The sequence below is a fragment of the Brenneria roseae subsp. americana genome, assembly GCF_003115815.1.
Taxonomy (GTDB): domain Bacteria; phylum Pseudomonadota; class Gammaproteobacteria; order Enterobacterales; family Enterobacteriaceae; genus Brenneria; species Brenneria roseae.
In genome coordinates this window covers 1-57,671 of the sequence record NZ_QDKJ01000015.1, presented here as the reverse complement: position 1 = coordinate 57,671, position 57,671 = coordinate 1, and the positions used below count along the sequence as shown (strand labels likewise).

Annotated in this window: 51 protein-coding genes, 1 tRNA gene and 1 pseudogene (1 of these 53 running past the window's edge); 24 read left to right on the top strand and 29 right to left on the bottom strand. The window is 51.2% G+C overall.

The genetic code is table 11. The features are described 5' to 3' along the window. The 4 genes from B4923_RS17295 to pdxB form a co-directional block, all read right to left on the bottom strand. On the bottom strand, nucleotides 1–171 hold the 5' end (the start) of the coding sequence (locus tag B4923_RS17295; RefSeq protein ID WP_109055614.1) for a DedA family protein. 492 nt of this gene lie to the left of the window's left edge; the window shows 171 of its 663 coding nt (coding positions 1–171); it begins with the start codon at nucleotides 169–171; its stop codon lies off the left edge, out of view. A gap of 157 nt (nucleotides 172–328) precedes the next feature. Continuing rightward, entirely contained in the window at nucleotides 329–1,168 is an 840-nt protein-coding gene (gene truA, locus B4923_RS17290; protein WP_109055613.1) for a tRNA pseudouridine(38-40) synthase TruA, read from the bottom strand. Continuing rightward, the gene (locus B4923_RS17285) at nucleotides 1,168–2,178 is read right to left on the bottom strand and encodes an aspartate-semialdehyde dehydrogenase (RefSeq protein ID WP_109055612.1); all 1,011 of its coding nucleotides are present in this window, start codon (nucleotides 2,176–2,178) and stop codon (nucleotides 1,168–1,170) included. Before B4923_RS17285 ends, truA begins: the two co-directional genes overlap by 1 nt. Nucleotides 2,179–2,265: 87 nt before the next feature. Then, nucleotides 2,266–3,402 carry a 4-phosphoerythronate dehydrogenase PdxB gene (pdxB, locus tag B4923_RS17280; RefSeq protein WP_109055611.1) on the bottom strand — a complete coding sequence of 379 codons (1,137 nt, stop codon included), beginning with the start codon at nucleotides 3,400–3,402 and terminating at the stop codon, nucleotides 2,266–2,268. Nucleotides 3,403–3,622: 220 nt separating this feature from the next. Here pdxB and B4923_RS17275 point away from each other — a divergent pair, with 220 nt between their 5' ends. Together B4923_RS17275 and flk are read left to right on the top strand one after the other, a co-directional pair. Continuing rightward, entirely contained in the window at nucleotides 3,623–4,525 is a 903-nt protein-coding gene (locus B4923_RS17275) for a DMT family transporter (RefSeq protein ID WP_109055610.1), read from the top strand. A gap of 91 nt (nucleotides 4,526–4,616) precedes the next feature. Next, nucleotides 4,617–5,861, top strand: coding sequence for a flagella biosynthesis regulator Flk (flk, locus tag B4923_RS17270; RefSeq protein ID WP_109055609.1), 1,245 nt, complete (start codon nucleotides 4,617–4,619; stop codon nucleotides 5,859–5,861). Here the strand turns inward: flk and B4923_RS17265 are convergent. Beyond that, the gene (locus tag B4923_RS17265) at nucleotides 5,844–7,040 is read right to left on the bottom strand and encodes an MFS transporter (RefSeq protein ID WP_109055608.1); all 1,197 of its coding nucleotides are present in this window, start codon (nucleotides 7,038–7,040) and stop codon (nucleotides 5,844–5,846) included. The two genes, flk and B4923_RS17265, sit on opposite strands and share 18 nt — an antisense overlap. A 282-nt stretch (nucleotides 7,041–7,322) precedes the next feature. Continuing rightward, nucleotides 7,323–8,540, bottom strand: a complete 1,218-nt coding sequence (fabB, locus tag B4923_RS17260) for a beta-ketoacyl-ACP synthase I (protein WP_109055607.1) — start codon at nucleotides 8,538–8,540, stop codon at nucleotides 7,323–7,325. A 159-nt stretch (nucleotides 8,541–8,699) separates the two neighbouring features. Between fabB and mnmC the strand changes: the two genes are divergently transcribed. Next, nucleotides 8,700–10,718: a bifunctional tRNA (5-methylaminomethyl-2-thiouridine)(34)-methyltransferase MnmC2/FAD-dependent 5-carboxymethylaminomethyl-2-thiouridine(34) oxidoreductase MnmC1 gene (gene mnmC, locus B4923_RS17255; protein ID WP_109055606.1), complete on the top strand. Its 2,019-nt coding sequence runs from the start codon at nucleotides 8,700–8,702 to the stop codon at nucleotides 10,716–10,718. A 54-nt stretch (nucleotides 10,719–10,772) separates the two neighbouring features. Here the strand turns inward: mnmC and B4923_RS17250 are convergent, their stop codons facing one another. From B4923_RS17250 to prmB, 6 genes are read right to left on the bottom strand one after another with little or no spacing between them, the layout of a single operon-like run. Then, nucleotides 10,773–11,060, bottom strand: a complete 288-nt coding sequence (locus B4923_RS17250) for a YfcL family protein (protein WP_109055605.1) — start codon at nucleotides 11,058–11,060, stop codon at nucleotides 10,773–10,775. Nucleotides 11,061–11,093: 33 nt separating this feature from the next. Continuing rightward, on the bottom strand, nucleotides 11,094–11,657 hold the full coding sequence (locus tag B4923_RS17245; RefSeq protein ID WP_425428647.1) for an elongation factor P hydroxylase: 564 nt from the start codon (nucleotides 11,655–11,657) through the stop codon (nucleotides 11,094–11,096). After that, nucleotides 11,657–12,457, bottom strand: coding sequence for a sulfite exporter TauE/SafE family protein (locus B4923_RS17240; protein WP_109055604.1), 801 nt, complete (start codon nucleotides 12,455–12,457; stop codon nucleotides 11,657–11,659). The genes B4923_RS17245 and B4923_RS17240 overlap by 1 nt, the downstream gene beginning before the upstream one ends. Nucleotides 12,458–12,460: 3 nt before the next feature. Beyond that, nucleotides 12,461–13,321 carry a penicillin-insensitive murein endopeptidase gene (gene mepA / locus B4923_RS17235; RefSeq protein WP_170116082.1) on the bottom strand — a complete coding sequence of 287 codons (861 nt, stop codon included), beginning with the start codon at nucleotides 13,319–13,321 and terminating at the stop codon, nucleotides 12,461–12,463. Between the two features lie 6 nt (nucleotides 13,322–13,327). Beyond that, entirely contained in the window at nucleotides 13,328–14,413 is a 1,086-nt protein-coding gene (gene aroC, locus B4923_RS17230) for a chorismate synthase (RefSeq protein ID WP_109055602.1), read from the bottom strand. Between the two features lie 28 nt (nucleotides 14,414–14,441). Then, nucleotides 14,442–15,374 (bottom strand): 50S ribosomal protein L3 N(5)-glutamine methyltransferase, encoded by a 933-nt coding sequence (prmB, locus tag B4923_RS17225; protein ID WP_109055601.1) that lies wholly within the window; start codon nucleotides 15,372–15,374, stop codon nucleotides 14,442–14,444. A gap of 170 nt (nucleotides 15,375–15,544) precedes the next feature. Between prmB and smrB the strand changes: the two genes are divergently transcribed. Beyond that, on the top strand, nucleotides 15,545–16,087 hold the full coding sequence (smrB, locus tag B4923_RS17220; RefSeq protein ID WP_109055681.1) for an endonuclease SmrB: 543 nt from the start codon (nucleotides 15,545–15,547) through the stop codon (nucleotides 16,085–16,087). Nucleotides 16,088–16,132: 45 nt separating this feature from the next. Here smrB and sixA read toward each other — a convergent pair whose 3' ends face one another. Then, a complete protein-coding gene (gene sixA / locus B4923_RS17215; protein WP_109055600.1) occupies nucleotides 16,133–16,615 on the bottom strand; it encodes a phosphohistidine phosphatase SixA in 483 nt (160 codons plus the stop codon). 1,052 nt (nucleotides 16,616–17,667) lie between these two features. Between sixA and B4923_RS17210 the strand changes: the two genes are divergently transcribed. From B4923_RS17210 to B4923_RS17190, 5 genes are read left to right on the top strand one after another with little or no spacing between them, the layout of a single operon-like run. Then, complete coding sequence (locus B4923_RS17210) at nucleotides 17,668–18,213, top strand: Csu type fimbrial protein (RefSeq protein ID WP_109055599.1); 546 nt, start codon at nucleotides 17,668–17,670, stop codon at nucleotides 18,211–18,213. A gap of 44 nt (nucleotides 18,214–18,257) precedes the next feature. Then, entirely contained in the window at nucleotides 18,258–18,782 is a 525-nt protein-coding gene (locus B4923_RS17205; protein WP_109055598.1) for a Csu type fimbrial protein, read from the top strand. An 18-nt stretch (nucleotides 18,783–18,800) separates the two neighbouring features. Continuing rightward, nucleotides 18,801–19,592, top strand: a complete 792-nt coding sequence (locus B4923_RS17200) for a fimbrial biogenesis chaperone (RefSeq protein ID WP_245929652.1) — start codon at nucleotides 18,801–18,803, stop codon at nucleotides 19,590–19,592. 21 nt (nucleotides 19,593–19,613) lie between these two features. After that, complete coding sequence (locus B4923_RS17195; RefSeq protein ID WP_109055597.1) at nucleotides 19,614–22,010, top strand: fimbria/pilus outer membrane usher protein; 2,397 nt, start codon at nucleotides 19,614–19,616, stop codon at nucleotides 22,008–22,010. Nucleotides 22,011–22,014: 4 nt separating this feature from the next. Then, on the top strand, nucleotides 22,015–22,989 hold the full coding sequence (locus tag B4923_RS17190) for a Csu type fimbrial protein (RefSeq protein WP_109055596.1): 975 nt from the start codon (nucleotides 22,015–22,017) through the stop codon (nucleotides 22,987–22,989). Here B4923_RS17190 and fadJ read toward each other — a convergent pair. The 3 genes from fadJ to B4923_RS17175 all read right to left on the bottom strand — a co-directional run bounded on the left by fadJ (nucleotide 22,982) and on the right by B4923_RS17175 (nucleotide 27,050). After that, nucleotides 22,982–25,201 carry a fatty acid oxidation complex subunit alpha FadJ gene (gene fadJ, locus B4923_RS17185; RefSeq protein WP_109055595.1) on the bottom strand — a complete coding sequence of 740 codons (2,220 nt, stop codon included), beginning with the start codon at nucleotides 25,199–25,201 and terminating at the stop codon, nucleotides 22,982–22,984. The two genes, B4923_RS17190 and fadJ, sit on opposite strands and share 8 nt — an antisense overlap. Further along, the gene (gene fadI, locus B4923_RS17180; protein WP_109055594.1) at nucleotides 25,198–26,511 is read right to left on the bottom strand and encodes an acetyl-CoA C-acyltransferase FadI; all 1,314 of its coding nucleotides are present in this window, start codon (nucleotides 26,509–26,511) and stop codon (nucleotides 25,198–25,200) included. Before fadI ends, fadJ begins: the two co-directional genes overlap by 4 nt. A 242-nt stretch (nucleotides 26,512–26,753) precedes the next feature. Further along, complete coding sequence (locus B4923_RS17175) at nucleotides 26,754–27,050, bottom strand: YfcZ/YiiS family protein (protein ID WP_109055593.1); 297 nt, start codon at nucleotides 27,048–27,050, stop codon at nucleotides 26,754–26,756. 392 nt (nucleotides 27,051–27,442) lie between these two features. Between B4923_RS17175 and fadL the strand changes: the two genes are divergently transcribed. Beyond that, nucleotides 27,443–28,744: a long-chain fatty acid transporter FadL gene (gene fadL, locus B4923_RS17170; protein WP_109055592.1), complete on the top strand. Its 1,302-nt coding sequence runs from the start codon at nucleotides 27,443–27,445 to the stop codon at nucleotides 28,742–28,744. 275 nt (nucleotides 28,745–29,019) lie between these two features. On the opposite strand, the gene B4923_RS17165 is transcribed toward fadL, so the two are convergent. Next, nucleotides 29,020–29,217 (bottom strand): hypothetical protein, encoded by a 198-nt coding sequence (locus B4923_RS17165; protein WP_109055591.1) that lies wholly within the window; start codon nucleotides 29,215–29,217, stop codon nucleotides 29,020–29,022. Between the two features lie 479 nt (nucleotides 29,218–29,696). On the opposite strand from B4923_RS17165, the gene otsB reads away from it, so the two are divergent. The 3 genes from otsB to B4923_RS17150 all read left to right on the top strand — a co-directional run bounded on the left by otsB (nucleotide 29,697) and on the right by B4923_RS17150 (nucleotide 33,857). Continuing rightward, nucleotides 29,697–30,479, top strand: a complete 783-nt coding sequence (gene otsB / locus B4923_RS17160) for a trehalose-phosphatase (RefSeq protein ID WP_109055590.1) — start codon at nucleotides 29,697–29,699, stop codon at nucleotides 30,477–30,479. A 4-nt stretch (nucleotides 30,480–30,483) separates the two neighbouring features. After that, complete coding sequence (gene otsA, locus B4923_RS17155) at nucleotides 30,484–31,896, top strand: alpha,alpha-trehalose-phosphate synthase (RefSeq protein WP_109055589.1); 1,413 nt, start codon at nucleotides 30,484–30,486, stop codon at nucleotides 31,894–31,896. Nucleotides 31,897–32,204: 308 nt separating this feature from the next. Next, on the top strand, nucleotides 32,205–33,857 hold the full coding sequence (locus tag B4923_RS17150) for an alpha,alpha-trehalase (RefSeq protein ID WP_109055588.1): 1,653 nt from the start codon (nucleotides 32,205–32,207) through the stop codon (nucleotides 33,855–33,857). 47 nt (nucleotides 33,858–33,904) lie between these two features. Here the strand turns inward: B4923_RS17150 and B4923_RS17145 are convergent, their stop codons facing one another. Then, entirely contained in the window at nucleotides 33,905–34,786 is an 882-nt protein-coding gene (locus tag B4923_RS17145; RefSeq protein WP_245929651.1) for a YdcF family protein, read from the bottom strand. Between the two features lie 258 nt (nucleotides 34,787–35,044). On the opposite strand from B4923_RS17145, the gene B4923_RS17140 reads away from it, so the two are divergent. Further along, nucleotides 35,045–35,248 (top strand): Hha/YmoA family nucleoid-associated regulatory protein, encoded by a 204-nt coding sequence (locus B4923_RS17140; protein ID WP_109055587.1) that lies wholly within the window; start codon nucleotides 35,045–35,047, stop codon nucleotides 35,246–35,248. Between the two features lie 115 nt (nucleotides 35,249–35,363). Here the strand turns inward: B4923_RS17140 and mlaA are convergent, their stop codons facing one another. After that, nucleotides 35,364–36,125 (bottom strand): phospholipid-binding lipoprotein MlaA, encoded by a 762-nt coding sequence (mlaA, locus tag B4923_RS17135; RefSeq protein WP_109055586.1) that lies wholly within the window; start codon nucleotides 36,123–36,125, stop codon nucleotides 35,364–35,366. 480 nt (nucleotides 36,126–36,605) lie between these two features. Here mlaA and B4923_RS17130 point away from each other — a divergent pair. Together B4923_RS17130 and B4923_RS17125 are read left to right on the top strand one after the other, a co-directional pair. Beyond that, a tRNA-Arg gene (locus B4923_RS17130) sits at nucleotides 36,606–36,680 on the top strand. A 167-nt stretch (nucleotides 36,681–36,847) separates the two neighbouring features. Continuing rightward, a pseudogene (locus tag B4923_RS17125) lies at nucleotides 36,848–37,245 on the top strand (Arm DNA-binding domain-containing protein); the annotation flags it as partial. A gap of 261 nt (nucleotides 37,246–37,506) precedes the next feature. Here B4923_RS17125 and B4923_RS17120 read toward each other — a convergent pair. Further along, a complete protein-coding gene (locus tag B4923_RS17120) occupies nucleotides 37,507–38,010 on the bottom strand; it encodes an Imm15 family immunity protein (protein WP_170116081.1) in 504 nt (167 codons plus the stop codon). Between the two features lie 2 nt (nucleotides 38,011–38,012). Further along, a complete protein-coding gene (locus B4923_RS17115) occupies nucleotides 38,013–39,671 on the bottom strand; it encodes a type VI secretion system PAAR protein (protein WP_245929654.1) in 1,659 nt (552 codons plus the stop codon). Between the two features lie 564 nt (nucleotides 39,672–40,235). On the opposite strand from B4923_RS17115, the gene B4923_RS17110 reads away from it, so the two are divergent. Together B4923_RS17110 and B4923_RS17105 are read left to right on the top strand one after the other, a co-directional pair. After that, nucleotides 40,236–40,907: a winged helix-turn-helix domain-containing protein gene (locus tag B4923_RS17110; RefSeq protein ID WP_109055584.1), complete on the top strand. Its 672-nt coding sequence runs from the start codon at nucleotides 40,236–40,238 to the stop codon at nucleotides 40,905–40,907. Continuing rightward, on the top strand, nucleotides 40,882–41,349 hold the full coding sequence (locus B4923_RS17105; RefSeq protein WP_109055583.1) for a hypothetical protein: 468 nt from the start codon (nucleotides 40,882–40,884) through the stop codon (nucleotides 41,347–41,349). Before B4923_RS17110 ends, B4923_RS17105 begins: the two co-directional genes overlap by 26 nt. A gap of 345 nt (nucleotides 41,350–41,694) precedes the next feature. Here the strand turns inward: B4923_RS17105 and B4923_RS17100 are convergent, their stop codons facing one another. The 3 genes from B4923_RS17100 to B4923_RS17090 all read right to left on the bottom strand — a co-directional run bounded on the left by B4923_RS17100 (nucleotide 41,695) and on the right by B4923_RS17090 (nucleotide 43,448). Next, on the bottom strand, nucleotides 41,695–42,261 hold the full coding sequence (locus B4923_RS17100; RefSeq protein WP_109055582.1) for an RBBP9/YdeN family alpha/beta hydrolase: 567 nt from the start codon (nucleotides 42,259–42,261) through the stop codon (nucleotides 41,695–41,697). Between the two features lie 289 nt (nucleotides 42,262–42,550). Continuing rightward, the gene (locus B4923_RS17095; RefSeq protein WP_109055581.1) at nucleotides 42,551–43,075 is read right to left on the bottom strand and encodes a GNAT family N-acetyltransferase; all 525 of its coding nucleotides are present in this window, start codon (nucleotides 43,073–43,075) and stop codon (nucleotides 42,551–42,553) included. Between the two features lie 88 nt (nucleotides 43,076–43,163). Further along, on the bottom strand, nucleotides 43,164–43,448 hold the full coding sequence (locus tag B4923_RS17090) for a hypothetical protein (RefSeq protein WP_109055580.1): 285 nt from the start codon (nucleotides 43,446–43,448) through the stop codon (nucleotides 43,164–43,166). A gap of 571 nt (nucleotides 43,449–44,019) precedes the next feature. On the opposite strand from B4923_RS17090, the gene B4923_RS17085 reads away from it, so the two are divergent. Further along, nucleotides 44,020–44,556, top strand: a complete 537-nt coding sequence (locus B4923_RS17085) for a hypothetical protein (RefSeq protein ID WP_109055579.1) — start codon at nucleotides 44,020–44,022, stop codon at nucleotides 44,554–44,556. Nucleotides 44,557–44,806: 250 nt separating this feature from the next. Here the strand turns inward: B4923_RS17085 and B4923_RS17080 are convergent, their stop codons facing one another. The 3 genes from B4923_RS17080 to B4923_RS17070 all read right to left on the bottom strand — a co-directional run bounded on the left by B4923_RS17080 (nucleotide 44,807) and on the right by B4923_RS17070 (nucleotide 47,620). Beyond that, entirely contained in the window at nucleotides 44,807–45,382 is a 576-nt protein-coding gene (locus tag B4923_RS17080) for an alpha/beta hydrolase (RefSeq protein WP_109055578.1), read from the bottom strand. Between the two features lie 201 nt (nucleotides 45,383–45,583). Continuing rightward, nucleotides 45,584–46,966, bottom strand: a complete 1,383-nt coding sequence (gene dbpA, locus B4923_RS17075) for an ATP-dependent RNA helicase DbpA (RefSeq protein ID WP_109055577.1) — start codon at nucleotides 46,964–46,966, stop codon at nucleotides 45,584–45,586. A gap of 132 nt (nucleotides 46,967–47,098) precedes the next feature. Beyond that, nucleotides 47,099–47,620 (bottom strand): YbaK/prolyl-tRNA synthetase associated domain-containing protein, encoded by a 522-nt coding sequence (locus B4923_RS17070; RefSeq protein WP_109055576.1) that lies wholly within the window; start codon nucleotides 47,618–47,620, stop codon nucleotides 47,099–47,101. A gap of 344 nt (nucleotides 47,621–47,964) precedes the next feature. Between B4923_RS17070 and ypdK the strand changes: the two genes are divergently transcribed. Further along, the gene (ypdK, locus tag B4923_RS17065; protein ID WP_099606229.1) at nucleotides 47,965–48,039 is read left to right on the top strand and encodes a membrane protein YpdK; all 75 of its coding nucleotides are present in this window, start codon (nucleotides 47,965–47,967) and stop codon (nucleotides 48,037–48,039) included. 191 nt (nucleotides 48,040–48,230) lie between these two features. On the opposite strand, the gene B4923_RS17060 is transcribed toward ypdK, so the two are convergent. After that, a complete protein-coding gene (locus B4923_RS17060) occupies nucleotides 48,231–49,079 on the bottom strand; it encodes a prepilin peptidase (protein WP_109055575.1) in 849 nt (282 codons plus the stop codon). 319 nt (nucleotides 49,080–49,398) lie between these two features. Further along, nucleotides 49,399–51,375 carry a glycosyl hydrolase family 28 protein gene (locus B4923_RS17055; protein WP_109055574.1) on the bottom strand — a complete coding sequence of 659 codons (1,977 nt, stop codon included), beginning with the start codon at nucleotides 51,373–51,375 and terminating at the stop codon, nucleotides 49,399–49,401. A gap of 923 nt (nucleotides 51,376–52,298) precedes the next feature. Here B4923_RS17055 and B4923_RS17050 point away from each other — a divergent pair. The 4 genes from B4923_RS17050 to B4923_RS17035 are packed head-to-tail and all read left to right on the top strand — an operon-like array spanning nucleotide 52,299 to nucleotide 57,607. Beyond that, complete coding sequence (locus B4923_RS17050) at nucleotides 52,299–53,888, top strand: FGGY-family carbohydrate kinase (RefSeq protein ID WP_109055573.1); 1,590 nt, start codon at nucleotides 52,299–52,301, stop codon at nucleotides 53,886–53,888. Nucleotides 53,889–53,936: 48 nt separating this feature from the next. Then, entirely contained in the window at nucleotides 53,937–55,595 is a 1,659-nt protein-coding gene (locus B4923_RS17045; RefSeq protein WP_109055572.1) for a signal transduction protein, read from the top strand. After that, nucleotides 55,595–56,551 carry a dihydrodipicolinate synthase family protein gene (locus B4923_RS17040; protein ID WP_109055571.1) on the top strand — a complete coding sequence of 319 codons (957 nt, stop codon included), beginning with the start codon at nucleotides 55,595–55,597 and terminating at the stop codon, nucleotides 56,549–56,551. The genes B4923_RS17045 and B4923_RS17040 overlap by 1 nt, the downstream gene beginning before the upstream one ends. Before the next feature lie 12 nt (nucleotides 56,552–56,563). Beyond that, nucleotides 56,564–57,607 carry a sialidase family protein gene (locus B4923_RS17035; RefSeq protein WP_109055570.1) on the top strand — a complete coding sequence of 348 codons (1,044 nt, stop codon included), beginning with the start codon at nucleotides 56,564–56,566 and terminating at the stop codon, nucleotides 57,605–57,607. The last annotated feature ends 64 nt before the right edge of the window (nucleotides 57,608–57,671 follow it).

Below are 57,671 nucleotides of genomic sequence, written 5' to 3'. Positions count from 1 at the left end.
GACAAACAACAAGGAATCGCCCGGCAGAAACGGGGTCACGACCAGCCCGGTTTCACAAAACAGGATCAGAAACAAAATGGCATAAATCCAGACACCATATTGCGCGACCAGTTCCGCCAGATGCACATCAATATGCAGAATAAAATCAATAATAAATTGTATGAATTCCATAAAAACATCTCTTTCGATAGAAAGTGCCGCTATATACCACTCTCGACTGCACTTTTCCATCCATGAGCACCAGCTTTATCGATCACAGCATCGCCACGCAAACATCGGTTACGCCAACGTGCATGACGTAAAAAGCCCATCATGCAAAACCTGCCATTCAACATTCGTCATGCAAAAACAGCGGCCCCATTGAGGGTCGAGGTAAAGCAAAACACGTCGGATAGTCCACCGAAACCAGGTACAACCCTTCCGCCCTGGCCGTCGCTGCCGCCAGTGAGCGATCTTTTGCCGCCAGCAGTTCTGCTATCCACGTTTCCGGCTGATTGCCACAGCCCACTTCCATCAGGCTGCCGACAATATTGCGCACCATATGGTGTACAAACGCATTGGCCTTAATATCTACCACGATATACGCGCCATGACGCGTAACCTTTAAATGATTTACATTGCGCCACGGAGTCCTCGACTGGCATTGCACGGCGCGAAACGACGTAAAATCATTCTCACCCAGCAGACATTGACCCGCCCGTTCCATCCGCTCTGCGTCCAGCGGCAGATAGCAATGCGTGACGCCCTGAGCCAGTATGGCGGGACGATAGCGATGATTATAGATGACATAACGATAGCGGCGTGCGGTAGCGCTAAAACGGGCATGAAAATCATCCCTTACCGTTTTTACCCAACGAACGGCGATATCCGGCGGTAAATTCGCATTTACCCCCATGGTCCAGGCCGCGTCTTTACGCACCGCCTGTGTCACAAAATGCACCACCTGCCCCGTTGCATGTACGCCCGCATCGGTACGACCCGCGCAGAAAACCGTGATTGGCTCATTCGCCACCTTGGTCAGGGCCCGCTCAAGGCACCCTTGCACGCTGTCGACTTCCGCCTGACGCTGCCAGCCATAATAGCGGCTGCCGTCATATTCAATGCCCAGCGCAATTTTCAGCGGGGCAAGATCTCCTTCAGCCGCCCCCGCCAGCATCGGTTCTGACATTACCCCAGATACTCCTGCACCAGACATTCCGCCGTTTCCAATGCCATCAGTGCGCCGCCGAAACGAACGTTATCCGCCACCGACCAGAATTGCAGCAGTTCAGGCATACCATAATCATTGCGCAGACAACCGATACTCAGTTGTATATTGCCGGAGGCGTCTTCCACCTGGGTCGGGTAATCCTGTTCATCACTCACCAGAACTTCACCCACCTGCAACAGTTCGTTACGTGCTTCTTCCGCGGACAGCGGGCGCAATGCCTCCAGATGAACAACCTGAGCATGACCGTAGAACACCGGTGACTGTATACAGGTGACAGAAAGCGGCAATCCCTCATCCTGCAACACCTTACGCACTTCATCCACCAGACGGCGTTCCTCACGCACGCTGCCTTCGTTATCCGGCAACAGCGGCAACAGATTGAACGCCAGCTGTTTCGGAAATATTCCTGCTTCAGGCGGAATACCGTTCAGCAGACGCGCACTTTGTCCCGCCAAATCATCCACGGCGGCTTTGCCACGCGCGGAAACCGACAGCATGGCGGTGATCTGCAAACGGGATAGACCCGCGATATCCGTCAACGGTTTGATCGCCACCAGCAGTTGGCTGGTCAGACTGTCCGCAACCGCGACGATGTTGCGATTACGATAATCCGCCAGCACATGCGTATTCACGCCCGGCACAACCAGCGGGACATCCGGCTCCAACGCGAACAGGCCGCTGCTGTCAATAACCAGACAGCCTGCGTTACCGGCTTCTTCCGCATAACGTTCGCTGGCTTCCTGACCGGCGACAAAAAACGCCAGCTGCGCCTGCGACCAGTCAAAATCCGCAACGTTCTCAACCGGACAGGATTTTCCATTAAAACGTATGATTTCACCCACGCTACGTTCGCTGGCCAGCGGATACAGTTCACCCACCGGAAATTCACGTTCCTGCAACAACGCCAGCAACGCTGAACCCACCGCGCCCGTTGCGCCCAGCAGAGCAATATTCCAGCCGTCAGACATGTGGTTCTTCTCCCCAAATTGATGAATAAACTTCCACGGCGATAAACCATCCCCGTCGACTAATCTCGTTATGACAATGAAAATACGTCAAAGATCGGCTGCCACCGTCGCATTGAATCCCAGCTTATGCAGACATTCCGCGCTGGCAGTATCGGCGCAGATGACATGGAGCGACGACCATTCGCGTCGCTCCTGATAATGCTTACGCAGGCGGTCAAACCCGCCATCCTGATGCACGACCTGACGTAACAGGGCATCATCCCGGCGCACATCATACACCAGATGCACCAGCCGCTTTAATAACGCTTCATCCAGCGGCGACGTCAGGGTCACGCGGGTAAATTCCGGCGCGGGCAATAGCGAGGACAAGGCAACCTGCTGCGGATTACCGATAAATTCACTCCAGGCTTCAAAAACCTGGGTCGTGCCGCGCGCTTTACCTTCAAGCGTATAGCCGGCGATGTGCGCCGTACCGATATCGACGCGTGCCAGCAGTTCGGTGGACAAGGCGGGTTCCGGCTCCCAGACATCGAGCACCACGCTGAGTTTTTTCCCGCGCTTCAGGGCTGCAAGCAATGCCGCATTATCCACCACCGGGCCACGGCAGGCATTAATCAGGATACGGCCATCGGCGAAGTGATTCAGCACGGCCTCATCAATCAGATGTTTCGTCTGGTAAGGACCTTCCGCGTACAGCGGCGTATGCAAAGTCAGAATATCGGCATCCCTGACCAGCGTTTCCAGCGGCAGAAAATCTTCATCATCGCCGCACTCAGCTCTGGGGGGATCGCACAGCAGCGTCTTTACGCCCCACGCTTGCAACCTGGCATTCAGCCTGCCGCCCACATTGCCCACGCCAACAATTCCCACCGTTTTGTCACGCAGTTGGAAACCATCGCGTTCGGCGAGCATCAGCAGGGAAGAAAAGACATATTCGACAACCGCGATGGCATTACAGCCCGGCGCGGCAGAAAAACGGATACCGTTCGCTGCAAGCCAGTTCTGGTCAACATGATCGGTACCCGCCGTTGCACTACCGACAAACTTCACCGATGTTCCAGTCAGCAGTTCAGCGTTAACCTTTGTCACCGAACGCACCATCAAGGCATCGGCGTCTTTCAGGGTTTCAGACGGCAGCGGACGCCCCGGCACGGTCTGCACATCGCCCAAACGGCTGAACAGCTCGCGGGCATACGGCATATTTTCATCAACCAGAATCTTCATTTTCTTCCCCGGTAATCGGTTACCCTGTCAAAAAGAGGGAGGCTATTTTGCCACTGAATGATGGGGAAGCCCAAGGGCTTATTCTCCGCTCCGGCGTCTGTCATGGCTGACCGCGGAAGCAGTAAAAAATCCGTCAGGCGTTTTATACGCAGATGGCGAAGACACGGTCATTCAGCACATTAAAAGCGGCAGTGTTAAACTGAATGCTTTCCCGTTCCTGATGAGAAGTCTTAATTTGAACGCATTGTTTCCCACCGTCGCCGTCCTGATCTGGTCAGTTAACGTGATCGTCAATAAGCTCTCTGCCGCGGTGATTGATCCGGCGGCGATCTCTTTTTATCGCTGGCTACTGGCCTTTGCGCTGATGACGCCCTTTATGCTGCCGGGTGTCCGCAAACATTGGCGCACGATTCGTCAGTATGGCTGGAAACTGATGTTGCTTGGGTTTCTGGGGATGGCGCTGTATCAGAGTCTGGCTTATTACGCGGCGCACACGATCAGCGCCTTGATGATGGGAATTCTGGGATCGCTGATGCCGCTGCTAACGGTCATCATCAGCATTCCGCTGCTTCGCATCGCGCCTACGCTCGGCATTCTGCTGGGCGGCGTGTTGTCACTCGCGGGCATTGTCTGGCTTATCAGCGAGGGCCACCCTGAACAGATTCTTGGGCAGGGCATCGGCCCGGGGGAAATCATGATGTTTTGCGCGGCCGCCGCCTACGCGCTCTACGGCGTGTTAACCAAACGCTGGCATATTCCGTTGCCCAACTGGCTGTCGCTGTATGTGCAGATCGCTTTCGGCGTACTGCTGTTGCTGCCTAATTTTCTGTTCACAGACAACGTACAGCTTAACAGTCAGAACATTCCGCTGGTGGCTTTTGCCGGCATTCTGGCGTCCATCATCGCGCCGTTTATGTGGATTCAGGGCCTGATACGAATGGGCGCCAGCACCGCCTCCATCTTCATGAACCTGACACCGTTATTCACCGCCGTTATTGCGATTATCTTCCTGCATGAATCGCTGCACGGCTATCATTTGATCGGTGGCGGCGTGACGTTGCTGGGCGTCATACTGGCGCAGCGTCTGAGACGTCCTCTGGTTAAGCGGAGTCATCACGATTAACGCCGGGTTTTACGCTGTTTTGTGACTATCGAAGGCGGATAGAGCTTGCTATGATTCCTCACACCAACCGCCAGCAGTGAGGATAGCCAGTATGCAACCAGTAAGTGGCCCCGGGGCCCCGCTGCCGGGCGAACAAGCGGTCAACACGACGACGTCCTCAACAACAACCGGCCGCTCCGGCGCCAGCGGCGGCGATCAACCACTCACGCCGGCACAGCGCACCACGCTTGAGAATCTGGTGCTCAAAGTGGCGGCGCTGACGACATCAAAAGCCACCGAAATCTGGAGTAACGTCAAGCAAGGACTCGGACTGGCGGAAAACGCGGAACTACAATCTCGCCACTATCAGCCCGCAGAGCAGTTGCTACAAACACGATTAACACAGGTTCAGGATAATAACAGCGGACGCCAGCAACTGCTGCAACGTCTGACCGACATGCTGCCGCAGGGGAATAACCGCCAGGTCGTCAGTGATTTTATCCGTCAGCAGTTCGGCCATACGGTACTCAGTTCGCTCAGCAAGGCGCAGTTACAACAGGTGGTGACGCTACTGCAAAATGGGGCGCCCCCCCAGGCGACTAGCGCGGCAAACGCGTCTCAGGCGGCGATTAATGCGCCTGACCGTCCGCTGCTTCCTGCCGAGCAGAACAGTTTGAATCAACTGGTAAACCGTCTGGCATCCCAGACCGAAGAACAGCCGGCCAAAATCTGGACCGCGCTGATGACCATGCAGAATTTAAAAGCGGGCGAATCTATCCCCCTTAAACATCTGTCATTGCTGACCCAGTTTCTGCAAACGCAAATCATGTTGCAGCAGGCAACGAAGCCGCTACCAACATCATCATTATTGCAGGCGCCATCACAGCAACAACCCGCACAGACCGACACGGCGAACCATGCCATCCGGGGACAACCCGCCTCTGGCAATCCGCAAACAGCGGCCAACGCGCCTCTATTGACATCACAACCCGGCTCACAGACGACGACAGCGTTTGCCACCTCCAACCTTGCCGTACTGCAAAGTGCGTTACAGCAGCCGCTTTCCGCTCAGGAACAGCAAATGCTGCTGGATTACACGCAGAATCGTTTTAACGTTGGATTACAAACGCCGCTCACGCCGATGCAAATGAACGACGTTTTAACGTTCCTGTTTACACAACGCATACAGCGATCGCAGGAAAGCGACTGGGCGACATCGCCGCTGTACCCGCAACCGCTGCTCAATCCATTGATTGCTTCATTGCCGCTTAACTGGCAATCCTTATTCCAGAAGCCTCTATTTTTGGTGATTGTCAGCGCCTGTGTCGCGGTCTTTCTGTTATGGATTTTGCTCTGATCGCTGGTTTACGGCGAAATTCAGCGTTACGGCTATACCCAGTGCCGCACAAACGGCGCCGGCCATAAACACGGAAGAATAGCCATGAGAGGTAGCCAGAATACCGACCAACGGACCGCTAAACGCATACGAAATGTCCTGAAAGGCGGCATATCCGCCCAGCGCCGTACCGCGTACCGATACGGGTACGCGTTTCACAACCTCCACGCCTAACGCGGGGAAAATCAGCGAACAACCCAGTCCCGTCAGCGCGGCCCCCAGCAGCGCCAGCCCAGCGGAAGGCGCCAACCACAACACGACCAATCCAACGATCTCGATCATCAAAGAAATCATGGCGACTTTACTGCCGCCGATCTTGTCAGGCAGATGACCAAAAGCCAAACGCATCAGGACAAACGACAAACCAAACGCCGTGAGCGCAAATCCGGCATTGCCCCACTGCTGCACGCTAAAGTAGAGAGACACAAACGTACCGATCACGGCAAATCCTACGCCCTGCATCGCCAGTGCGACACCGGGTTGCCATATCAGGCCGACCACTTTCCAGAACGAAGGGCGAATGCCGCCATGGGCCGCGATGGCCGGAATACGCCAGTTCATCAACAGGGCAATGGTGGGCAATGCCAACGCAGAGAGTCCCAACGCCATAAATCCCCAGCCGTGATACAGCCACAGGCCTAATGGCGCGCCGGCGGCCAGCGAACCATAAATCGCCATCCCGGTCCATGACATGACCTTGCCTGAACGCTGTGCCCCGACCAGCCCCATTCCCCAGGTCATGTTCCCCGTCAACATTTGACTTTCACCAAAACCCAAAATCAAACGGCCGGCAACCAACAGCGCAAATTTACCCATTACCGGTAACGGCAACAGCGCCGCCAATAAATAAGCGACGCCTGCCAACGCACAGGCGCCCATGCCCTGCAACGTCGAACGCTTTGCGCCTTGCTGATCGGCTAAACGCCCGGCATAACCGCGGGTCAGCACCGTCGCCAGAAACTGAACGCCGACAGCAATCCCAACCATGGTGTTGTTCAGCCCCAGTTCGTGATGCACGTACAGCGGGATCACCGGCAAAGCCAGTCCGACAGTCAAATAGGAAAGAAAAACGGCACAGGTCAACGACAGCAGCGATCGCTCGGCAGAATCGTGACGCAAATGAGAAACAAACAAAGACATCTCTTACTCCAAATCAACAACAAATGAAGCGAGAAGGCAGGAGCGGTCTAGAAATCCCAACGCCCTCTCCGTCCGCGAAAAACCGCAGACAACGGGTGCGTTGGATCACGTGAACGCTTACGCAGCGCCAGAATCGGCTACTGTAGAACCCGACCAGTAAACAGGGAAGCAGTCAATGTGTCAATATGCGACATTGCAGGAAAATAGTGGAAGATAATCAGGGGATATTGAACATAACGGCTGTCGGCGCACCCGTTATGTTCATCGATGATTAAGTAACGATTACTTCTCGAGTTTGCTCATCACCAACGCGGCGTTGGTGCCGCCGAAGCCGAAGCCATTCGACATCACCGTGGTCAGCTTACGTTCGGTAGGTTCAGTAATGATATTCATCCCCACCGCACGCTCATCCAGCGTATCAACGTTAATGCTCGGCGCAATAAAACCGTGTTCCAGCATCAGCAGCGTATAAATGACTTCCTGTACCCCTGCGGCGCCCAGTGAGTGACCGGTCATCGCTTTGGTGGCGGAAATCGCCGGGATGCTGTCACCGAATACTTCGCGGATTGCGCCCAGTTCTTTCACATCGCCCACCGGGGTAGACGTACCGTGCGTGTTGATGTAATCAATCGGGGCTTTCACGTCCTGAAGCGCCATCTTCATACAACGCACCGCGCCTTCACCTGAAGGCGCAACCATGTCGGCGCCATCAGACGTTGCACCATAGCCGATAATTTCAGCATAGATGTGCGCGCCACGCGCCAGCGCGTGCTCCAGCTCTTCGACTACCACCATACCGCCGCCGCCAGCGATAACGAAACCATCACGATCCGCATCATAAGTACGGGACGCTTTTTCCGGCGTCTCGTTATATTTGGTAGACAGCGCGCCCATGGCATCAAATTCACAGGCCAGCTCCCAGCACAGTTCCTCGCCGCCGCCGGCGAATACAATGTCCTGCTTGCCCATCTGAATTTGTTCAACCGCATTGCCAATACAGTGTGCGGAAGTGGCGCAGGCAGAACTGATGGAATAGTTGACACCGTAAATTTTGAACGGCGTTGCCAGGCAGGCAGAAACGCCGGATCCCATGGCTTTGGTGACCACATACGGGCCAACGGCCTTCAGGCCGCGCGGGCTGCGCATGGCGTCAGCGCCGAACACCTGATAACGGGCAGAACCGCCGGAACCGGCAATCAATCCGACGCGCGGGTTGCACTGATATGTCTCAGGAGCCAGACCTGCATCTTCAATGGCTTGTTCCATTGACAGATAGGCATAGATAGAAGAATCGCTCATGAAACGTACAACCTTACGTTCAATCAGTCCGGTAGTATCCAGTTTTACATTGCCCCAGACGTGACTACGCATGCCGGAATCTTTCAACTCCTGAGAGAAAGTAATACCCGAACGCCCTTCACGCAACGACGCCAGAACTTCCTGTTGGTTATTACCTATGCTTGATACGATCCCCAGACCAGTAATCACTGCACGTTTCATCAAATACCTCTTCCACTTATAAAATTTGGGATTTCGCATCGCACTTTAGCGTACAGTTGTAAGCTGAACAAGTCCGATCAGCCGAACTTTTGCTAAATTTGCGCCACGGCATTACGCTGGTTAGAATCGCCGCATCGCTTGAATAATGAGTCATTTGCCGTGAATAACCTTCCCATCCAGCATGCGTCCTTAAGCTGGAATGAACAGGGTACACCTGTATCGCAACAGTTTAATGACGTCTATTTCTCCAACCAGGATGGGCTGGCAGAAACCCGATATGTCTTTTTACAGGGCAATCGGTTCCCCGAACGGTTTCTGACGCACCCGCGCGCCAGTTGCGTTATTGCGGAAACGGGCTTCGGCACCGGGCTTAATTTTCTGACCTTGTGGCAGGCCTTTGACCAATTCAGAACGCAGTCGCCAGAAGCGATGTTACAGCGCCTGCACTTCATCAGTTTTGAGAAATTTCCTCTGCGTCAGCACGATCTGGCGGCCGCACATGCGCAATGGCCCGAACTGGCGATCTACGCAGACGCGCTACGCCAGCAATGGCCTTTACCGCTGTCGGGCTGCCATCGACTGATTCTGGACCAAGGGCGAATTACCCTTGATCTGTGGTTTGGAGATGTGAATGCGCTACTGCCCGCGTTAGATGACTCATTAAATCATCAGGTTGATGCCTGGTTTCTGGATGGTTTCGCCCCTGCAAAAAACCCGGAGATGTGGACGGACAATCTGTTTCAATCCATGGCGCGTCTGTGCCGCGGGCAAGGCACGTTCGCCACGTTTACCGCCGCGGGATTCGTTCGTCGCGGACTACAACAAGCCGGCTTTAGCGTCAGCAAGGTCAAAGGATTTGGTCAGAAGCGCGAGATGCTGAGCGGCATTCTCCCGGCTGCGCTTCCCGTCCCTTCGCCGACGCCGTGGTATGCGCGTCCCGCGGCAACGAATACCCGTGACATCGCGATCGTTGGCGGCGGGGTCGCCAGCGTATTAACCGCTCTCGCCCTGCAAAGGCGTGGAGCCAACGTCACGCTCTACTGTGCGCAAGCCCTCCCCGCCACAGGCGCGTCCGGTAACCGGCAAGGCGCGCTTTACCCGTTGCTGAACGACAAGCATGACGCCCTTTCACGTTTTTTCGCCGCCGCATTCACCTTCGCCCGCCGTCAGTATTCTGCGCTGGCGGCGCAAGGGGTTATATTTGAACATCAGTGGTGTGGCGTCAGCCAGCTTGCCTATGACGAAAAGAGCACCCGCAAGATCGAACATATTCTACAGGGCGAATGGCCGACGGAACTGGTATCAGGCGTCACCGCTCAACAGCTTGAGGAACAGAATGATCTGGTTCTGGGCGTGGGAGGCGTAACCTATCCTGACGGCGGCTGGCTATGCCCGGCGGAATTAACCGCCTCAGCCATGGCGCTGGCCCAGACGCAGGGGCTTATCGCCAGAATGGACGCCCCGGTTTCCGCCATTGATCAAACCGCTGACGGCTGGACATTAACCTTCAACAAGGGACAACCGGCATCCCATTCCACGCTTATTCTGGCGAATGGCCATCAGGTATCCGACTGGCCGCAAACCCGCCAGCTACCCTGCTATCCGGTGCGCGGTCAGGTCAGTCATATTCCTACCACTCCGGTATTACAGCGACTGCAACAGGTATTGTGCTATGACGGCTATCTGACGCCGGTCAGTCCGCAACATCAGGAACACTGTATTGGCGCCAGCTACCAACGAGGTGATACCAGTAATGATTATCGGGAAGCGGAACAGCAAGAAAACCGCCAGCGCCTGTTAGACTGCCTGCCCGATGCCGACTGGGCATCGCAAATTGATATCAGCCACCACAGCGCACGTCAGGGCGTGCGCTGTGCATTGCGCGATCACCTGCCGTTATTGGGGGCCGTTCCTGACTACCGGCAAACTCTCGACGATTATCAGGATTTGCTTCATCGGCAGCACGCTCCGGAAAACCTGCCGCCAGCGCCCGTCTATCCGAATTTGTTCATCATCGGCGCATTGGGATCGCGCGGACTCTGCTCCGCCCCGCTGTCGGCGGAGATACTGGCCTCGCAGATTTATGGCGAACCGCTGCCGTTAGACAGAGAAACGCTGGCGGCGCTGAATCCGAATCGTTTCTGGATCAGGAAGTTATTAAAAGGCAGACCGGTCTGACAGCAAGGAAGGTCGCTGACGCACCGATAACCGCCACGTCAGCATGGTACTTATTTAGTGCGTTTGCAGGTTCTGCGCCTGCTGGAATAAGTTTTCCCACATGCGATTAACCAGAATCTGATCCGGCGGCGACAATTCGCCATTCTTTATGGCGTTATCAATACTTTCGCTGACGCGGGCATTCAGGGCTTCCAGCGTATGCTCTCCCAGCTCTTCAGCTTCCGCCACCGATACGGTCAAATGACCGCGCAAGTAGCCACCGGCAAAAAGTTCATCGTCGCTGGCATGCTCTACCATATCGTCAATCAGCGCCAGAATGCGCGCTTCAAATTCTGCGATCATTTATTACCCTCGGTTAATCTGTTCCTTTCATATTCAGCAGAGATCGGCTGGATACGGAAAGCGTTCTGCCGTCAGCGGCGGCGTATTGTAAAACGATTGTAACGCGTTAATAAAGCGCGCAGGGCGTGGGGGAATCCCCTGATCCAGATACGTCATGACTTGCGCATACACACGCCGTTGGAAATCAATGCGATCCGGTTCACTGTCGCCGTTCAGATTGTCACAGCTGACGTTAAACGGAAAACCCGCCGCAACGCAGAACAGCCATTCAAATGCCTGTGGTTTGATTTCCACCACCTCAAACTGGCTCTGTGTGGCGGCATCCCGCCCATCAGGACAATACCAGTAGCCGAAATCAACCAGCAAACGGCGCTGCGCCCCCGCGACACACCAGTGGGAAATCTCGTGCAACGCGCTGGCGTAAAAACCGTGGGCAAAAACAATCCGGTGATACGGCACCTGTTCATCGGCAGGCAGGTAGATCGGTTCATCGTCACCTTTAATCAAGCGCGTATTGTATTCACGGCTGAAACAGCCGTCGAAGATATCGATCAGTTGCTGGTAGTGATGAGTATCCATCGTATTATTCATCGTCATCAGAAAAATTGCCCCAGCCAGACGCCAATTTCCGCGCCGTGACTGTCATAAATCAGTTTGCAGCTCATGACGCCAGAAACCATCACCAGCATGGGCCGGATCAGCTTCTGGCCTTTACTCAGCACCATTTTGGCGCCGAGACGCGCGCCAATAAACTGGCCCGCCAGCATCACCGCGCCCAGTCCCCACACCACTTTTCCGCCGAGCATAAAAAACAACAGACCGCCGAAATTCGAAGTGAAATTGAGGATCTTGGCATGTGCCGTCGCCTTTGCCAGATTAAAGCCACTCAGGGTGACAAACGCCAGCGCATAAAAAGATCCGGCGCCGGGTCCAAAAAAACCGTCATAAAACCCGACACAGCCACCCGCGACAACAGCAAAAGGCAGACCGGAAAGGCGACGCTGCCGATCTTCATCGCCAATTTTGGGCGACAACAGAAAATAAAGTCCAATACCGATGATCAACACGGGCAGCAACTGCCGCAGGAAATCGGCGTGAATCTGCTGAATCATCCAGGCCCCAAACGTCGATCCCAGAAAAGTCAGCGCAATGGCCAGTTTCTGCTCCCCGAGGTTCACCGCCCGGCGACGAATAAAGTACAGGCTGGCGGAGAAGGAACCGCCCATGGATTGCAGCTTGTTCGTCGCCAGCGCCTGTGCGGGCGACAGCCCCACAGCAAGTAAAGCGGGTACGCACAGTAAACCGCCGCCGCCGGCGATGGAATCAATAAACCCGGCCAACACGGCGACGAAGAACAGAATGCCCAACATTTCGGGCCCTACGACAAACCAGTCCATGAGTTATTCCGCAGCAAAATGTCTGTCAACCAATGCCTGACAAGACGGAGGCAAAGGGGGTGGAGAGGTTTTCACCGGAGGCTCGCCGGCCGGTTTTTTGGGCTGGAACCAACTGGTCAACTCAGCGCCACACCCATCCCCCGCTGGCGGCGGATCTTGTTCCTGACACTCCAGACTGTCTGCCGGGCAGCGCAGGCGAACATGCATATGCGCGCGATGTCCGAACCAGGGGCGAACCTTCCGCAGCCAGTCGCGATCGTGGCCCGCGTCAGTACATAGTTGTTTTTTAATCGCCGGGTTAACAAAAATACGCGTGACGTCGCTATCCTGCGCGGCCAGCTTCACCAGCGTGGTTATCTCTGGCTGCCAGACTCGCGGATTAACCTGACGGCCATTTGCCGTCACCAGATCAATCGGTTGCGGCTTCAGCAGTTGCTGCTGGCTCCAGCGCTGTTTCGGCAATTGCAGCCAGATATCCACATCCAGACCGGACTGATGGCTGGCATGACCGCTACTGAACCGTCCGCCAACCGGCATCCCCATATCGCCGACCAACACATTGGCGGCAGTGCGGCGTTTCACCTGCGCGCTCAGGCGATGAATAAACGCCAGCAAATCGGGGTGGCCGTAATAACGTCGCTGATCGACACGCATCACCTGATAATCCGGCGACTGCAACGGCAGCGGCTGCGCGCCGATAATGCAACCATTGGAAAAACCGCCTATGGCCTGCGGCGTACCCGCAACCGGGTGCGTCATTTCCTGCCAGGGAGTTTTCGCCCACGCCATTTTTGTCAACAATGGTGTTGTCAACAATGGCGCACTGAATACTAATACGAGAGCCCCAATAAACCCTTTTCTCATGATTTTCTACCAACGGGGAACCTGACTCACCACATCGCCACACTGCGCACGCTGACGCAGCAGGTGATCCATTAGAACAATCGCCATCATCGCTTCGGCAATCGGCACTGCACGAATCCCAACGCACGGGTCGTGACGTCCACGCGTAACCATTTCCGTCGCTTCCCCCTGACGATTAATCGTCTTGCCGGGCACCATGATGCTGGATGTCGGTTTAAGCGCCAGATGCGCGACAATATGCTGTCCGCTGCTGATGCCGCCCAAAATGCCGCCCGCATGGTTGCTCTGGAAACCTTCCGGCGTGATTTCATCACGGTTCTCGCTGCCACGCTTCGTCACCACGGCAAAACCGTCGCCTATCTCAACGCCTTTTACCGCATTAATACTCATCAGCGCGTGGGCCAAATCGGCATCCAGTCGGTCGAATACGGGTTCGCCCAATCCAGCGGGGACAGACTCTGCAACCACGCTGACTTTCGCCCCGATAGAATCTCCCTCTTTTTTGAGCCCGCGCATCAGTTCATCCAGCGCTTCCAGCTTATCGACATCCGGACAGAAAAAGGGATTTTGCTCAACCTGATCCCAGTCCTTGAGTTCGCACGTGACATCACCGATCTGCGACAGATAACCGCGAATTTTTACGCCGTATTGCTGTTGCAGATATTTTTTGGCAATGGCCCCCGCAGCCACGCGCATTGCGGTTTCACGCGCAGACGAGCGACCGCCGCCGCGATAATCTCGCAGGCCGTATTTTTGCTCATAGGTATAGTCGGCATGACCGGGCCGGAACACATCTTTAATGGCGCTGTAATCCTGCGAACGCTGATCGGTATTTTCAATCAGTAAACCGATGCTGGTGCCGGTGGTCACCCCTTCAAACACGCCGGACAGAATGCGAACCTGATCGGGCTCACGACGTTGGGTCGTGTAGCGGGACGTCCCCGGACGACGGCGATCCAGATCGAGTTGCAGATCGGCTTCTGTCAGTGGGATCCCCGGCGGTACGCCGTCAACAATACATCCCAGAGCAATGCCGTGGGACTCACCAAATGTGGTGACGCGGAAAAACTGTCCAATACTGTTTCCTGCCATCACAACTCCTTAGCGTATGCGTATAGGGTTAATTTCGATAAATGTGGAAATGCGCGTTGCAGTCAATCAACTGCGCCCTGGTCAGCATAAATACCCCGTCCCCACCGTTTTCAAACTCCAGCCAGGTGAAAGGAATATCCGGGTATTGATCAATCAGGTGCACCATGCTGTTGCCGACTTCGCAAATCAGTACGCCATCATCGCTGAGGTAATCCGGCGCACAGGCCAGGATACGTCGTACCAGCGTCAAACCGTCGCTGCCAGCCGCTAACCCCAGTTCAGGCTCATAGCGGAATTCCTGCGGCAGGTCCGACATATCCTCTTCATCGACGTAAGGAGGATTGGTCACAATCAGGTCATACTGGATGGCTGGCAATTCACGAAACAAATCGGAACGAATCGGGGTAACGCGGTATTCCACGCCATGCTGCTGAATATTCTGTTCGGTCACCGCCAGCGCGTCGCTGGAAACATCCACCGCATCAACCTCGGCTTCCGGGAACGCCTGTGCGCAGGCGATGGCAATACAACCGCTGCCGGTACACATATCCAGAATATGGTTCGGCGCTTTTGGCAGCAGGTCGCCGAAATAATCGCTGATCAGCTCGCCGATAGGCGAGCGAGGCACCAGGACCCGCTCATCAACATAAAATTCCAGGCCGCAGAACCAGGCTTTATTGGTCAGATACGCGACCGGGATACGCTCATTGACCCGGCGGATGACGCGCTCGACGATGCGATGACGCTCGCTGGACGTCAGACGGGAAGTATACATATCCTCCGGAATGTCGAGCGGCAGAAACAAGCTGGGCAATACCAGTTGAACCGCTTCGTCCCAGGGATTATCCGTACCGTGACCGTAATAGACGTTGGCTGCGTTAAACCGACTGACAGCCCAGCGCAACATATCCTGAATGGTATGGAGATCGCTGACGGCTTCATCGACGAAAATTTTGTCCAAGGTTGCCTCCGCAGACACATCGGAATAGAAAATTGGCGCTTAGTTTGCCATGAAGCCCGCGACAAATCAGCAGATATAACCGGTAGAACTAACGGTTATCCCGACTTTTATTTAGCGGCGGAACAGAGACAGGGTAAACTGGCCGGATGTTGATGCAGGGTGAACGACCGATGAGTAATAAATATTCACTGAGTGACGACGAATTGCAGCTTTTTCGCTCGTCGATCGCCGGGACTAAAAAATTGCGCCAGGATACTTATACCCATAAGCCACGCCGCAAAAAGGTTGGCGAACTGCCAGCCAAACGACGCTTACAGGAACAGGTCGACGCCAGCTTTTACTTTTCAGACGAATTTCAGCCGCAGTTGGAAAGTGAAGGCCCGACACGCTACGTGCGTCCCGGCGCCAGTCATTACGAACTGAAGAAACTACGCAGAGGGGATTACTCTCCTGAACTGTTTCTGGATTTACATGGGCTGACCCAGTTGCAGGCCAAACAGGAGCTGGGCGCCCTGCTGGCGGCCTGTCGCCGGGAACATGTTTACTGCGCCTGCGTCATGCACGGTCATGGCAAACATATTCTTAAGCAGCAAACCCCGTTATGGCTGGCGCAACATCCGGACGTGCTGGCTTTTCATCAGGCCCCCAAGGAGTTTGGCGGCGATGCGGCGTTACTGGTGCTGGTTGCGTTGGAAGCGCCCGGTCTTGGATAAGATATCGTCAGGAACCAGAGGCGCGCGGCGCGCCTCTCGGAACGCTCAAGACTTCAGCGTTAATTGCGCCGGGCCGATCTGCCAATCCAGCGCCCCGTCGCCCGATTGCGTTTCGATAGTGACGCAGGCAATCGCGGATGTGGCAAACATCGGCGCGGTTTCTCCCGGACATAGCGACGCCACCAGATAGCCCACCATCGGAAGATGCGACACCACCAGCACCGCGTTCGTCCCCTCTTTCGCCAGCGTTTGCAGATAATAGCTGACCAACTGCGCATCGCCGCCCGGCGTCAGTTCGGTTAAGCAGTCATTTTCTTCAGGCAAAGGCAGGATGGCCTGCACCACTTCCAGCGTTTGCTGCGCGCGTAAATAAGGGCTTACCAGGACACGATCAATGTCTATTTGCTGCTCGTTCAACCAAAACGCCATTTGACGCGATTCATCACAGCCACGAACGCTGAGCGGCCGTAGCGCATCACTGGCGGCGTCAGGTACAGCATCACCGTGACGCATTATCAAAACTTGCATATCACACCGCTATGTTGACGAATACACTGCAATTAAAAAATTTTACAAAACAATAAGTTGAATTGTAAAAACGGCTTAAACCGATACGATATCAGACTACGATAGAAACCTATTATCGCAGATTCCAGCTGTAAATTTAATCACTAAGTAAAACGCGTTTTTACCTCACTTATGGTTGGCGCATCCACAGTACGTATAAAGGGGAATCAATCTCATAGCAAAAAATCCATTTTTTATGAATTAAAACACTACAAAACACGAAAAATTTGATACAAAAAAGCATAAAACTTTCCCTTTGTGTAGATTATAACTTTTTTATCACATAATAATTTTATCGCGTTGTTAAATTTCAACACAGCCTCTATCTTTAAATTTAACGAATTAACTTGCACCCGGTAAATTTAAAGAAGCAATGAGCGATAGCAAAATATCGTTCCTGAAATTGAAACGACGATATTCGTGCTAATAAAGCCACCGGCAAATTGCAGACTAACGGATATAACAGGAAATCCAAAAAAATATAAATGATAGCTGCGATTATGATTTATTGATAAAGACACGAAATTTAAAAACAGATGGAATAAGACATGTATTTTTTCAATCGTCTGCTAATTTTCTTTACTCAAATCATAATACACGGACAATCCACCGCACGGGACAAAGACAAGCGAAGACAAGGGGATAACGTTATCCGTCAGTCCTTTTATTTACCTTTATAACTCACCAGGTAAAAGCATCTTAAAATATGACATATCGAATGGACTCCAACACGCGGGAATAGGATTAATTATCGACGCCAGTAACGCAAAAATAAGGCGACTGGAGAATTCACGCCTGACCAGCGCGACAAAATGAAGACAGATACGATAATTTTAGCCAGGTTCAGTTGGTGACCGGTTAGCTTATTTATAAGTGATAATAGAAATAGTTATTACGCTTATTAAAAGCAGCAAAATAAACCAATTGAACCGTATGCGATATCGGCAATATGAATTTCGAAAATCGTTTTTTCATTGGTGAAATAAATGCAATATCAATATAAAGGAATCGCTATGAACGCGAAGAGCACGATACTTTCCTCTTTGGTTGCCTTACTTACGTTGGGTGTTTCGTCTGTAGCTGGCGCGGCCACCATCAATGGCAATATCGGCGTCACCTTGACCATTACATCGGCCTGTACGGTTGATAACGGCGCTGGGGCAGGCTCCACCTGGGGAACATTGGACTTCGGATCGCATGACAGTCTGGCCGACAACATTGACGCCGATGTCACCAGTACCGCCGGTAGCGGCCTGACGGTAACCTGTTCAACAGGTACGCCGGTTACCGTGCGTATCGGCGCGGGCGCGAATGACTCCGGCACGCTGCGCACGCTGGCCCCCAGCACCGGCACCTACAATATCCCCTATCGTCTCTACACGGATTCGGCCAGATCCAACGAAATTCCGTTGAATGACACGACCGGGATCCCGCTTACCTCAACCGGAATACCGCAATCAATCCCCATTCACGCCCGGATCCTGCCTGCGGATCAGACCGTGATATCACCAGCGGCGGGGACCTATACCGATACCGTGGCGGCGACAGTGGAATGGTAATCGATTCAACCAATCAGCATCCCTCTTAAGCACAGGTACTCTGGATGCGTATTCAGTCGGCATGGTTTTCATTTTTTGCGCTTCTGACCTCACCGTTATTCGCCTTAACGGTGAGCAGTTCGTTTACCGTGAACGCCAGCATTCAAAAAGGGTGCGCGTTCGGTAGTGGCGTCAACAGCAGCCAATCCACTATGGGAACCATTAATTTCGGTACGCAAAGTGCGGCAGCCAGCAATGTTGATGTGGCCAGCACCGCGGGTAATGGTTCCATTGTCATCACCTGCACGCCAGGCATCACGGTGACAGTGGAGATGGACTATGGCCTGCACGGCGGAAACAGCGCACAGCGTTACGTCATGAATACGGCGGGGACGCATTCACTGCCCTATCAGCTCTACCGCGATGCCGCCCGTACACAGGTGTGGGGAACCGATGCGTCAGCACTGAATATCTCATCCTTTCCCAGCGCCACGCAAACCTACACCGTCTACGCACGATACTTCGGTGCGTCGCCCTATCCACCAGCCGGGCAATACACCGATAGCATAACGGTCAGCCTAACCTATTAGAATATGCATGGTAGTCACATGAAAATAAATATAGTTGTTGTTTTTCAATTGATTACACTAACTCTCGGCATCATGTGCGCATCGACTTTCGCCGCTAACAGTCTGCTGGTCTGGCCGATTTATCAGGTCATCGAATCCGACGAAAACAGTTCGGCTCTATGGCTGGAAAATAAAGGAAGAAAACCTGTTGCGCTGCAAATTCGCATCATGGCATGGAAACAAATCGATTTTAAAGATCGCTACGCCGAACAAAAAGAGGTGATCGCCACACCACCATTCACCACGCTGGAACCCGGCAAACGGCACATGATACGACTGATACGCACGACGCCTGCGCCCGTTAACAGCCAACAATCGTACCGGCTCATTATTGATGAAATTGCCGAACCTTATAACAATGCGCAAGAGGCGCCGAAAATGGGGCTACAGTTTCAGATGCGCTATCTGCTGCCCTTGTTTATTGACGGCAAAGGCATATGGACGCAGGTAAGACCCGATAAAAAACGCGCCACCCGTGACCCCACACTGCCCGACTTGTACTGGAAAGTCGCCCATGTTTCCGGAAAACCCTACCTGTACGTGCGCAATCGAGGCATTGTCAGCGCCCGGCTGAGCAACGTTTTCTGGGCATCATCCCAAACGAACAACGCAGGCAAAATTCAGATCAATAGCGGCTTTCTGGGCTACGTATTGCCCGGTCAGGAAATGCGCTGGCCGCTACCGCAGGGCGTATCGCCCCCGGGTTCCGCTCTCCAGCTTTTTACCCAGCTCTCGGACATCGCCGAACCTGTTTTGATTAAACGTGAATAATATCTGTCCAGTAGCAGGTCTATGATAAAGCTTGTTCTCTATACACGAAAATATGCCGATACCGCCTCCCTGATACTGTGGAGCGCTATTATCACGCTATTTTTTCATTCCGCGCTGCTGGCGGCGGAAGAATTTACCGATTTACCGGCTCCGCCCCGCGGTAAACCGGCGATTAATGAAGCGATCTACTATTTGACCATTACGGTTAACGGGCAGAGCGACAACAATGTGGTGCCGGTAACCTACCGAAGCGGCAGCTATTATGTTGATGCCGTCGTACTGCGCCAAAACAGGGTCAAAGTGCCAGCACAACCGTCAGGGCTGATTAACGTTAATGCGCTGCCGGAGGTGACGGTAGAATACGATCCCAGCCAACAGCAGTTAAAGTTGAACGTCCCGCCCGACTGGCTGCCGGCGCAGGAAGTGGCAGGGGTCGGCACCGGCACCCAACGCCTTCCCCCCCGCAGCAGCCCAGGCCTGTTATTGAACTATAACGCTTACTATGCGGCGCCCTCAGGAAGTACGGATACCTTGAACACCCTGTTGGAACAGCGTTTTTTCAGCGACTACGGCATGGTAACCAATACCGGCATTTATAATTTTTCGACGGGAAACCGCGGGGCCAGTCAGCGGCAGGGCTATCGACGTTTTGATACCTATTGGCGCTATAGCGACAGTGAAAGGATGCTGACCTATCAGGTGGGCGATTTGATCAGCGACTCGCTGACCTGGAGTAATTCCGTTCGTATGGGAGGAGTACGCTTCAGCCGCAACTTTGCCATCAGACCCGACATCGTCACCTACCCGTTAATACAATACAGCGGGTCGGCGGCAGTACCCAGCACGTTGGATTTGTTTATTAATGGTTATAAAGCGGGCAGTTCGACGCTAAATCCGGGGCCGTTTACACTCACCAATACCCCTTATCTCAACGGCGCGGGCGAAGCCACGGTGATCACCACCGATGCTCAGGGCAGACAAATCTCCACGACCGTGCCTTTTTACGTATCCAATACCTTATTGCGCGCCGGATTGAGTGATTTTGATCTGTCCGTCGGCGTACTGCGTCGGGACTATGGTTTCAGGAATGAGGCCTACGCATCCGACCCCGTCGTCAGCGGAATTTATCGCTACGGCCTGACAAACTGGCTGACGCTGTCAACCCACACGGAGGCGGTAAACGATCTGTTCCTGCTGGGCGCAGGGGCAGATTTCACCGTCGGCCGTTGGGGTACCGTCAGTTCCTCTTACAGCCAGAGTGAAAAAGCGGCAGTGGGTCATCAATATACCCTCGGCTACTCCTATTACACTCAGCCATTTGGCCTGAATCTACAGCATGCAAAACGCGATGCCGCCTACCGCGATCTCACCACCCTATATAATAGCCGCCTGCTTAGCCGGCAGAGCAATCAGGCAACCTTGAGCAGCCAGCTGTTTGGCAAAGGAAACGGTACGGCCGGCATCGGCTATTTCGATATCCAGGCATTTGACGGCTCGCGAACCCAGTTGCTGAACGTCTCCTACACCCGACAGTTATGGCAAGGCAGTTCCGTTTATCTCGCCCTCAATAAAACATTGGGCGACAACGATTACAGTGCACAGTTGCAGTTTGTTATACCGTTTGGCTCAAACGATACGATCAACGCCAGCTTACAGCGCAACACCCGAAACGATTACTCACCGCGTCTCGGCATCACCCGCTCGACCCCGACCGACGGCGGTTTCGGCTGGAATGCCGCCTATGCCGCTGGCCGGGAGCCATATTATCAGGGCGCGCTGAGCTGGCGCGGGCCTTACAACCTGCTTCAAGGGGGCGTGTACGGCAATGAAGGAAACACGACTCGATGGGGAGAACTCAGCGGCGCGCTGATCTACATGAACGGCAGCCTGTTCCCCAGCAATCGAATCAATGACGCCTTTCTGGTGGTCGATACCGAAGGCTATGAAGGGGTGCCGGTAAAATATGAGAACCAGTTAGTGGGCGTCACCGACAGGCGCGGTCATCTGCTGGTGCCGTGGGTCACCTCAAACTATCCGGCGAAAATCGAAATCGATTCATTGGCTTTGCCCGCCAACGTGGACACGCCGCAGATAGAAGACCGCGTTTCGGTCAGGGAAGGCAGCGGTATCGTGGTGACCTTCCCGCTTCATCAGGTGCTGGCGGCCAATATCGCTTTACGCGATACCACAGGCCAGCCTCCCGCCATCGGTACTACGGTCACTGATACTTTCAGCGGCAACACCACCTTCAGTGGTCATGAAGGGTTAACCTATTTCTCTCACCTGCGCACGTTTAACCGCCTGCGGTTTCAGCAAGCGGACGGGCAAATTTGTCAGGTGGAATTCTCTCTGCCGGAAACCCAGACAATAATGGCGACGATCGGGCCGCTGGCGTGTCAGGTAGAGCCCAAAGGATAACAGTATGCAAAGAAAAGCGTGGTTACAGCGTCTGACATTTGTCTTCGCGTTGTTCGCGGCACACGGCAGTTTTGCCGACTGTTCAGCGCCCTCCAGCTCGACCACGCTGGGGCCGTATGCGTCGTCGGTCGTCGGGCCAATCGAGAGCGGGGGCGCGCCGCAGATCGTGACCTCCGGCAGCGGATTCCGGTGCAGTGGCAGCGTTTTAAGCATCGCCGGCACCAATACCATCACCGCCACTATCGCGGGTGACGCCAACTCCAGCGGCACCAGCATGCGAATGCGGCGCGGCGCCAGCAGCGATTATGTTCCCTATAGTCTGTGCATGGATTCCGGCTGCGGCACGCTGTATAACATTGGTTCCAGCTATACCTGGAGTCAGACAACCTTTCTGGGAATATTAGGCCTGTTCAACTCCGCCGACGGCACCATGCCTATCTATATTCGTACCAGCGTGGGCAACAACGTCGCCGCTGGCACCTACACCGATGTGGTCACGATCAATTGGGATTACAGCCTTTGCGCGTTGGGGATAGGTGGCCTCTGTTTTCAGGATATCGGTTCCATCACCTCAACGCTGAGTATCACCATGAATATCACCAATGACTGTCAGATCACCAGCGCGCCGAACATCAGCTTTGGCGCGGCGGCGTTGCCGGCCGACTTTCCTGAAGTCACCAACAGTCTGGGCGTTCGTTGCACCAATCTGGGCGCGTATACCGTGAAGCTGACCAGTACGCATCCGGAGGATGCCAACTGGCGCCGCATGACCGCCGCGGCAGGCGATACGTCCTATTATCTGCAATATCAGCTCTACCGCACCGGCAACGTAGCCTGGACGGAAAACGACGACTATGCAGGAACCGGAACCGGGCTGGCGCAAACGATCCCTTACACCGCCCGGATAAATGCCAGCCAGGCCAACAAACCGGAAGGGAGCTACACCGATACGGTTACTGTCACCGTGACGATCAACTAATCCGGTCGGCATCCTCCGGCCCGGCTGCGGATTCGCACGCGGCGTTATCGACCGAGGCCGGGTAGAACCGCTGCTGATTGTCGCGCATGGTCAGCAAACGCTCACAGGGTGCGAAGCGCTCACCGGATTGTTGTTGCAACACCTGCAAGGTTTTCACCACCGTTTCCATACCAAGACGATCCATATAATGAAACGGTCCGCCCAGGAAAGGAGGGAAACCAATGCCAAAAACCGCCCCAATATCGCCGTCACGAGCGCACTGAACGACCTTTTCATCCAGACAACGCGCCGCTTCATTCAACATCATCATGACACAGCGCTGACTAATCAACGCGGGATCAATATGGGCTTTCGGCGTGACATCCAGCAGAGCGTAAATCGTGCTGTCCACCTCTCTTCTCGAAGGCCAGAAACGACGTTTCTCGCTATACCGATAAAAACCTTTCGCATTTTTACGGCCTTTACGGCCATCCTTCAGGATGGCATCAAACGTCGGTGGCGATTTAAAACGCTCACCCAGTTCCTCGCTCAATACCGGAACAATCTTGGTCGCGACATCAATACCGACCTCATCCAGCAAGGTCAGCGGGCCGACAGGAAAACCGAAACGCACCAGCGCATCATCAATGGACTCAACCGGTTCACCCTCCAGCAGGCAATAGGCCGCTTCGTTAATGTAGGGAGCCAGAATACGGTTAACATAAAACCCCGCGCGGTCAGCAACGACAATGGCCGTTTTACCCTGTTTTTTTGCCAGTGACACCGTCGTGGCGATCGTTTCCGCGCTGGTTTGCGCATGGGGGATCACCTCAACCAGCGGCATTTTTTCCACCGGGCTAAAGTAATGTAAACCAATCACCTGCTGCGGACGATGGGCCTGCGCAGCAATCTGATGGATGGGCAATGACGACGTGTTAGAGGCAAAGACCGTATGCGGCGCCGCATGCTGTTCAATCTCAGCAACCATTTTCTGCTTCAGGGACAATTCTTCAAACACCGCTTCAATGACGATATCGACGAATTCAAACCCCCGGTAATCGGTGCTGCCGGAAATCAACGTCATCACCCGCTGTCGCTCTGCCGGTTTCATCCGCTTACGCTGTACCCGTTTGGTGAGCAACTGCCAGCTATATTTCAGGGCATGGTTAATCCCCTGCTCGTTGATATCTTTAATCCGAACCGGCAACGCACCGCGAACTGCGGTCACGCTGGCGATGCCGCCCCCCATCAGTCCGCCACCCAGAATCCCTACCCGATGAAGCGGTCCGGCCCCGGCCGCAGAGCCAGATTCTTTTTTCAGGGACGTCGAGGCAAAAAACAGGTGACGCAACGCGGCGGACTCTGGCGTCATCACCAGTTTGCCAAATGCTCTGGCTTCCTGGCGGTAACCCTCCTCAATCCCTTTTTCCATGCCGCGGCGAATCACCTGAATGATTCGATCGGCGGCCGGATAATTACCGTATGTTTTCGCTCGCGTTTTAGTTTTAACAATTTTAAACAGCACCCGTCGAACCCCTGGACTCCCCAATAGACGGGCGCGCCATCCCAGCGTTTGTACTTTTCGTTTTCCTTTTTTGATCAGTTCCGTCGCCGCTTGCAGCAAAATGCTGTGGGGCACCGCGTCGTCAACCAATCCCATGTTCAATGCCTGACGCGCGCCGATACGTCGCCCGGTCAGAATCATATCCAATGCCTTATCCACCCCGATCAGACGGGGCAGGCGTTGCGTACCACCGGAACCGGGTAACAAGCCCAGTTGTACCTCTGGCAGACCGAGCATGGTTTTGTCATCCAGCGAGCACACCCGATGATCGCAGGCCAGCGCCAGTTCTAACCCGCCGCCCAGACAGGCGCCATGAATCGCAGCAACCACCGGGAAAGGGAATGATGAAAAGCGGGCAAAGATTTCCTGTCCCTGCCTGGCCAGACTTTCGGCCTGCCCGGCGCTGGTACATTTATCCAGCATGGCAATATCCGCCCCGGCAATAAACGAATCGGGTTTGGCGGAAATCAAAATCAGCCCTCTGAGCGCCGCATGCTGCTGAGCTTGTTCAAAGACATGCGTGATCTGCCCGGCAAACTCACTCTTCAGCGTATTCACCTTTTCTCCCGGCACATCGATCGTGACAATACCGATGTTGTCCGGTCGAATAGTCAGAGAAAAAGCCGAGTTTTCCGCAGATGCAGCGGATAAAGATGGTTTGTCGATCATGGTGTCACCTCCAGAACCATAGCGGCGCCCAGTCCGCCCGCAGCACAGGCCGTGGTCAGTCCCAATCCGCCGCCACGTCGACGCAATTCATTCAATGTCTGGGTAATCATCCGGGCGCCGGTCGCCGCAAACGGATGCCCATAGGCAATAGAGCCGCCAAGTACATTGAATTTCTCCATATCCACTTCGCCCAACGGCGAATGTCGTCCCAGTTTATTACGTGCAAACGCCTCGCTGGCAAACATCTTCAGGTTTGCCAGCGTTTGAGCAGCAAACGCCTCATGCATATCGATCAGCGTCAGATCGGCCAGCGTAATTCCTGCTCGCTCCAACGCAAGGGGAGAGGCATACGCCGGCCCCAGCAGCATATCCTGCCACACATCAATGGCGCTAAACGCGTAACTGCGCAGATACCCCAGCGGCGCGATCCCCAAACTTTTGGCTTTGGATTCACTCATCATCAAAATTGCGGCGGCCCCGTCAGTCAAAGGCGTACTGTTAGCGGCGGTTACGCTGCCATGCCGGCGATCGAAGGCGGGCCGTAGTCGTGCATAATGCTCTGGCGCCGAGTCGTGACGAACATTGTTGTCTTCACGCAGCGCCTGCTGGTAGGGAGGAACGTAGGCGGTCATGACCTCGTCAAACAGCTTCCCCTCTTCCCAGGCTCGTGCAGCCAGACGATGCGAGCGATGCGCCAGCGCATCCTGTTCCTCACGCGTGATACCATAGGTTTTCGCCATTTGCTCAGCGGTATCGCCCATTCGCAATCCGGTGGAATACTCAGCGACGGGAGGCGCGACAGGCAGCAAATCTCCGGGACGCAATCGGATCAACAGTTTGAGGCGCTGGCTCAACGTACGGGCTTTGCTCAAATCCAACAGCGTTCTGGCAAATTTCTTGCTCACGCCAATTGGCAGCACGGAAGAAGAATCCGCCCCTCCGGCAATCCCCACGTCAATCGTTCCGACCATAATGCCCTCGGCAATATTGGCCACGGCCTGAAAGCTGGTGGCGCAAGCGCGCGAGACGCTGTAAGCATCGGTATGGACGCTCATGCCCGTGCCCAGCACAATTTCTCTGGCAATATTGGGCGCCTCCGGCATTTGGACCACTTGGCCGAATACCAGTTGCTCCACCATTTCAGGATCCACTCCGGTACGTATGAGTAGTTCACTCACCACCATTTTCCCCAAATCCATAGCGGGCACGCCGTGATATGCCGTTGCCTGACGGGCAAATGGGGTACGTAACCCGTTAACAATCGCCACGCGATCGCCACGACGGGTTGTCAGTGGTAACACCTCGTTCATAAACGCTCCTGTTCGACAGAGAAATTAAGCACGCGCACAACAGGTCAGACCTGATCTCATTGTTAACCAGATAGTTACATTACGCAAACGGGTACAGCACAAAAATGTGACGATGGAGGGTACTCATTATTGGGGGGAGAAGCAGGCGTGTTGCCGCGGAGCGGGGTGATAAAAACGCGGCCTCGATCTGGCGGCAACCGCGTCGATACGGATAACTGCCAGATCGGATTAAGCCAGATAAATTAACGCAGGCCGAGCTGGAAAATCATGGTTTCAGCCTGGCAAGAGAAAGTGAAATCAATATCCAGCTTTACACCGCCCTCGACAGCATCAATCTTGCTGTCGATCTGGCAAGGTTCGGACTCAACCGCACGCGCTTTTTCGGTTAACAAGCTCAGCATGGATTCCGCCTCGGCACGTTCAGCAAAGACCTTGCTGTAAGACGCGGTACAGTCCGTGTTATCCATTACCGTGCCAACATCAACGCAGCAGCAGGCAGCAGTTTCCTCAGCACTACATTTGTTTATCGCGTTTGTCATCGTTCTTTCCTCATAGGGGCCATAACCTGCATAGCAGATTTGATCCAGTTCAAAAAACCTTCTCTTCCTGCTTATTTTACTCGTCGGGTCACGTCAGCACTAGAACTTACTGTTCACGGCGATATTTAGTGATATCCATCACATATCATTGTTAGAACAGCGTAAAATTTGCGTAATTCCCGCTCAGTAAAATTAACCAAACTGTTAAGCGGATCTAATTTTCGTATCATTTTGGACATATTTATAATACACAACTGCAACATTACCATATTCACAACTTATACTTTGGCCACTGGTCTGATTTGTCAGACCGAATGCGCCCCCTACAATGCGCGTCCCTTGTTACTCCGTGTAACAAAGTTAAATAACAAGCACATAAAGAGGTTTTGGTCATGAGCCAGAAAAACCTGTTAAAACAATCTGCAATTGCTGTTGCAGTGGCACTGGTTTCAACAAACGCATCCGCCGCTGGTTTCCAGCTTAATGAGTATTCATCATCGGGCCTGGGACGTGCGTTTTCAGGCGAAGGTGCCGTTGCTGACAACGCAACCTCAGGTAGCCGTAACCCTGCGACCATGACCATGTTTGATCGTCCCGCCTTTTCCGGCGGTGTGACTTATATCAACCCGGATATTGATATTCAGGGAAAAAACTCTCTGACCGGCCAGAATACCAGCGCCAAAAACATCGCGCCGCACGCCTGGGTACCCAACCTGCATTTTATTATGCCGCTGAATGAACAATGGGCGGTCGGGGCGTCCGCCGTGACCAATTACGGCCTGGCAACCGAGTTCAATGACAATTACGCCGCAGGTTCCATCGGGGGGAAAACCGATCTGGTCACCTCCAACATTAACCTGAGCGCCGCCTATCGTCTTAACCAGCACTTCAGCTTTGGCCTGGGTGTGAATGCGGTCTATGCCGATGCGAAAATTGAACGCAGAGCCGGTGAATTAGCGAATATCCCCGTTGCCGCTGGAGGGTTGCAGGGTGTCGTCGCTGGCCCATCCTCTCGTCTGGCGCATCTTGAAGGGGACGAGTGGGGTTTTGGCTGGAACGCCGGTATCCTGTATGAAGTCGATGAAAATCACCGTTTCGGCCTGACCTACCGCTCCAAGGTCGATATCGATTTCAACGGCGATTATAGCAACGATCTGCCAACGGCAGTGGGCGGCACCGGTGGTGCCACCATCCCCGGCAAGCTGACGCTGAATCTGCCGGAAATGTGGGAAGTATCGGCTTATCACCGCGTCGCGCCCAAATGGGCTGTCCATTACAGCCTGGCCTACACCAGTTGGAGCCAGTTCCAGGAACTGCGCGCAACGGGCAGTGACGGACAGACGCTGTTTCAGAAAGAAGAAGGCTTCCGTGATGCGTACCGTATCGCGCTCGGTACGACCTACTACCACGATGAAAACTGGACCTTCCGTGGCGGCATCGCGTTCGATGATAGCCCGGTGCCAGCCGATAAGCGTTCTATTTCCATTCCCGATCAGGATCGTTTCTGGTTGAGCGCAGGCACAACCTATGCTTTCAACAGAGACGCCTCTGTTGATGTCGGCGTTTCCTATATGCATGGTACAAAAGTCAATATCAGCGAACCTATCGCCGATAGCGCCGGCTCGCCACGTTATGAATTCAGTTCCAAGGGTAAAGCGTGGCTGTACGGCGTGAACTTTAACTACGCATTCTAAGATCGTCCCATTCTTAGCGCAGGCAGATAAGTTAACCTTATCTGCCGCGTTGATTACCGCTGCCAAAGGCCTGCCGCCGTTCTTCAGCTAATGTTCTCATGCCGCCTCTTTTGGTTTACCAGGATTTCCGTACAACATCATCAATTCATTTAGAAAGTCATTGCATTTATAACGAAAGGAATATTCTTAATTATTCGTTTCTCTTGCAATGTCCGTTGATTTTCATTAACAAATTCATAAAATATACCATACAGTTTAGTTTTTAATGAATTCAATCACCGTTGCATCCCGTGTTCACCCAATAAAAAGGCCTGATAAAAAAGAAGGAAATGATTATGAAAAAGCTCGTCGCCACCGTTTGCCTGCTTTCCGTTTTCTTGCTCAGTGGCTGCATTGTCCATAATAACCCGGACCGCCATCATAAGAACGATAAACGCTGGCATGAATCCCATCGCTCGCACGATCGCTGGCATTAACTTCCTGGCACCGTGAAGGAATGAATTGCTTCACGGCTATTTTTCTCATCCGGTGCAGGCTGTATCTCTATGATAATGTTAAACACTTACCCAACCCGCCACTGGCATTGCAGAGAGATGAAAGACGACCGGAAATGTCACCGGCTGCGATGAGAAAGGCCGGGAATCTGGACAAACATCCAGCAACGTCTACAATGAATTGCAATGATGTTCACAGTCTGGTTGTGGTTATTGGGTTATATTTGTTCGGTTGTAGAACGTGTTATCAGCGATTTTATCCTGCCCATTAGCTGTATTCATGTTATTTCAGTTGCAGCGTATCCCCTCTTCACCGTGACATCAGACACTCCTCGCGCGATTGCGATTCTGGAACTTCACTTGACTCGCCCGCAGTGGCTCCGCGACGACAGGTCGCGTAACACCATGTAGCGTGTGACGCAGTGCAGTACGAACACTATGCAGACAGGAGACCCCGTTTGACCATCATTGCAACAGACAACACGACAGACACGGAGCCCCTCCCCGAACTCGACGGCAGGCGATACGCCTTCTTTTTCGATGTCGACGGCACACTGGCGGAAATTCGGCCGGAGCCGGACGCCGTTACCATTCCTTCCGCCGTCCGCGCCAACTTGCAGACGCTATCCGCGGCATGTCACGGCGCGCTGGCGCTGGTATCGGGCCGCCCTATCGAACAACTTGATAAACTGACCGCGCCGCTCAAGCTGCCGCTGGCAGGCGTACACGGCGCCGAACGGCGCGACGGCGAGGGTAACGTGCATCGCGTCACGTTGCCGGCGGAAGTGGCGGTTCCTCTGCGGCAGATGCTGGAGCATGGTATGAGCGCCATGCCAGGCACCTTGCTGGAAGCCAAAGGTATGGCCTTCGCCCTGCACTATCGCCAGGCGATGCCGTATCAGCCGCAAATACTGAAGCTGGCGGAATCCGCCGTGGCGCAGTTTCCTCAACTGACGCTACAACCCGGCAAGTGCGTGGTAGAGATAAAACCGCGGGGAACGGATAAAGGCGCGGCGATCAACGCCTTCATGCGGGAGGCCCCTTTCAGCGGGCGTATTCCGGTTTTTATTGGAGACGACCTGACGGATGAGCAAGGATTTCTGGCCGTGAACGCCATGCAAGGCATTTCCGTTAAGGTTGGAGACGGTTCAGGCCACGCCCGCTACCGCCTCAGGCAGGTAACGGACGTTTATCACTGGCTTGAACAATTACTATTACAGATAACGTCGGTAAGGAGTTAAGGTTATGAGTCGTCTGGTTGTCGTATCTAACCGTATCGCTATTCCCGATAAATCGAAGTCTAGCGCTGGCGGATTGGCCGTAGGTATTCTGGATGCATTGAAAACTACCGGGGGATTGTGGTTTGGCTGGAGCGGAGAGATAAGTGAAATATCCGGTGAAGATGAGGATGATCTGAATCTGCTGGAAAATGACGGCATCACTTATGCCTCCGTTCCGCTCAATCAAAACGATTACGATCTTTATTACTGTCAGTTTTCCAATGCCGTCATCTGGCCTGCGTTCCATTATCGAATCGATCTGGTGCAGTTTCAGCGCGAAGCCTGGGAAGGCTATCGTCGGGTCAATGAACTGCTGGCAAAACGCTTGCAGCCGTTGATCAAACCGGACGATATTCTGTGGATCCATGACTATCATTTACTGCCGTTTGCCGCCGCGCTGCGCAAATTAGGCGTGAATAACCGCATCGGATTCTTCCTGCATATCCCCTTCCCAACGCCGGAAATTTTCAATGCGCTGCCCACCCATGAAGATCTGCTGAAAATGATGTGCGAATACGATCTGCTCGGGTTCCAAACGGAAAACGACCGGATGGCGTTCCTCGACAACCTCGGACAGCTGACCGCACTACAGCCGATCGGGGCAAAAACCCATCGCGCTTTCGGCCATACGTTCATGACGGAAGTTTATCCGATAGGCATCGCGCCGGACAGTATTCAGGAAATGGCGGCAGGGCCGCTGCCGCCCAAAATAGCCGCCATGAAACGCGAACTGAGCGATGCGCAGAATATTATTTCCTGCGAGCGGCTGGATTATACCAAAGGTCTGCCGGAACGTTTCCTGGCGTATGAAGCCCTGCTGGAGAACTACCCGCAGCATCGCGGCAAGGTTCGCTATTCACAAATCGCCCCCACCTCGCGCGGGGATGTGCAGGCTTATCAGGATATCCGCCATCAGTTGGAGATGGAAGTCGGACGGATTAACGGCAAATACGGAACATTGAACAGCACGCCGCTCTACTATCTCAACCAGCATTTCGACCGCCGGTTGCTGATGAAAATATTTCGTCTGACGGATGTCGGCCTGGTCACGCCGCTACGCGATGGCATGAACCTGGTGGCGAAAGAGTATGTGGCGGCGCAGGATCCTGACGATCCCGGCGTACTGGTGCTGTCGCGATTCGCCGGCGCGGCCAATGAGCTGACCGCCGCGCTTATCGTCAACCCTTACGATCGCGATGACGTGGCGGCGGCGCTGGATAAAGCGCTGACCATGCCGCGAGCCGAGCGTATTTCCCGCTACAACGACATGATGGCGCTACTGCGCAAAAATGATGTCGCGCACTGGTGCGACAGTTACCTGAAAGACCTGCTGGCCATCCAGCCACACAGCGCCGTCGTCAAAGCGGCGACCTTGTAACGCATTCCCGGTCTTCAGGCGGCGTCATCGTCATCCCCTTTTAATCAGCCCCGTCAACCGGGGCTATTCATATACCGTTGCAAATAAAATACGCCAAATTACGGTTTGGCGCACTCATTCAGATTTGTTATTTTTATGAGTATAAATAATGAGTTATACAATCTCCCCGCCTTTTGTGATAGATGGAAATGTGATGGATAGCACATTTTTTACTGTAAGTGATGAAGCGAATGTCTACACTTAATAGGAAGAAGCCAGTCTGGGCCACATCCCGTATTTTTACGACGCAATGCTGAGGTTTGTAGCACATGTTAAATTCGAAATTACACGTTGCTGAATCAGTGAAGTTTGACATCGATAAAAATCGCCAATACGAGCTTGACCCCCTCGAATTAATACCGGACATCATGCTGGAAGCGGAGCCGGAGCCGGAAATGATCGAAGGGCTGCCGCCTTCCGATGCGTTAACGCCCGCCGATCGCTATCTGGAATTGTTTGAACGCGTCCAGTCTTCGCGTATTTTTGACGACAGTAAAACCTTCCCCGACTGCGCGCCAAAAATTGATCCGCTGGATATTCTCATTCGCTACCGGCGAGTGAAAAATAAACCCGGCTTTGACCTGAAGCAGTTTATTGAAGAACATTTCTGGCTGCCGGAAAACGATAATCACGATTACGTCTCCAATCCGCAGAGCTCCCTCAAAGAGCATATCGATAATCTATGGGGCGTGTTGACGCGTGAGCCTCAGGACCACATTCCGTGGTCGTCGCTGTTGGCGCTGCCGCAGGCCTATATTGTACCGGGCGGACGCTTCAGCGAAACCTACTATTGGGATTCCTACTTCACTATGCTGGGGTTGGCGGAAAGCGGGCGCAACGATCTGCTGCGCTGTATGGCGGATAATTTCGCCTGGATGATTGAAACCTACGGCCACATTCCCAACGGCAATCGCACTTATTATCTCAGCCGTTCGCAGCCGCCGGTATTCGCACTGATGGTGGAATTGTTTGAAGAAGACGGCGTGCGCGGAGCCCGCCGTTATCTGGATCATCTGTTGCAAGAGTATGCTTTCTGGATGGACGGCGCCGAATCGCTGTCGCTTAATCAGGCCTATCGCCACGTGGTGCGAATGCCGGACGGTACGCTGTTAAATCGCTACTGGGATGACAGGGACACCCCGCGCGATGAGTCCTGGCTGGAAGATGTGGAAACCGCGAAACACTCCACCCGCCCGGCCAATGAGGTTTACCGGGATCTGCGAGCCGGCGCCGCCTCGGGGTGGGACTATTCATCACGCTGGCTGCGTGATGTGCATCGCCTCGCCAGTATTCGCACCACACAGTTTATCCCGGTGGATCTCAACGCGTTTCTTTACAAGTTGGAGAGCGCCATCGCCAATATTTCTGTTTTGAAAGGAGATAAAGAAACGGAGACGCTGTTTCGCCAAAAAGCGGAAGACCGGCGCGCGGCCGTTACCCGCTATTTGTGGGATGAAGAGGAAGGCTGTTTTCGTGATTATGACTGGCATCGCCAGCAGATGGCGCTCTTTTCCGCCGCCAGCATCGTCCCGCTCTATGTGGGACTCGCCACCCACGAACAGGCCGACAGGCTGGCGGAAGCGGTGCGCGCACGCCTGCTGACGCCGGGCGGACTGTTGGCCTCCGAGCATGAAAGCGGCGAACAATGGGATAAACCCAACGGCTGGGCGCCGCTGCAATGGATGGCCATTCAAGGCTTTAAAATGTACGGTCATGATGCGCTTGGCGATGAAATCGCCCGCAATTGGCTGACAACGGTGAATCATTTTTATCGGCAACACCATAAGCTGATTGAAAAATACCATATCACCGGCGGTACGCCGCGCGAAGGCAGAGGGGGCGAATATCCGCTTCAGGATGGGTTTGGCTGGACGAACGGCGTGGTGCGCAGGCTGATTGGCCTTTACGGAGAGAATTTCTAATGATGTTTTGCGAACAATGGCTACATCATTTTTGACCGAGCGTTTTTTTAACCTGACGTAGCATTGGCTCGTTCACACCATACACTCGTTAAAAACAACGGGTGTTGCATTATATACTGCCAGGCCTCTTCAATCGGTTTGGGTATATCGACATGGCCAATATAATTCTTTCCCTTTGGTCCATATCCTTGCGCATTATCCCGCAGGCGTGGTATTTCGCCCAACAATAAGGAGATAAAACGATCGACGTCCCAGAGGCCGTCATTAATATCGCCAGCGAAACGGACGCCATTGGCTGTATTCACCAGACTGGGAATATATGTCGGCCAGTTGAAAAACGCAGGGCTATTAGCTGAATCCGACCACGTATGACAAAAGGTGGCGTAAGCCCGGCGTTGCAACAAGGGATCTTGAATAAGAATAATATTCCTTGGTTCAAGAGATATTTTTTCAAGCAAATCACGCGTGAACCTGGCATTTTCCCCCGTATTACGCGAAGCATTTTCCATCAAGATCTGTTCGTCCGGCAAACTCCAGAACCGGGTGGCGATATCATGAAAAAGCAGGGCTTCCGAGCGAGTATCAGAAGTATCGATCTCTCGATAACGAGGATGTTTTTCAATAGCCGAGGCAAGTAACGCCGTGGAGTGACCGATGCCGCCGGAAATAATCAAAGGAATACCGTAAGCCTTTGCCAGAGAGCAAGCGCCATCGATTGTTGTTAATACCGCATTACCAGTCAAAATAATAGCATCGGCGGTTAATTCGTCTCGGCGAGAAGAAAAATCATCGATGGCAAGCCAGGAAGCAACGACATTCACGGCGGCAATAACGTCGGCAGGCATTGGCGGCAATTTCGGTACGGCTGAACCCTCAGTGTTCATCGTCATGATCCTTAAAACCTTTGCTATTTTAGCTAAAATGAGCATAAAGAAGCCGGATATATACTGAAGCAGTTTATTCCAGCCAATCCCAATTGGCTATTATCCAGCGCTAATTAAGGCCGGTGGAGAAAACCATTCTCAACCTACCGCCGCTATACCGCACAGTATCCCCCCCGAATGACACGCCGCCGGACAACCTTTTATTTACAGTCAGTACATCAAGCACGAAAACCAAACAAATTCTCCACTTGAAAAAACGCAAACGGCCAATATATGTAGAAAAAAATAGAAGGAAAAAAAGAGATGACCAAACTTGAATATTTAATGAAATTTCGGCGTTGCAGTAATCTGGATACGTTAGAACGCGTGTATGAACATATGCAAGAGAAGGTTCCCGTAACTGAGCAAAGCGAATTTGAAAGCGCCTGCGATCACCGGCGGGCGGAAATCATTCATCATCGGTTGTGGGACAGGGTTCCCGCCACCGCCTGGAAAAATGTTGTTTGATGCAAGGCGGGGGAAACGCCACATTATCCATACGCCCAGGTTAGCCGTGTTTTATAAAAGCGAAAGGCACCCAAAGGTGCCTCGTTAAGAAGAGAAGGGAAATAAGCGGTTAACGCTATTCGCCGGCGTCAATTTCGTCGAGCGAGTCCTGGATCGCCGCCGCATTCGGATTAACCTGCGGAGTAATCTGTCCATCGCTGGCCAGGAAATCATGCCGCTGGAAGTACGCTTCACGAATCATCAGGTACGGATCGGAGGAATTACGCAGTAGCGCATCAGAATCCAGCAGTTGAGCCCGGGTTTCCAGTCCTTCCAGCGCCCACTTGCCTGCGGACATCCAGAACGTCAGGTAGCTCATTACCGGGTATAGCGTATCCACGACGCCACCGCCATCTTCACGCAGCGTCGCGCTGCCATAGCCCGGTAGCACGACATAAGGCCCGTAACCCATGCCGTAGTTACCTAATGTGCTGCCAAACCGACGAGGCTCTTCTTTTGCCAGTTTGGGATTAGCCATGGATGCGACATCAATCAACCCTCCCATGCCCAGCAAGGTATTCAGGAAGAAACGGTTAAAATGGATCATCGCTTTATACGGCTTACCCTCAACAAAATAGTTCACCATAGAGGCCGGTTCTTCCAGGTTACTGAAAAAGTTGTTCAAACCGTTACGCGCCGGTGTGGGTACATAGTCGCGCCAGGCGACAGCCGCTGGCCGCACCACATAGGGATCCAACACATCATAGTTAAAACTAAACATGGTACGGTTAAAGCCTTCAAGCGGATCCGAACGTCCTTCTTGAGACCGATCACCGGAACTGGCACAGCCGACAAGTAATACGCTGGCAAACGCCACCCCGCTCAGGCGGTAATTCATATTTGTTCTCCCTGATTATATTGCGTTATGCCCCGCGGCTGAGAATAGGCATTCCCAGCGCCTGTCCGCCCAACAGGATGGCAGGCCAGAGCGCTATAATGCCAACAGTTTAACATTTTATGGTTTCTCTTCTAGTTTGGCTTATGTATTCCTGTTTTTTCAGACTATTGCCTGATTATTCTCAGCGCAGAAGGGGTTGATGAAAACGATCTGATAACAGATCGAATGACTGACATCAGCAGCTTTACGAGCATAGCATAGGACCGGGAAAAACAGATGATGCGGCAGACGTTAATACCTGTTTTGAAAGCCGCTACGCCAACAAGACAAGAGGAAATAGCGGGAGCGTCATAAATCAGTCGCGGCGAAAAACGCGACGGACAGAAGAGAGAAAAGAGGCCGATTGCTGACAGTTTAAGCAAACGCACGGTATAAGTGCTTATTCTCAGAACGAAAATGAGTATAATAGCCCCGCTTCTCGTCCCCATAGTTAAATGGATATAACGAGCCCCTCCTAAGGGCTAGTTGTAGGTTCGATTCCTGCTGGGGACGCCAGAATCTTGTTCGTCAACATCCTTCATCACCCGGAAAATTACTCTAAAAACAATGACTTAATCTTCAATTGTTGTTCACTAAAGGCCACTAACAACCCCTATATCAACCTTGTTTTGTTGGTATCGTAAGTTCGATATGTTTTGTACCAACACAGAGAAGTGCAACCCATGGCGCTAACTGATGTAAAAGTGAGGTCTGCTAAGCCTTCCGACAAGCCAATCGAGCTCACCGACGGGTTTGGTTCCCCTAAATGGCTCGAAGTATTGGCGCTTTCAATACCGGTTCTCTGGTAATAGAAGATGCTTGCTCTTGGCGTCTATCCTGACGTATCTCTTGCAGAGGCACGAGAGAGACGTGACGACGCAAGAAAACTGATTGCTAATGGCAGTGTGATCCCAGCGAAAAGAAAAAAGCGAATAAAATTGAAGAGAGTGGCGCTTTGACTTTTGAGACGGTGGCGCGAAACTGGCATTCCAGCAACAAAACATGGTCACAAGGCCACCGCGCTCTGATATTCAATAGCCTTACCACCCATGTGTTCCCAATTATTGGGCAGAGAAACGTTTTACTTACGATTGGCAAGTGGCTTACAATACCATTTTGAAGAGTAAATGCACCTCAATTAAATAATGATTGAAAATAATCCCTAAGCATAATCAATATCATTTTAAGAGTATATTTTTATAATCTTAACTACTTATACATCTTTAGTTCAGCAACCCCTAGAGCCACGGGGTTGCAGACTAGAAACTGGAGAACCGACCTTTATTTTTTAATAATGGAATGAATTCTTCCGTTTGTTTAGCACAGAAGAAAAAACCAACCACTATATGGAACATTTCACCACATATATTCTCTTGTTATCCTCTGAATAATTGGATGGGACAGAAACAACATATTCCCCTCTCCCTAACAAAACTAAATACCCATTAATTAATTTTTCTTCTGGCGTGTTTTTTTGAGTCAAGTCAAGATGCTGAAGAAGCCATCTTTTCCTTTTAGAAATAAATATATTAGGGGTATAACAATTCACTTCATGAAAATCATCAATATCAGTTAACGTAAGGCAGGAAAAATAATCCAAGCAATCATTTTTTGGTAATTTCCCCGTAACTAACTCAACGCTTTTTTCTAAAACCTCAAGACCTTTCTTTATTAAAACCTTATTCTTCTCATCAAAAGACAATGAACCTAAGAAAGAAATGTTATCAAAACGAGAAAATAAAGGAATTTCCTCAAAATCTTGATAGTCACGTAGGTAAACTGATTCTTCATTCAGACCTTCATGTTCAATAAGTAAATCTAGCTCTCTATCAAATTGACCGTTCATACTCAATCTCCTACGTGCCATCCATTCGCTTTAAGCCACTGTAATGTTTTCTTTGAAAATGCCGGGTCGCCATCATGAATGGTGCCATCCAAATTTATAGCCCCCCCATTTTTTCCATGAGCATGCCATTGTGAACCAGGGACGCTCGATTCAGGTGCATCAATACGCGTAATCTCATTCGGCCCTTGACCTTTTCTGATTTTATTTTTTGCATCCTTAGGCGATCCCTGCATCCCCATTTGGGACTTGCTTAAATAAACATAAATCGGCGGAAACGCATTCTCCGGGAACACCAGAATGTAATCCCGAAAATCCCTCTCGTCCGGGATTGGCGTTGAGAGGATGCTGACATTATCCATCTCTGGAATTTCAAATCCAGGTACCGCTGACGAAATAACTGGCTGTTCACCGTGTGCCGTATCCGTTGGCAACTCCATGCCCGGATTATCCGGCGTCCATAAAATCGTTGGCCCTGTTGCGCCCTCCTCCCAAAATTCATAACGATTATTGACGAAGTCATGTTTCAACAACCGGACGCGAACCTGATCACGCCCGCTTTCCATACTGGTGTGATAGCCAACAGCCTCCAGCTTACCCGTTTCCTCATCTTCCACCCACCGATAACGCACACGGCTGGGCACCGTTCCCTGCTTTTTCGCAACCTCCAATAATTTCTCAGGTGTCAGCAGGTCTTCTTTTTCACCTTTCAAATGCTGCTGAATCAATGCTCCCATCAGCACAAAACTTTGCGCCCTCTGTAACTGACCTTGCCAGACTGACGGACCAGATAACCGTTTCATCTGGTGTGTCAGCACCTTTGCCGCATCCTGATTAGCCTGAGCCACAGCGCCCCCCGCAGCAGCCGCTGAACCGGCTTGTGCTGTCGTTCCTGCTATTACGACCTGTGACGGAGGCGGCAACATTGCAGCGTCGGCTTTACCCACTAACAGGCCGAATATCGTCTGATACCACGGTTCCTGAGGAGGTAACGCAGGCTTATCGACTAAACCGGATGATGTTTTGGGTAAGGTTTCGTTTTGTGGTGATGTTGCTGAAGAAGCTGTAGCGGGTTTTACAGAAGAGGCATTTTTCTTTTTCGCGGCCTGCGCATGCTGTTTCACTTCACCCTGCTGCTCTGATGGTGTGGCCTCATGAGTAGCAGGCTCAGAGAAATACACACTCATTCCTCCGACATTAGCCTGTGGCTCTTCTTCCGTTCCCGCATCCGTACAGCCCGCGCTACGTAAACAGGATTTGGCAAACACAGGCTCCATTGCCAGCATCGGTGTCAGCGCCAGCAAAGGGGAACGGTTCGACGCCGCCTGTTTAGCACATTCCTGAACCGGAGATTTATAGGGTGTATCACCAATAATGACGTTGCCACTGCCGGAGATAATGACACCCCCGCAATTGATACCATCACCAATGCGGGCAGCGGGTTTACCATTAATGAGAACAGTCGATGAACCTTCTGCTATTTTTCGGGGATGTACACCATGCGGGGCATTGGGGCAGGGGCAACCATGAAGCAGAACCGTATCACCCTGACGGGCAGCAGGCTGACCATTGATGATAACGTCAGGACTCCCTTCAACGATCGGTGTTTCCGGGAAGCAGTCGTGACCACTTGCTATATCATTCAGACGGGCAGCACCCGGCATCGTCATTCTCCTTTGACTATGAATATATCCGTTTCGGCTGAACTTATTTTGTGCGGTCTTTAAGACTGTCGCAATGCCAAAGTTCAATGTTTGTTATATACAGAGCTTCTTCCTGAAATTTTCACTTATGTTCGTATATTATCATTTCCTTGTCATTATCCTCTCACTCAATTCCTTGTTATTTATTTTCTGTCACGCCAAAAGAGATCCTATCTTTTGTGTTATGGGAAAGGCTCGATACTCTGTATCAAAACTATCAAAAAACAGATGTGAGTTAATTTATGAATGTTTTTCATAATAAGCTGAATCGCAAAAAGGACTATTATGCCATTTTACTACCTCATTGAGACACTATCCATAGGATAGAATACTTAGCCCCACACTTGGTGAATTTCATTAATGTATACTCAAGAGATAATCAACTTTATTGAGATTGGCAATTATTAATTATAAATAAAAATTCCCTTCCTAATAATTCATTTTGATGCGTCATATGTGATACAAAAATATCTTGAAAATCTCCACGCTATGGCTATAATAAGAATGCGTTTCTAGAGGTATTTTATGGCTGAAAAATATTTTATAAATCAAACCGTTGTGTTTTCGTCTATCAACAGAACAATTTGTTTTGTTGATATTCCCTCAAGTGAGAATATTCTATCTCCTCCTGTAAGCAACCTTTTAATCTATCTTATAAAAAATAACAACACAGTTCTCTCGAAAGAAAAAATATTATCTGAGTGCATGGAACCAAATGGATTTTCACCATCAATAAATAACTTGAACAATTATTTGTCTATATTAAGAAAGGCGCTAAGACCTTTTTCCTTGGATGAAAGCATTCAAGTTATCCCTAAAGTAGGAATAAAATTCCTGGCACAAATATCATCTGAAGAAAATGAAATCATTAATGATAGACCAAAGTCGTCAAAAAAAATAATAGTAGGCTCCTTAGCTTTAGTCGCATCTTTTTTATTGCTTCTATTTTATTCTAAAGAATCCATTCCTAGATATGACTATAAAAAAAATTACTCGTTGGATGGGTGTGATTTATTAACTGATGGCGTTAATATAGAGAAGAATGAGCGCATCACAAAACTTTGTAATCCTGATAGCACCCTATTTTTTAAGGAAATACAAAGTCCTAATGAAAATAATGATTTCACTAAAATCATATTAATATCCACTTGTAAAAAAGGAGTTACTGACTGTGAAAATTACACATACATATACTAAATATTTAATCATAGCAATACTTATATTTATAGTTTTTTCCTCTATATTTTATTTCGGAAAAAATCAGAAACCAGATCTTACATGCGCCACAAATATTACTATTGAAAACGATAAAGCGCCTAACAAATCCATTACACAATTTAAATTAAGAATGTTTTTCAATAAAAATGGTGAAGGAATAGTCTCATTCGATGGTTATTATACAGACAGCCAGGACAATAAAAAAAAGATTGCTAGATATTTAAAATTCAACTATACATTGCATGATGGGAAGTTATTAATAACAAACTCATCATTATATAGAAATATAAATGACGACGCACCTGAACATGTTATTTCATACACTAAAACAGAACTTACACAAATCAGTAAAATTTCTAATGGTGTTATAATAATGGAAGCAACAACACCGACTTTTCTTTGTAATTTGGAAAATTACTAATTTAAAATTTCAACCAAGCTGTTTACTCCGGTTTTCTCTCAGTTATAACCAAAATCCATCCTATATATTTTTACAGAGTCATTATTTTCCGTTTTCAATTTCTAATTACCCACTACGCAAGAATAACTTATCTTAACGAGGTTATCACTCGATGCTCCAACGGAAAATGTATAATCATTTCCTGAAGTATCTACAGTATGAAATAGCGTCACGCTGGAGCCTGATGCTCTGCTTGCAGAAGCAATAAAACCGAACGTCCAGAAAACGCCATGCCGTAGTTTTTTTAGGCATGGCGATCGTATTTAAATCCTTTTATTTTCATATTGTTGTCATGATTAAAACCTATTATTTCAAATAATCACGAAGTATGTTATTTAATGCAGGAAACTGATGAAAACCATCATCGTCAGAGAAGTGTCCACACCCTGTAAAACGATATAATTCCGCATCCAGTTGTTGACACAGTTTCATCGTATGATGAGGGGCAACCACCTGATCGTCAGACGATAAAATCGTAATTCTATGTTTTATTATTTTACGTAACAGATCGAAATCAATGCTTTCTTCGGTGAAAGGGTTAAGTTCAGGATACTTTTCGACCTGATCTGAAAAACCGGAAACTAATATTACGCCGCCGACAGCAAACTGCTCATGCAGAGAGGACAAGTAACGCAAAACGGTAATACAACCCAGGCTATGTCCAATAAACCATGTTTTTTCATCGGGAGGTGAAATCGTATTACTCAATTGTTCCAGCCACCTATCAGGCTCAGGCGCTCGGGGCATTGGCATTTTGGGGATAAAAACGCGGATATTGACGTCTTCACACTGCTGCCGTAGCCATTGAAACCAGTGATGGCGAGGCGTTGATAAAAACCCATGCACTATAACGACATTATTGACACTGCTCATATCATACCTCCCCTCGACTGATCCGGAATGGCACCCGCTGATTACGGCTAGCGTATGAGAAAACACAGCGATCTTAATATGGCATACCTCTGTGTCAGAAACATGTCAGTCTCTGTTCAGGTATCTATTTGACGGGATAATTTTAACGAGCCTTCAATTAATAACCCCAAGTTGACGATAAGATAAATTCATTAAAATTTAAATATTTTGTAATTTCCATGATTCAGGATTATATAAAAAATATGTTTTCCTGAATATTTCTGATGATAATCAGCGTAGAATAGAAGAATTATCTTGTTATTTTATCTATTTCCAAACGCATGGCACAGCGCCACTCCAATGGTAATCCATGTTCAGCCTCAGACATCATCGTTTTTCTCAGTCGTTCACTGATAGCGTTTTTATCAAGAAGATTAAACCCCATACGTGCATAAAACGGGGCATTCCAAGGCACATTGCTAAATGTAGTCAACGTAATAGCAGAAAGAACATGTTTATAAGCCATTTCAATAGCCTTTTTAATCAATGCGCTGCCATGACCTTCCCCTTGCCTTTCATAACGAACCGCCAATTGCCATATATGCAGTTCGTTTTCGATTATTTCCGCACTTAAAAATCCTATTGGCGTGTCATCATCAACAATAACCCAGCAAAAGCCAAGTAATATTGACTCACGATAGCGTTCAATATATTGCTCTGGATCATTTGCTATCCATGCCAGCTCAGAAATTTCTCTGAACACTTGATCCGCAGATTTTTCAATCTCGGATAATTTATCCAGTTCATCTATTTTTGCCAATCGTATTCTGATCATAACTTTTTCATTGAAATATAATTTATAGAGTTCACTCTACGGTAACCTGATAATTACCTTTATAGGTTCATCAATCTAAAAATATTTTTTAAATCAGCCCATCGTTCGAACATTGTTGACAGCAGGGGCAGACATGCACCTCAGAAACTTCCATGGCGGTGACGCCTTCAGAATCCCATTCAACTCTTACAGGCTGTCCTTCCGGAAGTGAGTGATGCAGGTATTTACTGACCGGGCTTTCCGTCATACCCGTAATCTCTTCCGTGGCGACCAGCGTCTCTCCGACAAAAATTCTGGCCGTGGCCAACGACGCAGTCCGTTGATCGCCAGATTGCCGATATAAATGGTTAACCGTCAATTTGATACTGCTCATGACGTTATAGATACTCAATATAGCTAGAAGACAGAACGGCAGTGTAGCCTTTTCCGTTATGGTTTTGTAGAGAGGAAGAGCAAATCATAATAAAACGTAATAAATAATACTATACTGAAAAAGGATTTCATCTGATTTCACGCTATATTATCGATACTACAACGGTGTCGAGTCAAAAAAAACATTAGATATGATTATGTTTTGTGTTGCGGAAAACGTAACTCTCAATCGACACACCAGGTCTTAATGCATTTTTAGTAAAAAAAAACCTAAAATTATGCACTTTGGATATTAATGAAAAAAAATTTTTAGCCGATTTACTTTACGATAACGTGTTTTTATAACGCTATTCCTCTTGTCATAAATTACGTCTTTGCTGGGCCGTGTCATTGATGTCATGAGACTGGAGAATGGGCTGTGATTGCTGCAGGGACCTATTCTGCCGTCAGTTAGAATAAGCGATCCGGTCACTAATAATGATTATATATCAATCATTTGGATTTGACACATTGAAGTGACGCACTGGTATGAAAACTGCCGGCATTAAATAGATATAAGAAGGAGTTATATTGTGGTTATTCCAGATATTCAGCCCCTGAATGTAAATCTCCAACTCAATCTGCCTACGGCGGGTGTTGCCACCAATGCAGACGCCGTTCCCCCCATCGGTACGGGCAATAAAACCGACACATCAACGACAAATTCCGACTCATCGCACTCAAACTCAATGGCATCGGACAGTGACACAAAAGTCACGTTGTCATCCGACAAAAAACGCGTAGCCGATAGCGATAATGCAGAGAAAAAAGCGGACGAAAAAAAGGAAGAGCAGCCAAAGCCCTCCGCCGAATATACGCTTACGATGACGGGGATTCCCCTGTACAATGGGAAACTGGTTTCCCTTGTTAAATATCCTGACGGACAATCGGAAATGTTTGATGCCTTTACTGGGAAACGGATAACGCAGGAAGACCTCGCCTTATTGAACTTTCTGCAAGGATCGGGGACAGCGCAGGAGTTATTAACCTTCGAAAGCTCCGTATCATACAGCAATATGTCTGCCGCCGAGGTCTATCAGCAGATTCAGGAAATGCTGCACGGCAGATAACGGCAATAATAAAGAACTGCTTTAAACATTAAAATAACGGATTATCTTTCATTAAAAAATCGTATGTACGCGCAATAGATTTCAAATTGCAGGAAATCCGTCAACAAAAGAATTCCGATGAGTTTATTTAACTCAGTGATTCGGGTGCAATCCGCGACGTTCAAGATGACAGGCGTATCGTTTAATATGCTGATAGGTAATTAAAAAATATTGCACCGTGAATCGTTGACTGATGAAAAGACAGATCGGATCATTGATGAGAAATAATGATTGTCTCAGTAAAGGTCGCCAGTCGATTAAGTCCGTATTCCCAGCGGCCAAAACCAGCCTCTGCGTTGATGTGCCCCGCTTCCCCGACATCCACCAGCTCACTCCCCCATTCGTCAGACCAGCGCTGTGCACGAGAGAACGTCATGAGTGGATCGTTATGGCTGGCAAACGTCAGGCTGGGGACAGATAGACGTGTGGCCTGTATCCGCTCTTCAATTTCAAAACGCATAGGCTCTGCCGGGGCCACCATCATCACTCCCGCAATGCCTTCCATTCCCTGCTGTACCACATAACAGGAAGCCAGTGCGCCAAAGCTATGACCGATCAACACCGCTGGACGCATGCAATTCGCCAGTTCCCGGCGAATTGCCAATACCCAACGATCCAAATCCGCCTGATACCACTCCCGCTGGCGTATACGTTGCCAGTCAGGAAAGCGTTTTTCCCAATGGCTCTGCCAATGCTCCTCATCGCTGTCACGTAATCCGGGAACCAGTATCATGGCCAACTGCCGCCCTGCCTCCGCCAACCGCCGGTCTACTTCTGTTGTCTGCATCCGCTCACCGCTCCCGTCTACATCCTTCATCTTTCAGGATCAAAAAAACATCCCGTACTCAGCCGGCCTTTCAGCTCCTGAGCAAAATCGCCTCAGCGTCATACTGTAACTCACGTATTTCGAACGATAAAAGCTATCGCCTGAAATAACCATACGCTTTACCCGGCGACCATGCTATCCCGATCAATATTAGACGCGAGGTTATTTCAACAACCGGACTTTACAGTTTTTTCCCTTTATTTTACCCTGCTGAAGTTGTTGCATTGCCCGCTTCGCGCTGGCTTTACGGATGGCGACATAGGCATGCATAGGAAACATATCGATTTTACCGACTTCTGCTGCGGTTAACCCCGCTTCGCCGGTTAATGCCCCCAAAATATCACCTGGGCGAATTTTGGCCTTACGGCCGCCGTCGATACACAGCGTCATCATTTCTGGCGCCAGTTCGGCTATGCCGCTGCGGCTGATTTCTGCCGTTGATGCCCATTTGATGGGTATCCCCAGATAATCCTCCAGCAGATGAGCACGATTCATCTCCTGCGGTACACATAAACTAACCGCCAGCCCCTGCATTCCCGCTCGCCCGGTTCGGCCAATACGGTGAACATGCACTTCCGGATCGAAGGCCAATTCGAAATTCACCACCAGCTCCAGCTCTTTAATATCCAGGCCGCGGGCAGCGACATCAGTAGCAACCAGCACACGGCAACTGCGATTGGAAAAACGCACCAACACCTGATCGCGCTCGCGCTGTTCCAGATCGCCATGCAGCGCCAACACGCTGATACCCCGTAAATCCAATGCGTCAAATACGCTCTGACAATCACGCTTCGTATTACAGAACACCACACAGGAGGCCGGCTGGTAGTGACTCAGCACAGCCATTAACAACGGTAAACGCTGCTCTTTCGTGGTTTCATAAAAGCGCTGTTCGATTGCCGGTTCGGTATTCTCATCAGCCACGTCGACGTTTAATGGTTGACGTTGAACGCGGGCGCTGATCTGCTCTATCTCATTCGGATAGGTGGCAGAAAACAAGAGTGTCTGACGATCCGCAGGCGTATAACCGATCACATCATCAATCGCGTCAGTAAATCCCATATCCAGCATGCGGTCGGCTTCATCCAGCACCAGCACTTTCAACGCATCAAGCGACAGAGACTGTTTGCGCAAATGATCCTGAATTCGCCCCGGCGTCCCCACCACGATGTGCGGCGCGTGAACCAGCGAATCCAGCTGGTGCCCCATAGGCTGTCCGCCACACAGCGTAAGGATCTTGATATTCTGCGCAAAACGCGCCAGGCGACGCAGTTCCTTGCTGACTTGATCGGCCAGTTCACGCGTCGGACACAGCACCAGCGCCTGAGTGACAAACTCCTCGACAACAATCTGATTGAGTAGACCAATACCGAAAGCAGCCGTTTTACCACTGCCGGTTTTCGCCTTGGCGCGTACATCGGCACCACGCAAGATGGCCGGTAATGTAGCGGCCTGAACGGGGGTCATTGCCGCATAGCCCAGTTCATTGAGATTAGATAACTGCCCGGCAGGCAGAGCAAGGGAAGAAAAAGAGGTTGTACTCACAATAATTACTCTTATTACCAACGGTAACACGACAAAAGGCTGCGCCAATCCAAAGATGGCGCGTAATTTGCGGCAATAATAACAGAGATGGTCTCGATTGCCCGATTTACCTGATACATGAATGTACCGGGCTTATAAGAATGCAGGATTATGCTTACCTGCCGCGGGCAGCTTCAGAAAAGGCAGGAGTTGAGGTTGGGCAATACGCCGGTAATCCTGCGTATCAAGAATGACAGAACGCTCAAGCGTTCCGGCATTGAATGCGAGCTCATCAAACCGGACAAATAACAGCGGATCGGCAACCAGTAACAGGTCGGGATGAAAGCTAAACGGCGGAATAGCGCCAAAAACGCAGTGCGTTAAATCGTCCACTTCTTTTGGGCTGGCCAACGAAGCACGCGTTCCCCCGATCCCCTGGGCCAAACGCGATAAATCAGCCTGCTGGTCGGCGGGTAAAACGGCCAAAACATGCTGACGTATCCCGTTCCCTTTCACATGACACACCAGTGCTTTAGCGCCCTGTCCTAGCTGTGTCCCGCGCTGTTGCGCCACCTCTTCAGAGCGACCGGCGCTGGCGTGACTCACCACGCGATAACGAGCCTGCTGCTGGTCCAGCAGCAAACACAATTTCCCGAAAATATCTGTTGATTCCATACCGCTCCCTACTGAAAATCGTCACAGAACAACGTGCTGAAAAAAGCCGCAACCTCCTCATCAATCACAGTTTTTATCGTACACCCCTTTTCACCATTTAGCAGCTGTCGGCACTGAACGCTTTTTAATGCTATTTCTGCAAATATAGTGTCTGAACCCTCTTGAATTATGCCCCTCACTCAGCGTAGATTGAGCGCCGATCCCGTCATAACTGGTGTGACCCCTGGTGATGACAACGGGGAATGGTTTTCCGCTGCGCGATAGCAAACGGAATACTTTCCCTTCCATAATAAAACGCACAATCGGGATCGTTGCTGGCGTGGTTTCTGCTGGAGAATATATCGGTGAAGTATTTCTTTATGGGTATCTCATTCTGTCTGGTCGTTTGGGTGAGTACTTTTATGCTGATGGTGGAATAACCAGTCATTTGCCTGACAGAAGCAAGTTTACTGAAGGGCGCAAAACAGAGATGTACAAAATAGCAAGCGTAAAGCAGGCTGATGGTGTTAACACCCTCAGCCTATTTTTATGGCGTGCGTTCACCCGATGCGGTTTACTATGAATTGCGCATTGCTATAGGACGTTGTTATCGAAGGGTTAGGGTATAACCTCAAGAGCTGCCGATTCCATTAAGCACCATGCCGATTCCTCCGCCAACAGCAAGCCAGGGACCGAATGCCAAAGGTTGATCGGCATTTTCCCGTCGCGCCCAGCGCCATACTATCGTGAAAATCAACCCGCCCAGCGCGGCGATGAGCATCAGATTAGGTAAAGCACGCCAGCCCAGCCAACCTCCCAGCGCCGCCAGTAGTTTGAAATCGCCATATCCCAGCGCTTCTTTGCCACGGAGCAGCTTAAATCCCCAGTACAGTAACCAGAGAGACGCGTAACCCGCAATCGCGCCAACCACCGCATCATCCAATGAAACAAACGTCCCTGACAGGTTAAAAAGCAAACCTAGCCAGAGTAAAGGCAGCGTCAGCACGTCTGGCAATAGCCATGTTTTCATATCCATCACCGTCAGCACTAACAGGAACGAGAGCAGGATCAACGCGCCTCCCAGCGCCATGCCCGGTTGCCAGAATAGCCCTGCGGCCATAAAGAGCAACATGGTGAGCGCTTCAATCAGAGGATATTGTGCGGAAACAGGCCGCAGGCAGCATCGGGAACGCCCACGCAGCAATAACCAACTGAGTAACGGTATATTGTCTTTCATCGCGATGGCGCACTGGCAGTGTGGGCAGCCAGAGGGCGGCCACCAGAGATCATAACGAGGTTCATCAACGGACGGCGGCAAACCGAGTTGGGCGCGTGCATCACGCTGCCAGCAACGTTCCAGCATGATAGGTAATCGGTAAATCACCACATTCAGGAAGCTGCCCACAATCAGTCCAGCCAGGGCTAACGCCCCCAACCACCATTCGGGAAATCCCTCAGCAAATGCCAGTACCCCTTCCATGCCAATCCCATCCCGGTAAATAGAGTATCCATCCTCTTTCAAGCGGCAGGCGCGTTACCCGGTTGCCGCCTTTCTGCGCCCGGAAAGCTATTGGATATAATCACATTGAGTAAATGATATCCCGCCTGAGCCCTGTACATCCTTTCATAGCCGGCGTGATACGCCAATGGGTCAGACAGAGGAGCGTGGGTTATTGCGAATCGCTGCGCAATTTTAATACCGATGTGTTTAATGAGAGTGCTTTACGCGACCATGATTGCAATTGCGGCATCGTTTATTATCTATCATACCCCCCACGGCTTTCGCCGTGGGGGCATCCTTATTCCGTTGCCGCCTCGCGGGTGATGGTGTCATCCCCCGTCGTCGTCAGGGAAGCATCGCTATTAACCCGATCTTCCAGTTTGATATTGTCGATATGACCAAACTTCCAGGCCGCAGCGACATTTTCAAAAATCACATTGTTGAACTCGCTGTCTTTCAGGAAGGTGATATCCGTGGCTTTGGTGTTTTTGAATTTTACATTTTCAAAATGAAAGCCCTGGTGATAAGCATCACGTCCAAAAGCAAACCCGTATGAATCCGCCATTTCAGCAATAGTCATCCCATCGACCAGAATGCTGTTTTTACTCGCGGTACCATCAATGGTGACGTCAGAAACTTTCACATCACGAAACTGAGCCGGTTCAGCCGCAGGCTGGGTATCGTTCACATCGGCTTGATATTTAATGGTAAACACAAACGGCTCGTTGACCATATTACGCATTGCATTATTGCGGAACACCACGTCACGCGCGCCTCCGCCATAGTATGGACGACTTTTCATGCGCAATCCGATATCGGTCAGATTCATGACATTATTTTCAGCAACGATCTTTTCAATCCAGGCGCCGGTATGACTACCGGTCACCACCGCGCCGTGACCTTTACGGAAGTAGTTATTGAAGATCCACGCTCCGCTTTGCGTTTTCTGTTGCAGAGTCGCCACTTCCGCGCCATAGCCTGCCGCGAAGTTAACGCAGTCATCTCCGGTATCAAAAAAGTTATTGAATACCATCACGTTTTGACTGTTACCAAACTCGATGCCATCCCCATTGTTCGCATCATATGTGGTATGCACCAATGCATTGATGGCCACATTTTCAGATTCCAGCACCATCACACCGTGGTAAGCCGGATTCAGGATTGTCAGCCCTTCCAGATACAGATTGCTGACACCGCGTAGCGTCATCAGGCTGGAGCGACGATTCTTGTAGGCTTCATCATGCGACATCCCTTCCGCTACTGCTTTTTCGGCTTGATCTTTGGCCAGAATCCCGTCGCTGGATACGTTGGCCGCTTTGCTTGCCCGGTACTGCGGCAACGTTTTACCCAGTTCATCCGTAATGGTTGCCGCACCACCGGCTTTGACTCCGCTCGTCCAGCCATTACCATCAATGAAGCCTTTGCCGACGATACGGATATTTTCAAACGTACCCGCGTGCGTACTGCCTTGATCATTAACGTCTAAAACGTTAATCAGTGAAGGCGGACGTTTTGGCAACGGTGGATTGGTGTAGGGATAGAGGTAATAACCGCGCGCCAGCGGATAATCATCGCCGTTTTCCGAACCGCGCAGCGTCGCGCCTTCAGCCACTTCAAAAGTCATATTGCTGTGCAGAAATAACGCGCCAGTCTTAAACTCGCCGCCTTCGACCACCACCTTACATCCCTGCGGGTAAGTCGCTATCGTACAGTCATCAATCGCTTTCTGAATCGCCAGCGTATCGTTAGTGACGCCGTCGCCTTTGGCTCCGTAATTGGTCACATTCAGCGTCTGAGGCACGGCGGTGGTTTTCTGCACGATGGTTTCGCTATCGACCGATTCTGTACCATCATCATAAACCGTACGCACGGTAAACCGGTATTCAGTGTCCGGCGATAGCCCCGTTACCTTAAAGTTATGGAAACTGACGCGGGTATGCCACCCCGCCGTGTCGATGGCACGATAAAAATTATCGATATAAGGCTTTGCCGGTGAATGGATATTCTGGTTATCGATCGTTCCACCCAGCAATTGCCCATTCATGTAGACATGATAATCCTTGATACTGGATGGTGCCTGGGCCGGTTTTTCCCAGGCCAGCACCACGCTGCTATCATCATACGCCAGAGAGGGAATCTTCACATTTTGCGGCGCGGCCGAACGGTCTACCGTCGTATCCTGAGTAGCATCGCTATCCGTGCATCCTGCCAATAAACCACTTAATACCAGTGCAGCACCAAGCGTCATTCTGGAGCGAGGTAAAAAATAAGTCATATAATCATTTCCTTTATTCTTTAATCTTACACGTAAAAAAATGATTTATCCGGTCATTGGCTTTGACCGCCGATAGCATTTTAATTAGCGCTATATATTTATAAATATTACTTATTCATATAGAACCAAGGTAAAAAAGCATGTCTTTTCCCTGTCAATAAAAGGGTCGCGTCTTTTATCTTCGCGTCACTATCTTATTCAGCCAATAACCATAGTCCTGAAAAGGCAAAAATACCGCACGGGTGCGTAATCCGGCCGAGCCCATTACTGCTGTAAACATTCCATTCCCCAAGTGCTTAATTATTAATATGTAAATCAAAAAAAGCCCAACAAAAGCCCTGCGATAGCCAACCGCATATTTTTACATAAATATTCCAACGACTTCCTGATGAAAAAATCAATCCAATAGCCTAATTTAAATCGGCATTAACATACCCGTGGTAAAAAAGCCACAAAGCCAGCAATGCTGTTTTTATTTTTCAGACTGATTATTAATAAATTCTCTTCATCCAACCTCACTTTTTTAATTGCAAAATGCAATAAAAAGAAACATTATACCTTTAATAATAAAACATAATTTCATTAAATCACATTTCCACTTTTTTTTTGCGACAGCCGTCAAGATTTCATTTGTGGCTATGATGAAAGTATTGGATTTTTACCAGAATGAAGTTTCTGTCACATAAACGACAGGTATCCGATTGACGTTAAGTTACAGACCGGCTACTGCGTAAAATGAGCTGACGATCCCACTCCCCCTGACGCCCGTTCCCTGCACTCAGAACAGACAATGTTAAATCTTTGTTATTTCAATTGATTGTTTTTTGAACATCGATCCAGTTCACAAATCCAACCTAAACCCATTGTCTCTTTCCCTTGCTTAAAATAGATTGCTAACTCGAGTTAGCAAAAGAGATAAAGCGATGAGAGATGATTGTTTTATTGGCGTAGATGTTGGTTCGGCCAGTGTCAGATCCGGTGTTTTTGACCACAATGGCCAGCGTCTTGCCTTTGCGGTACGCCCGATAAACCAGTTCCATCCGCGAGTCAATGTGGTGGAACAATCGTCCGTCGAAATCTGGCAGGCCGTCTGTAACACGATAAAAGAAGCCGTGACGTTATCCGGCGTCGCGCCGGAGCAAATTCGGTCCATCGGGTTTGACGCGACCTGTTCACTGGTGGTCGTCGGCCAGAACGGCGATGCCATCTCGGTTTCAGAACAAGGTGAAGCTGAACACGACATCATCATGTGGATGGATCATCGGGCAGATGCCGAAACCGCCGCGATCAATGCGACCGGCGATGACGCGCTGCGCTATGTCGGCGGCGAGGTCAGCATTGAGATGGAACTGCCAAAAATCATGTGGCTTAAGCGGCACTTTCCGGAACGTTATCAACAGGCATGGCGCTTATTCGATCTGGCTGATTATCTGGTGTGGAAAGCGACGGGAGCCGATGTGGCCAGCGTGTGTACGCTGACATGCAAATGGAACTATCTGGCACACGAGAACCGCTTCAGTACCCCTCTGCTCAACGCGATTGATCTGGCCGATCTCCCCGCTAAAATTCCTACCCGCATTCTCAACCTCGGTGAAAAAGCCGGCCACCTTCAGGCGCAGGTTGCCCGTCAGTGCGGGCTGACGTCACAGGTCGTGGTTGCCAGCGGCATTATCGATGCCCACGCGGGCGGATTAGCGCTGATCGGCCAGCAGCCACAGGGTAGTCTGGCGCTGATTAGCGGAACGTCCAACTGCCATATGCTGGTGAGCCGTGATCCCGTCATGGTGCCGGGAGTATGGGGCCCCTACTGGAGCGCCATGTTGCCGCAATGGTGGCTGAACGAAGGCGGGCAAAGTGCGGCGGGCGCGCTGGTTGACTGGACATTGCGTCAGCATAGCTGCTGGCTGCTCTTGCAGCAGGAATCCGAGAAACAACAGTGCAGCCCTTATGCGCTGCTGAATCAATGGGTTGATTCGCTTGAACAGCGGGAGCCCTATCCCACACAGCATTTACATGTACTGGCCGATCATCATGGCAATCGTTCGCCGCGGGCCAACCCCCACGCACGCGGCGCGGTTTTCGGCCTGACATTGGAACAAGGCCCCGACTCGCTCGCCCGGCTTTATCTCGCCACGCTTCAGGCAATCGCCTATGGTACCCGTCACATTATCGATAGCCTCAGTGAAGCAGGCCATCACATTAACCGACTGGTGCTATGCGGCGGCGCCACCAAAAATCCTTTATGGCTGCGCGAGTACGCCGACATTACCGGCTGTGACATTCATCAGGTCAGCGAGGACGACGCCGTAACCTTAGGCGCCGCGTTACTCGGGGCCGTCGCCTGCGGCAAATATGAGTCATTGCCTGAGGCCGCAGCCGCATTGGTACACCAGGGAAAAATCATAAAAGCAGATAAGACACAACGAAATTTCCACGACGCAAAATACCGCGTCTATCTTCAGATGTATCAGGACGTCCTGTTTGCGCAACAACAGATGCGAACGCCATTTTGATATCCCTCAAACAGGGTATGAACACTCATTTCAAACCAGGAGAAAAACATGCTGAAACTGACGCTTCCGCCGTCTCCGGCACCGATTACGACCGCCCAGAACGAAGTTCTGCTGGTCACTAACGCGGATTTACGCGAACCGGCAAATATCACCTGTTGGCCCACGCAACAGCAATTTGAAACCCGCTTACAGACTGCGCTGGCAAAACTCGGATACCAGATGAAACGGGCCCATGCCATTGATAAGCAACGCGGACATGGTTTTATCAGCAGCCAGAAAGAAGGCAGTGATTTATTTGCGGCGATTCATCCCGATGCGCCGGTGATTGTTCTGCTGACCGCCTGGCAGTATTCCCACCATATTGCGCCATCACTGGTGCACCATCGCGGCCCCATCCTGTTACTGGCCAATTTCGATGGAACCTGGCCGGGTTTGGTCGGCATGCTGTGCATGGCGGGCTGTCTGACCAGCCTGGGTCGTCCGTTTTCCCGCTTGTGGTCCGAGAGCTTTGAAGATGAGCCTTTTTTACAGGGTTTGAATACGTGGCTGCGCGATGGCGCCTTAAATCATAAAACCCACTATCTGCGCGATATCCCGCCGACGCATGAAGTGATGTCCAGCGATGCCGGGAAAATCGGCAGACAGGTCGGTCAGTATATTTTGCAACATAAAGCCATTGTCGGACTGTTTGATACCTTTTGTATGGGGATGATTAATGGTGTCTTTCCGCAGCAGGCCATGATCAATACGGGAATCCCGATTGAGTCGCTGTCGCAATCGGCTCTGCTGGTTGAGATGGCAAAAGTCCCCCTTTCGTTACGAGAAGCGTGCCTGCAATGGTACGAACAACGAGGCATGCAATTCCAGTTTGGTGATGACGGTCGTCAGCATTTAACCCGGGAACAAGTGCTGGAACAATGCGCCATGATGATCGCGATGGCGCGTTTTGTGAAACGTTTTGGCTTAAGCGCTGTCGGCGTTCAATACCAGCAGGGATTAAAAGATTGCTGCGCCGCCTCTGATTTTGCCGAAGGCGCGATCGGAAATGCGGAGCGCTTCCCCATTCCCGATGAAAATGGCGAGATTATCTGGCCTGATCGCGCAATTCCTTGTATTAACGAAGTCGATATGGGCAGCGCCATCCCGCAGGTTATGCTGTGCCAGTTATTACAGGCGCTGGGACAGCCGGCCGAAACCACGTTGCATGATATTCGCTGGGGTAGTGAATACCAGGGAACCTTCTATTGGGATTTGGAAATTTCCGGCGCGGTGCCATTTGCCCATCTGAAAAACGGCATTGCCGGCGCCACCGGATATCGTCAACCTGCGATGTTTTTCCCTTATGGCGGTTCAACCATTGCCGGTCAAGGGAAAGCAGGACGCTTTATCTGGGCGCGGGCGCATTACGAAGGTACGCAAGTCATTATGCATATCGGTACGGGAACCGGCGTCGAACTGCCGGAAGCGGAATTTGAACGTCGGCGCCGCGCGACAAATTATGAATGGCCGCTGCTGAACGCCGTGCTGGATGGCGTCACCCGTGACGATTTGATGGCAGGGCATCAGAGTAATCACCTGACCATCGCCTACGTCGCAGAAGCCGCGTTGCCCGAAGTACTCAAAGCCTTTGTCGCACAGGCACTGACACAGAACATCCGGGTCCGTCTGGCCGGTGATGCTTACACTACACTCATCGAGGCAGAATAATGTCCAGTCCACATGAACACTCGCTAAATGAACAGCAAAAGTACGTGGGCGTCTGGCCGGTGATGCTGACCCCTTTTAATGCGCAACGGGAAATCGATTACGACTCGCTCGAACGTCTGGTGGAATGGTACCTGGCATCTGGCGTGCATGGGCTATTCGCCGCATGTCAGTCCAGTGAAATGTTTTTCCTCAGCGATAAGGAAACACAGGAACTGGTTAGCTTTATCGTCCGGCAGGTGGACGGAAGAGTGCCGGTGGTCGCGTCAGGGCATACCGCGTGTGGCGTGAGCCAACAGGTCGAACAGCTCAACGCCATGGCTGAAACCGGGGTTGATGGATTGATTCTGATCAGCAACCGTCTTGCTCTGGCCGGCGAGTCGGATCAACAGGCTCTGCTATCGCTACAGCAGCTTACCGCGCAGTTGCCGGCACGAGTTGATTTGGGCATCTATGAATGCCCTTATCCGTATAAGCGCCTGCTGTCTGATGAAATCGTCGCCTGGTGTGCCGCAAGCCAACGCTACACCTTTATCAAAGACACCTGCTGCGACTTGCCGACCATTCAACGCCGGTTGCAACTCGCACAAGGCAGCCGCTTGCATTTGGCCAACGCCAACAGCCAGACGCTGCTGGCATCGTTCCAGGCCGGATGCCAGGCCTACAGCGGCGTCATGGCAAACTTCCATCCGCAGCTATATGTGTGGCTATACGAAAACTGGCGCAGCCAGCCACAAAAAGCACAGTCGTTATCCGATTATCTGTCGACCGCAGCATTAGTCGAACATTTGGATTATCCGGCCTGCGCGAAATTCTTTCAGCAACAGTACGGTAATTTCACGACGCATGTTTGCCGGGTGCGCAATAGCGCCGCCTATAGCGCTGGTTTTTTCCCTGAGGCCATAAACAGCATGATGCGCCTTGGGGAATCGCTCCAGCAGAATCTAACGCTGTCATAACGGGTTAAACGCATGAGATTAACAAGTGAACGACGAGAAAATCTGATGCCGGTCGATCATCGCTATTTCGGTAACTGCCATGCATCCACGCTGATTGCGTTACCGGATAGCCAACTACTGGCCGCCTGGTTTGCCGGGCACAAAGAGGGAAGCGGTGATACGGCCATCTGGATGTCGCGACGTCAACGGGAGGGGTGGTCCGCTCCCCAGCGTGTCGTCGCACAGGACAATCTGGCACACTGGAACCCGGTACTACACCGGCAGGATGGCCGCATCTGGTTGTTCTATAAGGTCGGCCCTGATGTACACCACTGGACGACCCGGGTTGTGACCTCTGACGACGACGGCGCAAGCTGGTCATCTCCGCAACCGCTGGTTGATGGCGATCTCCGGCCTCGCGGCCCGGTGAAAAACAAATTGCTGGTGATGTCCAATGGTCAATGGCTGGCGCCGTCCTCTGTCGAAGACGATCGTTACTGGGACGCTTTCGTTGATATCACGGACGACGGGAAGCATTGGCGGTCCGTCGCCATACCTCTGGTGCATCAGGCGCCAACAGACGGTACTCAAGACCAGCTGTGGCAAGGTTTACAACAGGACGCGCTATGGGAAAATGATTTATCCCGCGTGTTCCAGTGGGATGGTGTGATTCAGCCAACCGCGTGGGAATCGTCCCCCGGACGGATTCATCTTCTGATGCGCAGTACGCGTGGCCGCATCTACCGTAGTGACTCAATGGATTTCGGTCAAAGTTGGACGGACGCTTATCCTACTGAATTACCGAATAATAACAGCGGCATTGATGTTGTGCATTTAGGCGAAGGAAAGCTGGTGCTGGTCTATAACCCGATACCGGGTAACTGGAACCGGCGCTACCCCTTATCGGTGGCTTATTCGACAGATAACGGCCTCACCTGGGAAAAACACAGTGATTTAGAAAGTGAAAACGGCGAGTTTTCCTACCCTGCCATTATTGCCGAGCGGGAAAACATTCATATTACCTATACCTGGAACCGTAAAAACATTATTTATCAGAGAATGTCTTTTTTAGCGTAATGACGTACTTGATCCAACCCTACACATAAAGGATAAGACGATGAAAAAGTATTTACTTTTATTA

Bases quoted from the DNA above. Each gene is read 5' to 3' on its own strand.
- fabB (WP_109055607.1), bottom strand. From the start codon at position 8,540: ATGAAACGTGCAGTGATTACTGGTCTGGGGATCGTATCAAGCATAGGT.
- mepA (WP_170116082.1), bottom strand. From the start codon at position 13,321: ATGAGAAAAGGGTTTATTGGGGCTCTCGTATTAGTATTCAGTGCGCCA.
- B4923_RS17150 (WP_109055588.1), top strand. From the start codon at position 32,205: ATGTTAAATTCGAAATTACACGTTGCTGAATCAGTGAAGTTTGACATC.
- B4923_RS17195 (WP_109055597.1), top strand. From the start codon at position 19,614: ATGATAAAGCTTGTTCTCTATACACGAAAATATGCCGATACCGCCTCC.
- otsA (WP_109055589.1), top strand. From the start codon at position 30,484: ATGAGTCGTCTGGTTGTCGTATCTAACCGTATCGCTATTCCCGATAAA.
- pdxB (WP_109055611.1), bottom strand. From the start codon at position 3,402: ATGAAGATTCTGGTTGATGAAAATATGCCGTATGCCCGCGAGCTGTTC.
- fadL (WP_109055592.1), top strand. From the start codon at position 27,443: ATGAGCCAGAAAAACCTGTTAAAACAATCTGCAATTGCTGTTGCAGTG.
- B4923_RS17275 (WP_109055610.1), top strand. From the start codon at position 3,623: ATGAGAAGTCTTAATTTGAACGCATTGTTTCCCACCGTCGCCGTCCTG.
- B4923_RS17035 (WP_109055570.1), top strand. From the start codon at position 56,564: ATGAGATTAACAAGTGAACGACGAGAAAATCTGATGCCGGTCGATCAT.
- flk (WP_109055609.1), top strand. From the start codon at position 4,617: ATGCAACCAGTAAGTGGCCCCGGGGCCCCGCTGCCGGGCGAACAAGCG.
- fadI (WP_109055594.1), bottom strand. From the start codon at position 26,511: ATGAACGAGGTGTTACCACTGACAACCCGTCGTGGCGATCGCGTGGCG.
- B4923_RS17110 (WP_109055584.1), top strand. From the start codon at position 40,236: ATGGCTGAAAAATATTTTATAAATCAAACCGTTGTGTTTTCGTCTATC.
- B4923_RS17205 (WP_109055598.1), top strand. From the start codon at position 18,258: ATGCGTATTCAGTCGGCATGGTTTTCATTTTTTGCGCTTCTGACCTCA.
- B4923_RS17200 (WP_245929652.1), top strand. From the start codon at position 18,801: ATGAAAATAAATATAGTTGTTGTTTTTCAATTGATTACACTAACTCTC.
- fadJ (WP_109055595.1), bottom strand. From the start codon at position 25,201: ATGATCGACAAACCATCTTTATCCGCTGCATCTGCGGAAAACTCGGCT.
- B4923_RS17120 (WP_170116081.1), bottom strand. From the start codon at position 38,010: ATGAACGGTCAATTTGATAGAGAGCTAGATTTACTTATTGAACATGAA.
- B4923_RS17055 (WP_109055574.1), bottom strand. From the start codon at position 51,375: ATGACTTATTTTTTACCTCGCTCCAGAATGACGCTTGGTGCTGCACTG.
- B4923_RS17265 (WP_109055608.1), bottom strand. From the start codon at position 7,040: ATGTCTTTGTTTGTTTCTCATTTGCGTCACGATTCTGCCGAGCGATCG.
- B4923_RS17040 (WP_109055571.1), top strand. From the start codon at position 55,595: ATGTCCAGTCCACATGAACACTCGCTAAATGAACAGCAAAAGTACGTG.
- B4923_RS17145 (WP_245929651.1), bottom strand. From the start codon at position 34,786: ATGCTCATTTTAGCTAAAATAGCAAAGGTTTTAAGGATCATGACGATG.
- B4923_RS17165 (WP_109055591.1), bottom strand. From the start codon at position 29,217: ATGCCAGCGATCGTGCGAGCGATGGGATTCATGCCAGCGTTTATCGTT.
- B4923_RS17050 (WP_109055573.1), top strand. From the start codon at position 52,299: ATGAGAGATGATTGTTTTATTGGCGTAGATGTTGGTTCGGCCAGTGTC.
- B4923_RS17115 (WP_245929654.1), bottom strand. From the start codon at position 39,671: ATGCCGGGTGCTGCCCGTCTGAATGATATAGCAAGTGGTCACGACTGC.
- B4923_RS17060 (WP_109055575.1), bottom strand. From the start codon at position 49,079: ATGGAAGGGGTACTGGCATTTGCTGAGGGATTTCCCGAATGGTGGTTG.
- mlaA (WP_109055586.1), bottom strand. From the start codon at position 36,125: ATGAATTACCGCCTGAGCGGGGTGGCGTTTGCCAGCGTATTACTTGTC.
- B4923_RS17240 (WP_109055604.1), bottom strand. From the start codon at position 12,457: ATGGACTGGTTTGTCGTAGGGCCCGAAATGTTGGGCATTCTGTTCTTC.
- B4923_RS17140 (WP_109055587.1), top strand. From the start codon at position 35,045: ATGACCAAACTTGAATATTTAATGAAATTTCGGCGTTGCAGTAATCTG.
- B4923_RS17245 (WP_425428647.1), bottom strand. From the start codon at position 11,657: ATGACGATGAATAATACGATGGATACTCATCACTACCAGCAACTGATC.
- B4923_RS17045 (WP_109055572.1), top strand. From the start codon at position 53,937: ATGCTGAAACTGACGCTTCCGCCGTCTCCGGCACCGATTACGACCGCC.
- B4923_RS17210 (WP_109055599.1), top strand. From the start codon at position 17,668: ATGAACGCGAAGAGCACGATACTTTCCTCTTTGGTTGCCTTACTTACG.
- sixA (WP_109055600.1), bottom strand. From the start codon at position 16,615: ATGCAAGTTTTGATAATGCGTCACGGTGATGCTGTACCTGACGCCGCC.
- truA (WP_109055613.1), bottom strand. From the start codon at position 1,168: ATGTCAGAACCGATGCTGGCGGGGGCGGCTGAAGGAGATCTTGCCCCG.
- B4923_RS17100 (WP_109055582.1), bottom strand. From the start codon at position 42,261: ATGAGCAGTGTCAATAATGTCGTTATAGTGCATGGGTTTTTATCAACG.
- B4923_RS17090 (WP_109055580.1), bottom strand. From the start codon at position 43,448: ATGAGCAGTATCAAATTGACGGTTAACCATTTATATCGGCAATCTGGC.
- B4923_RS17285 (WP_109055612.1), bottom strand. From the start codon at position 2,178: ATGTCTGACGGCTGGAATATTGCTCTGCTGGGCGCAACGGGCGCGGTG.
- B4923_RS17070 (WP_109055576.1), bottom strand. From the start codon at position 47,620: ATGGAATCAACAGATATTTTCGGGAAATTGTGTTTGCTGCTGGACCAG.
- smrB (WP_109055681.1), top strand. From the start codon at position 15,545: ATGAGTAATAAATATTCACTGAGTGACGACGAATTGCAGCTTTTTCGC.
- B4923_RS17250 (WP_109055605.1), bottom strand. From the start codon at position 11,060: ATGATCGCAGAATTTGAAGCGCGCATTCTGGCGCTGATTGACGATATG.
- B4923_RS17095 (WP_109055581.1), bottom strand. From the start codon at position 43,075: ATGATCAGAATACGATTGGCAAAAATAGATGAACTGGATAAATTATCC.
- B4923_RS17190 (WP_109055596.1), top strand. From the start codon at position 22,015: ATGCAAAGAAAAGCGTGGTTACAGCGTCTGACATTTGTCTTCGCGTTG.
- aroC (WP_109055602.1), bottom strand. From the start codon at position 14,413: ATGGCAGGAAACAGTATTGGACAGTTTTTCCGCGTCACCACATTTGGT.
- B4923_RS17080 (WP_109055578.1), bottom strand. From the start codon at position 45,382: ATGCAGACAACAGAAGTAGACCGGCGGTTGGCGGAGGCAGGGCGGCAG.
- B4923_RS17175 (WP_109055593.1), bottom strand. From the start codon at position 27,050: ATGACAAACGCGATAAACAAATGTAGTGCTGAGGAAACTGCTGCCTGC.